This window comes from Nonomuraea sp. NPDC050680 (genome assembly GCF_040654555.1).
Lineage (GTDB): Bacteria > Actinomycetota > Actinomycetes > Streptosporangiales > Streptosporangiaceae > Nonomuraea.
The window spans coordinates 1-55439 of the sequence record NZ_JBFAIF010000003.1; the positions used below are offsets into that span (position 1 = coordinate 1).

At 68.3% G+C, this 55439-nt stretch carries 57 protein-coding genes and 2 rRNA genes (1 of these 59 running past the window's edge); 27 read left to right on the forward strand and 32 right to left on the reverse strand.

Translation table 11 applies throughout. The features are described 5' to 3' along the window. The 4 genes from AB0H88_RS11160 to AB0H88_RS11175 all read left to right on the forward strand — a co-directional run. Positions 1–91: ribosomal RNA gene (locus AB0H88_RS11160) — 23S ribosomal RNA — on the forward strand; the annotation flags it as partial. Positions 92–176: 85 nt separating this feature from the next. Then, positions 177–293: ribosomal RNA gene (gene rrf, locus AB0H88_RS11165) — 5S ribosomal RNA — on the forward strand. Between the two features lie 128 nt (positions 294–421). Beyond that, a complete protein-coding gene (locus tag AB0H88_RS11170; protein ID WP_357644742.1) occupies positions 422–895 on the forward strand; it encodes an Imm7 family immunity protein in 474 nt (157 codons plus the stop codon). 489 nt (positions 896–1384) lie between these two features. Next, on the forward strand, positions 1385–2278 hold the full coding sequence (locus AB0H88_RS11175) for a serine hydrolase (protein WP_357643162.1): 894 nt from the start codon (positions 1385–1387) through the stop codon (positions 2276–2278). A 213-nt stretch (positions 2279–2491) separates the two neighbouring features. Here AB0H88_RS11175 and AB0H88_RS11180 read toward each other — a convergent pair whose 3' ends face one another. The 5 genes from AB0H88_RS11180 to pstS are packed head-to-tail and all read right to left on the reverse strand — an operon-like array spanning position 2492 to position 6976. Further along, positions 2492–3187: a response regulator transcription factor gene (locus AB0H88_RS11180; protein ID WP_357643163.1), complete on the reverse strand. Its 696-nt coding sequence runs from the start codon at positions 3185–3187 to the stop codon at positions 2492–2494. A 26-nt stretch (positions 3188–3213) separates the two neighbouring features. Further along, positions 3214–3990, reverse strand: coding sequence for a phosphate ABC transporter ATP-binding protein PstB (pstB, locus tag AB0H88_RS11185; RefSeq protein ID WP_357643164.1), 777 nt, complete (start codon positions 3988–3990; stop codon positions 3214–3216). A 14-nt stretch (positions 3991–4004) separates the two neighbouring features. Then, positions 4005–4880 carry a phosphate ABC transporter permease PstA gene (pstA, locus tag AB0H88_RS11190; RefSeq protein WP_357643165.1) on the reverse strand — a complete coding sequence of 292 codons (876 nt, stop codon included), beginning with the start codon at positions 4878–4880 and terminating at the stop codon, positions 4005–4007. Then, positions 4877–5857: a phosphate ABC transporter permease subunit PstC gene (gene pstC / locus AB0H88_RS11195; RefSeq protein ID WP_357643166.1), complete on the reverse strand. Its 981-nt coding sequence runs from the start codon at positions 5855–5857 to the stop codon at positions 4877–4879. Before pstC ends, pstA begins: the two co-directional genes overlap by 4 nt. A 6-nt stretch (positions 5858–5863) precedes the next feature. Further along, entirely contained in the window at positions 5864–6976 is a 1113-nt protein-coding gene (pstS, locus tag AB0H88_RS11200; RefSeq protein ID WP_357643167.1) for a phosphate ABC transporter substrate-binding protein PstS, read from the reverse strand. A 120-nt stretch (positions 6977–7096) separates the two neighbouring features. On the opposite strand from pstS, the gene AB0H88_RS11205 reads away from it, so the two are divergent. Then, positions 7097–7570 (forward strand): low molecular weight protein-tyrosine-phosphatase, encoded by a 474-nt coding sequence (locus tag AB0H88_RS11205; RefSeq protein ID WP_357643168.1) that lies wholly within the window; start codon positions 7097–7099, stop codon positions 7568–7570. Next, positions 7557–8342, forward strand: a complete 786-nt coding sequence (locus tag AB0H88_RS11210) for a fructosamine kinase family protein (protein ID WP_357643169.1) — start codon at positions 7557–7559, stop codon at positions 8340–8342. The genes AB0H88_RS11205 and AB0H88_RS11210 overlap by 14 nt, the downstream gene beginning before the upstream one ends. A gap of 9 nt (positions 8343–8351) precedes the next feature. On the opposite strand, the gene hisN is transcribed toward AB0H88_RS11210, so the two are convergent. From hisN to aroA, 3 genes are all read right to left on the reverse strand, one after another. Then, positions 8352–9137, reverse strand: coding sequence for a histidinol-phosphatase (hisN, locus tag AB0H88_RS11215; protein ID WP_357643170.1), 786 nt, complete (start codon positions 9135–9137; stop codon positions 8352–8354). 155 nt (positions 9138–9292) lie between these two features. Further along, entirely contained in the window at positions 9293–10237 is a 945-nt protein-coding gene (rsgA, locus tag AB0H88_RS11220; RefSeq protein WP_357643171.1) for a ribosome small subunit-dependent GTPase A, read from the reverse strand. A 256-nt stretch (positions 10238–10493) separates the two neighbouring features. Then, the gene (gene aroA, locus AB0H88_RS11225) at positions 10494–11795 is read right to left on the reverse strand and encodes a 3-phosphoshikimate 1-carboxyvinyltransferase (protein ID WP_357643172.1); all 1302 of its coding nucleotides are present in this window, start codon (positions 11793–11795) and stop codon (positions 10494–10496) included. 94 nt (positions 11796–11889) lie between these two features. On the opposite strand from aroA, the gene AB0H88_RS11230 reads away from it, so the two are divergent. Both AB0H88_RS11230 and AB0H88_RS11235 read left to right on the forward strand, forming a co-directional pair. Beyond that, positions 11890–12636 (forward strand): SOS response-associated peptidase, encoded by a 747-nt coding sequence (locus AB0H88_RS11230; RefSeq protein WP_357643173.1) that lies wholly within the window; start codon positions 11890–11892, stop codon positions 12634–12636. A 152-nt stretch (positions 12637–12788) separates the two neighbouring features. Next, a complete protein-coding gene (locus tag AB0H88_RS11235; RefSeq protein WP_357643174.1) occupies positions 12789–13121 on the forward strand; it encodes a TraR/DksA C4-type zinc finger protein in 333 nt (110 codons plus the stop codon). 46 nt (positions 13122–13167) lie between these two features. Here the strand turns inward: AB0H88_RS11235 and AB0H88_RS11240 are convergent, their stop codons facing one another. Continuing rightward, entirely contained in the window at positions 13168–13983 is an 816-nt protein-coding gene (locus tag AB0H88_RS11240) for a methyltransferase domain-containing protein (protein ID WP_357643175.1), read from the reverse strand. Positions 13984–14217: 234 nt separating this feature from the next. Between AB0H88_RS11240 and AB0H88_RS11245 the strand changes: the two genes are divergently transcribed. The 7 genes from AB0H88_RS11245 to AB0H88_RS11275 all read left to right on the forward strand — a co-directional run bounded on the left by AB0H88_RS11245 (position 14218) and on the right by AB0H88_RS11275 (position 20856). Next, positions 14218–14823 (forward strand): sigma-70 family RNA polymerase sigma factor, encoded by a 606-nt coding sequence (locus AB0H88_RS11245; RefSeq protein WP_214640210.1) that lies wholly within the window; start codon positions 14218–14220, stop codon positions 14821–14823. Then, positions 14820–15086, forward strand: a complete 267-nt coding sequence (gene rsrA, locus AB0H88_RS11250; RefSeq protein ID WP_225301833.1) for a mycothiol system anti-sigma-R factor — start codon at positions 14820–14822, stop codon at positions 15084–15086. Before AB0H88_RS11245 ends, rsrA begins: the two co-directional genes overlap by 4 nt. Before the next feature lie 9 nt (positions 15087–15095). Then, on the forward strand, positions 15096–16034 hold the full coding sequence (locus tag AB0H88_RS11255; RefSeq protein WP_357643176.1) for an NAD-dependent epimerase/dehydratase family protein: 939 nt from the start codon (positions 15096–15098) through the stop codon (positions 16032–16034). Between the two features lie 243 nt (positions 16035–16277). Further along, positions 16278–17633, forward strand: a complete 1356-nt coding sequence (locus tag AB0H88_RS11260) for an HD-GYP domain-containing protein (protein ID WP_357643177.1) — start codon at positions 16278–16280, stop codon at positions 17631–17633. Continuing rightward, a complete protein-coding gene (locus AB0H88_RS11265; protein ID WP_357643178.1) occupies positions 17630–18892 on the forward strand; it encodes an HD domain-containing phosphohydrolase in 1263 nt (420 codons plus the stop codon). Before AB0H88_RS11260 ends, AB0H88_RS11265 begins: the two co-directional genes overlap by 4 nt. Before the next feature lie 353 nt (positions 18893–19245). After that, positions 19246–20604, forward strand: a complete 1359-nt coding sequence (locus AB0H88_RS11270) for a biotin carboxylase N-terminal domain-containing protein (RefSeq protein WP_357643179.1) — start codon at positions 19246–19248, stop codon at positions 20602–20604. 39 nt (positions 20605–20643) lie between these two features. After that, complete coding sequence (locus AB0H88_RS11275) at positions 20644–20856, forward strand: biotin/lipoyl-binding carrier protein (protein WP_357643180.1); 213 nt, start codon at positions 20644–20646, stop codon at positions 20854–20856. Positions 20857–20888: 32 nt separating this feature from the next. Here the strand turns inward: AB0H88_RS11275 and AB0H88_RS11280 are convergent, their stop codons facing one another. Next, complete coding sequence (locus tag AB0H88_RS11280; RefSeq protein ID WP_357643181.1) at positions 20889–21269, reverse strand: thioesterase family protein; 381 nt, start codon at positions 21267–21269, stop codon at positions 20889–20891. A 257-nt stretch (positions 21270–21526) separates the two neighbouring features. On the opposite strand from AB0H88_RS11280, the gene AB0H88_RS11285 reads away from it, so the two are divergent. Then, positions 21527–23251 (forward strand): protein kinase, encoded by a 1725-nt coding sequence (locus AB0H88_RS11285; protein ID WP_357643182.1) that lies wholly within the window; start codon positions 21527–21529, stop codon positions 23249–23251. 89 nt (positions 23252–23340) lie between these two features. Here AB0H88_RS11285 and AB0H88_RS11290 read toward each other — a convergent pair whose 3' ends face one another. From AB0H88_RS11290 to AB0H88_RS11310, 5 genes are all read right to left on the reverse strand, one after another. After that, positions 23341–24987 carry an acetolactate synthase gene (locus AB0H88_RS11290; protein WP_357643183.1) on the reverse strand — a complete coding sequence of 549 codons (1647 nt, stop codon included), beginning with the start codon at positions 24985–24987 and terminating at the stop codon, positions 23341–23343. Positions 24988–25072: 85 nt separating this feature from the next. Next, positions 25073–25843, reverse strand: a complete 771-nt coding sequence (locus AB0H88_RS11295) for a hypothetical protein (protein WP_357643184.1) — start codon at positions 25841–25843, stop codon at positions 25073–25075. Continuing rightward, entirely contained in the window at positions 25840–26493 is a 654-nt protein-coding gene (locus AB0H88_RS11300) for a response regulator transcription factor (RefSeq protein WP_357643185.1), read from the reverse strand. Before AB0H88_RS11300 ends, AB0H88_RS11295 begins: the two co-directional genes overlap by 4 nt. 84 nt (positions 26494–26577) lie before the next feature. After that, complete coding sequence (locus tag AB0H88_RS11305; protein WP_357643186.1) at positions 26578–27738, reverse strand: sensor histidine kinase; 1161 nt, start codon at positions 27736–27738, stop codon at positions 26578–26580. A gap of 99 nt (positions 27739–27837) precedes the next feature. Next, complete coding sequence (locus AB0H88_RS11310) at positions 27838–28806, reverse strand: hypothetical protein (RefSeq protein WP_357643187.1); 969 nt, start codon at positions 28804–28806, stop codon at positions 27838–27840. Positions 28807–28906: 100 nt separating this feature from the next. Between AB0H88_RS11310 and AB0H88_RS11315 the strand changes: the two genes are divergently transcribed. After that, positions 28907–29488 (forward strand): hypothetical protein, encoded by a 582-nt coding sequence (locus tag AB0H88_RS11315; protein ID WP_357643188.1) that lies wholly within the window; start codon positions 28907–28909, stop codon positions 29486–29488. A 42-nt stretch (positions 29489–29530) separates the two neighbouring features. Here the strand turns inward: AB0H88_RS11315 and AB0H88_RS11320 are convergent, their stop codons facing one another. Both AB0H88_RS11320 and AB0H88_RS11325 read right to left on the reverse strand, forming a co-directional pair. Next, positions 29531–30250, reverse strand: coding sequence for a GntR family transcriptional regulator (locus tag AB0H88_RS11320; RefSeq protein WP_357643189.1), 720 nt, complete (start codon positions 30248–30250; stop codon positions 29531–29533). Next, positions 30247–30510, reverse strand: a complete 264-nt coding sequence (locus tag AB0H88_RS11325) for a hypothetical protein (RefSeq protein WP_357643190.1) — start codon at positions 30508–30510, stop codon at positions 30247–30249. Before AB0H88_RS11325 ends, AB0H88_RS11320 begins: the two co-directional genes overlap by 4 nt. 213 nt (positions 30511–30723) lie before the next feature. Here AB0H88_RS11325 and AB0H88_RS11330 point away from each other — a divergent pair, with 213 nt between their 5' ends. Continuing rightward, entirely contained in the window at positions 30724–32196 is a 1473-nt protein-coding gene (locus tag AB0H88_RS11330) for a histidine kinase N-terminal domain-containing protein (RefSeq protein WP_357643191.1), read from the forward strand. Between the two features lie 12 nt (positions 32197–32208). Here the strand turns inward: AB0H88_RS11330 and AB0H88_RS11335 are convergent, their stop codons facing one another. Further along, positions 32209–32463 carry a WhiB family transcriptional regulator gene (locus tag AB0H88_RS11335; protein WP_357643192.1) on the reverse strand — a complete coding sequence of 85 codons (255 nt, stop codon included), beginning with the start codon at positions 32461–32463 and terminating at the stop codon, positions 32209–32211. A 278-nt stretch (positions 32464–32741) separates the two neighbouring features. Next, positions 32742–33707 (reverse strand): diacylglycerol kinase family protein, encoded by a 966-nt coding sequence (locus AB0H88_RS11340; protein ID WP_357643193.1) that lies wholly within the window; start codon positions 33705–33707, stop codon positions 32742–32744. 90 nt (positions 33708–33797) lie between these two features. Between AB0H88_RS11340 and AB0H88_RS11345 the strand changes: the two genes are divergently transcribed. Beyond that, complete coding sequence (locus tag AB0H88_RS11345; RefSeq protein ID WP_357643194.1) at positions 33798–34190, forward strand: hypothetical protein; 393 nt, start codon at positions 33798–33800, stop codon at positions 34188–34190. A gap of 57 nt (positions 34191–34247) precedes the next feature. On the opposite strand, the gene AB0H88_RS11350 is transcribed toward AB0H88_RS11345, so the two are convergent. The 3 genes from AB0H88_RS11350 to sodN form a co-directional block, all read right to left on the reverse strand. Further along, on the reverse strand, positions 34248–35027 hold the full coding sequence (locus AB0H88_RS11350; protein ID WP_357643195.1) for an RNA polymerase sigma factor SigF: 780 nt from the start codon (positions 35025–35027) through the stop codon (positions 34248–34250). Positions 35028–35044: 17 nt separating this feature from the next. Further along, positions 35045–35470 (reverse strand): anti-sigma factor, encoded by a 426-nt coding sequence (locus tag AB0H88_RS11355; RefSeq protein WP_357643196.1) that lies wholly within the window; start codon positions 35468–35470, stop codon positions 35045–35047. Positions 35471–35597: 127 nt separating this feature from the next. Next, positions 35598–35999 carry a superoxide dismutase, Ni gene (gene sodN / locus AB0H88_RS11360; RefSeq protein ID WP_214640147.1) on the reverse strand — a complete coding sequence of 134 codons (402 nt, stop codon included), beginning with the start codon at positions 35997–35999 and terminating at the stop codon, positions 35598–35600. A gap of 30 nt (positions 36000–36029) precedes the next feature. Between sodN and AB0H88_RS11365 the strand changes: the two genes are divergently transcribed. After that, positions 36030–36386 (forward strand): S24 family peptidase, encoded by a 357-nt coding sequence (locus AB0H88_RS11365; RefSeq protein ID WP_357643197.1) that lies wholly within the window; start codon positions 36030–36032, stop codon positions 36384–36386. On the opposite strand, the gene AB0H88_RS11370 is transcribed toward AB0H88_RS11365, so the two are convergent. The 4 genes from AB0H88_RS11370 to AB0H88_RS11385 all read right to left on the reverse strand — a co-directional run bounded on the left by AB0H88_RS11370 (position 36356) and on the right by AB0H88_RS11385 (position 39334). Next, the gene (locus AB0H88_RS11370; protein ID WP_357643199.1) at positions 36356–36793 is read right to left on the reverse strand and encodes a CGNR zinc finger domain-containing protein; all 438 of its coding nucleotides are present in this window, start codon (positions 36791–36793) and stop codon (positions 36356–36358) included. The genes AB0H88_RS11365 and AB0H88_RS11370 overlap by 31 nt on opposite strands. A 101-nt stretch (positions 36794–36894) precedes the next feature. Beyond that, positions 36895–37638 carry an amino acid ABC transporter ATP-binding protein gene (locus AB0H88_RS11375; RefSeq protein ID WP_357643201.1) on the reverse strand — a complete coding sequence of 248 codons (744 nt, stop codon included), beginning with the start codon at positions 37636–37638 and terminating at the stop codon, positions 36895–36897. Further along, the gene (locus AB0H88_RS11380; RefSeq protein ID WP_357643203.1) at positions 37635–38513 is read right to left on the reverse strand and encodes an amino acid ABC transporter permease; all 879 of its coding nucleotides are present in this window, start codon (positions 38511–38513) and stop codon (positions 37635–37637) included. The genes AB0H88_RS11375 and AB0H88_RS11380 overlap by 4 nt, the downstream gene beginning before the upstream one ends. Then, positions 38468–39334, reverse strand: coding sequence for an ABC transporter substrate-binding protein (locus AB0H88_RS11385; RefSeq protein WP_357643204.1), 867 nt, complete (start codon positions 39332–39334; stop codon positions 38468–38470). The genes AB0H88_RS11380 and AB0H88_RS11385 overlap by 46 nt, the downstream gene beginning before the upstream one ends. Before the next feature lie 261 nt (positions 39335–39595). On the opposite strand from AB0H88_RS11385, the gene AB0H88_RS11390 reads away from it, so the two are divergent. Then, complete coding sequence (locus AB0H88_RS11390) at positions 39596–40798, forward strand: NADP-dependent malic enzyme (protein WP_357643206.1); 1203 nt, start codon at positions 39596–39598, stop codon at positions 40796–40798. A gap of 174 nt (positions 40799–40972) precedes the next feature. After that, positions 40973–42319: a hypothetical protein gene (locus AB0H88_RS11395; protein ID WP_357643208.1), complete on the forward strand. Its 1347-nt coding sequence runs from the start codon at positions 40973–40975 to the stop codon at positions 42317–42319. Positions 42320–42402: 83 nt separating this feature from the next. Here the strand turns inward: AB0H88_RS11395 and AB0H88_RS11400 are convergent, their stop codons facing one another. The 6 genes from AB0H88_RS11400 to AB0H88_RS11425 all read right to left on the reverse strand — a co-directional run bounded on the left by AB0H88_RS11400 (position 42403) and on the right by AB0H88_RS11425 (position 50949). Further along, positions 42403–43887, reverse strand: a complete 1485-nt coding sequence (locus AB0H88_RS11400) for a hypothetical protein (protein ID WP_357643210.1) — start codon at positions 43885–43887, stop codon at positions 42403–42405. 216 nt (positions 43888–44103) lie between these two features. Then, positions 44104–45612: a hypothetical protein gene (locus AB0H88_RS11405; RefSeq protein WP_357643211.1), complete on the reverse strand. Its 1509-nt coding sequence runs from the start codon at positions 45610–45612 to the stop codon at positions 44104–44106. A 432-nt stretch (positions 45613–46044) separates the two neighbouring features. After that, positions 46045–47553 carry a hypothetical protein gene (locus AB0H88_RS11410; RefSeq protein WP_357643213.1) on the reverse strand — a complete coding sequence of 503 codons (1509 nt, stop codon included), beginning with the start codon at positions 47551–47553 and terminating at the stop codon, positions 46045–46047. A gap of 394 nt (positions 47554–47947) precedes the next feature. Continuing rightward, positions 47948–49114: a hypothetical protein gene (locus AB0H88_RS11415; RefSeq protein WP_357643215.1), complete on the reverse strand. Its 1167-nt coding sequence runs from the start codon at positions 49112–49114 to the stop codon at positions 47948–47950. Positions 49115–49303: 189 nt separating this feature from the next. Further along, on the reverse strand, positions 49304–50380 hold the full coding sequence (locus AB0H88_RS11420; RefSeq protein ID WP_357643217.1) for a trypsin-like serine protease: 1077 nt from the start codon (positions 50378–50380) through the stop codon (positions 49304–49306). 314 nt (positions 50381–50694) lie between these two features. Further along, the gene (locus AB0H88_RS11425) at positions 50695–50949 is read right to left on the reverse strand and encodes a hypothetical protein (protein WP_357643220.1); all 255 of its coding nucleotides are present in this window, start codon (positions 50947–50949) and stop codon (positions 50695–50697) included. Positions 50950–51537: 588 nt separating this feature from the next. On the opposite strand from AB0H88_RS11425, the gene AB0H88_RS11430 reads away from it, so the two are divergent. The 5 genes from AB0H88_RS11430 to AB0H88_RS11450 all read left to right on the forward strand — a co-directional run. Continuing rightward, positions 51538–52989: an acetyl-CoA synthetase gene (locus AB0H88_RS11430; RefSeq protein ID WP_357643222.1), complete on the forward strand. Its 1452-nt coding sequence runs from the start codon at positions 51538–51540 to the stop codon at positions 52987–52989. A 97-nt stretch (positions 52990–53086) separates the two neighbouring features. Beyond that, entirely contained in the window at positions 53087–53359 is a 273-nt protein-coding gene (locus AB0H88_RS11435) for a hypothetical protein (protein WP_357643224.1), read from the forward strand. Beyond that, a complete protein-coding gene (locus tag AB0H88_RS11440; RefSeq protein ID WP_357643226.1) occupies positions 53346–53771 on the forward strand; it encodes a type II toxin-antitoxin system VapC family toxin in 426 nt (141 codons plus the stop codon). Before AB0H88_RS11435 ends, AB0H88_RS11440 begins: the two co-directional genes overlap by 14 nt. A 40-nt stretch (positions 53772–53811) precedes the next feature. Continuing rightward, positions 53812–54699: a hypothetical protein gene (locus tag AB0H88_RS11445; protein ID WP_357643227.1), complete on the forward strand. Its 888-nt coding sequence runs from the start codon at positions 53812–53814 to the stop codon at positions 54697–54699. A 9-nt stretch (positions 54700–54708) separates the two neighbouring features. Next, positions 54709–55439: the 5' portion of a zinc-binding dehydrogenase gene (locus AB0H88_RS11450; protein WP_357643229.1), read on the forward strand. Its footprint extends 226 nt past the window's final position; the window shows 731 of its 957 coding nt (coding positions 1–731); it begins with the start codon at positions 54709–54711; the stop codon falls past the right edge of the window.

Below are 55439 nucleotides of genomic sequence, written 5' to 3' on the forward strand. Positions count from 1 at the left end.
CTCCCGGTAGACGACCGGGTTGATAGGCCGGAGGTGGAAGCACGGTAACGTGTGGAGCTGACCGGTACTAATAGGCCGAGGACTTGACCACAAAGCATTCTTGCTCGCGTCCACTATGCGATTCTGAAACAGCAAACACGATTGTTTATTGGTTGTGTTTGATAGTTTCATAGGGTTACGGCGGTTATGGCGGGAAGGAAACACCCGGTTACATTCCGAACCCGGAAGTTAAGCTTCCCTGCGCCGATGGTACTGCACTCGGGAGGGTGTGGGAGAGTAGGTCACCGCCGGACAATCTTTGATTGTCGGGATTGGGCTCCACGCATACGCGTGGGGCCCTTTTCTGCGTTACGGGGTCTTGAGAGCTCGGCCCGCATGAGGGGTTGCTGGAGTCACGGCGAAGGCGAGAGGGGATGGCGTGATGGAGTACCACGGGTGGGTCACCATCCGACAGACGGCCCGCGTCGACGAAGAGTGGACGACCTCGCTGCGACAGCCTCATGGAGAGGACGGCTACGCCGACCTCCTGGAGCGGCGGGCGGCCGACGATGACGGCCTGCTGGAGCGGCAGGTGGAGGAGATTCGCGCCCATCTGGCGCAGTTCCCCGATTACGGCCTGATCGACCTGCGCTGGCTGAACGGCATCCCATCCCTGCACGTGGCCGGTCAGCCCAACCACAACGGCGGCTGGAGCGACATCATCCTTGCGCTGTTCCAGCGGATCGGCCAGATCGCGCCCGGCTCCTACGGGCTGCTCCACCTCTGGGACGACGAAGGCGCTCACCCGAACGAGTTCCGCGTCTACCGGCTCGTCCGCGGCCGGCTGAGTGAGCACGACGACACCTTGCTCTCTCCCACGGTCCCGACCCTTCAAGACCCCGAACCGGACACCTGACCCGAACCACACTCCTGATCGGACCCCTGGGCTGACCCGAACCGGACTCCTGGCCTGGCCCTTGACCTGGCCTATCGGTCCGTCCGTAGGAGCTCGATGCCGATACAGGACTTGGACGGACAGCGAGATCGTGGTGAATGTCTGCGCGTGGTCGGGGCTCTTGGGGACGACACGGGACGCCGATCTCCGTGGCCGAGTACAGCCGGTAGGGGCACGAGGTCTGTACGCCGCGCTCCGCCGGCTCGCCGGCGCCGCCCCACAGCGCGAGGCGGCCCCACAGCGCGAGGCGGCCCCACAGCGCGAGGCGGCGCTGCAGGGCGAGGCGGCGCTGCAGGGCTTGTCGAATGGGGCGTCCGTGATGTCGACTCGATCGTCAATCTGGGCACCACTGGCCACTAGCGTCACATCAGTACCATTCGTGATAATTCACGAATGGTGGCGGGCAGAGGCGTCGGGGGGTTTCCCCGTGTGGCCTTAGTGGGGCTCCTCTTGCTGCTCTTGGCCGTCTGGCCGGTGCCCCAGCGAGAGTCGGTCCAGCGCTCCGCCGCCTTCCACCAGCGAGCCCCGATCCTGCTCCAGCAGCAGGCGTTGGCCGAAGTCCCCGCGCTGGTGAAGCATCGTAAGAAGCCCAAGCCGGATCCGCCGATCGTGGCCAAGAAGATCACCAAACGGCTCGATCGCTACCTGGCCGGACGTCCGGGGCCCGTCACGGCCATGGTCGAAGATCTCACCACCGGGCGCCTCTACCGTTACCACCGCAACGAACGACTGATCACCGCGAGTACCGCCAAAGTGCAGATCCTCATGGCGCTCCTCCTCAAGACCTCCTGGCACAAGCTCTCGAAGGCCACCCGGCGCGACGCCGACCTCATGATCCGCTACAGCGACAACCACGCCGCTGACCGACTCTGGTTGCGCATCGGCGGGGCCGTCGGGTTCACGAAGGCGGGCAAGAAGTTCGGGCTCCGCCACACTCAGGGGGTTCCGGGTGACTGTGTCGACCTGTACTGCTGGGGCATCACCAGCACCTCGGCCGAAGACCAGGTGCGGCTGATGAAGGCCCTCGTGTCGGCCAAGAGCCCGCTCCGGGCCAAGGACCGTGCGCAGGTGCTCAGGCTGATGGGCAAAGTGATCGACGGCCAGAACTGGGGCGTGAGCGCCGCCAAGTGCAAGGGTGACCGTGTCGCCCTGAAGAACGGCTGGCTGAAGCGCGTGTCCACCAAGCGCTGGGCCATCGTCAGCGTCGGCCTCATCCGCGGCCATGGCCATGACTACGCGCTGGCCGTACTGGCCGAGAACAACGCCGACACCGGCCAGGGCATCGCGACCGTGCAGGGCGTGGCCGAGCGGATCATGAAATCTTTCCGGTCGTGCCACGCCTGACCGTACGGGTGACACAGAGCCGGTCGTGCCACGCCTGACCGAACGGGGTGACACAGAGCCGGTCGTGCCACGCCTGGCCGAACGGGGTGACGCGGGGCCGGAGGAGGCGTCCCACGGGCTGAACGGGGTTAAACGGGGGGATATAGCCACACAGAGCGGAACGGCTGCACAGGGTCACACAGGGCCGCGCAGAGTACACGGGGCTGAGCAGGGTCACACAGAGCCGGAAGGGGCGGGGGCGACCAGGCGGTAGCCCACGCCGCGGACCGTCTGGATCAGCGCGTCCTCGTCGTCGCCCAGCCGGGCACGCAGTCGCTTGACGTGCACCGCGATCGTGTTCGTCGAGGTGCTGGACACCGTGTGCCACACATGCCGCATGATCTGCTCGCGCGTGACCGTGCGATTCGCGTTGCGCATCAGGTACTGCAGCAGCTCGAACTCGCGCAGCGGCAGGTGCACGATCCGCCCGTCCACCCGTACTTGGTAGGCCTGGGCGTCGAGTTCGACGCCGCCCACGACCAGCACCTCGCGGCCCTCGGGGGAGGCCGCGTGGATGAACGGCAGTAACTCCGGCACCCGGTACGGCCTGGCCACGCAGGCGACGGCACCGGCGGCGAGCGCCTGTACGGCCTGCTCGGCGTGCCCCTCGCCGACGCCGAGCAGAACGGGTACGGCCCGCGAGAGCCGTACCGCCCGAACGAAGTCGACGGCGCCGATGACCGGCAGCGTGGCCGACACGAGTACCACGTCAGGCTGCAGCGCCCCGGCCTGGATCAGGCCCTGGGCGCCGTCGGGGACGCCGGTGACCGACACGCCCTCGCGTTCGAGGGCGGTGGCCACGTCCTCCACAACCCCGTTGTCCGGGTCCGCGATGAGCAGGATGGGCTTCGTCCTCGTGTCCCCGTTCACACTGGATGCCGCCTGCGGGTGGATCATCAGCCGAAGCGCCCGGTGATGTAGTCCTCGGTCGCCTTCTCGGTGGGATTGGTGAACATGCGGGAGGTCTCGTCCATCTCGACGACCTTGCCGGGCTTGCCCTGCTCGGCGAGGTTGAAGAAGGCGGTCCGGTCGCTGACCCGGGCGGCCTGCTGCATGTTGTGGGTGACGATCACGATCGTGTAGTCGTCCTTGAGCTTGGCCATCAGGTCCTCGATGGCCAGCGTGGAGATCGGGTCGAGCGCGGAGCAGGGCTCGTCCATCAGCAGCACCTGCGGCTGGACCGCGATGGCCCGGGCGATGCAGAGTCGCTGCTGCTGGCCGCCCGACAGGCCCGCGCCGGGCTTGTTGAGGCGGTCCTTGACCTCGTTCCAGAGGTTGGCGCCCTTCAGCGACGTCTCGACGACGCCGTCCATCTCCGACTTGGAGACGCGGCCGTTGAGCCGGAGCCCGGCGGCCACGTTCTCGTAGATCGACATCGTGGGGAACGGGTTGGGGCGCTGGAAGACCATGCCGATCATCCGGCGCACCGAGACCGGCTCGACGCTGGAGGCGTACAGGTCCTCGCCGTCGAGCAGCACCTTGCCCTCCACGCGCGCGCCGGGGATGACCTCGTGCATGCGGTTGAGCGTGCGCAGGAACGTCGACTTGCCGCAGCCGGAGGGGCCGATGAACGCGGTGATCGAGCGCGGCTCGATGGTCATCGAGACGTCCTCGATGGCCTTGTGGGCTCCGTAGTAGGCGTCGAGACCGGATACCTGGATCTGCTTGGACATAGTGGCTTTACCCCTTATCGGCCTCTGGCGGGCGCGCGCCACCGGGCGATCAGGCGCGCCACCAGGTTGAGCAGCATGACGATCAGGATGAGCGTGAGGGCTCCGGTCCAGGCTCGATCCACGGCGGTGTCGTTGGGACGCGCCGCCTGGTCGAAGACGAACAGGGGGAGCCCCATCTGCGGCCCGCTGAACGGGTCGTTGTTGATGGAGTCGGTGAAGAAGACGGTGAGCAGCAGCGGCGCGGTCTCGCCGGCGACTCTGGCCACGGCCAGCATGACGCCGGTGATGATGCCGGTCAGCGCGGTCGGCAGGACGACCTTCATGATCGTGCGCCACTTGGCCACACCCAGCGCGTACGAGGCTTCGCGCAGGTCGTTCGGGACCAGGCGGAGCATCTCCTCGGCCGATCTGACCACGGTCGGCATCATCAGGATCGACAGTGCCAGCGCTCCGGCGAACCCGGAGAACGGCTGGCCCAGGAACAGGACCCAGAACGCCAGGATGAACAGGCCGGCGACGACAGAAGGGACGCCGGTCATGACGTCCACGAAGAAGCTGATGTACCGGCTCAGCCGGCCGCCGTTGCCGTACTCGACCAGGTAGATCGCGGTCAGCAGCCCGATGGGGACGGAGATGATCGAGGCGAGCAGGACCTGTTCCAGCGTGCCGATGATGGCGTGGTAGGCACCGCCGCCCGCGTCGCGGGCGCCGATGTTGCGCATCGAGTGCGTGAGGAAGTCCAGGTCGAAGCGCCCGAGACCGTTCTTGATCACCAGCCAGAGCACGGACACGAGCGGCACCACGGCCAGGGCGAACGCCAGGTAGACCAGCCCCTGGACGACGCGGTCCTTGATGCGGCGGCTGGTCGAGATGTGCTGGATCGCGGTCATGCGGCGGCCCTCGCGTACTCCTTGCGGCGGTTGATGATCATGCGGGCCGCTATGTTGACGAGCAGTGTGATGACGAACAGCACCAGGCCGGAGGCGATCAGTGCGCCTCTGCCGATCGGGGTGGCCTCACCGAAGCCGTTGGCGATGTTCGCCGCGATGCTGTTGGCGTGTGGGGTGAGGATCTCGAAGCTGATGTCGAAGGTGGCGGGGAAGATCAGCGCGACCGCGATGGTCTCGCCCATCGCCCGGCCGAGGCCGAGCATCGAGGCGCTGATGACGCCCGGACGGCCGAACGGCAGCACGGCCATCCTGATCATCTCCCAGCGGGTGGCGCCGAGCGCGAGCGCCGCCTCCTCGTTCATCTTGGGAGCCTGGAGGAAGACCTCGCGGGAGATGGCCGCGATGATCGGCAGGATCATGATCGCCAGGACGATGGCTCCCGCGATCATGGTCTTGCCGCCGATGGCGCCCTCGCCGGCGAAGAGCGGGAACCAGCCCAGGTTCTCATTCAGCCATTGCGACGGCGTCTTGAGCAGCGGCACCAGGAAGACCACGCCCCACAGGCCGTACACCACGCTGGGGACGGCCGCGAGCAGGTCGATCAGGTAGCCGAGCGGCCCGGCCAGGCGGCGGGGCGCGTAGTGGGAGATGAACAGCGCCACGCCGACCGCGATGGGAGTCGCGATGACGAGCGCGAGGGCCGAGCTGAGCACGGTGCCGAACGCCAGGGCGGCGATGCCGAAGACCTGGCTGCCGTTCGGGTCCCAGACCAGCTCGGAGAAGAAGTGACCCTTGTTCGCCTGCAGGGCGGGGATCGCCTCGCTGATGAGGAAGACGGCGATGGCCGCCATGATCCCCAGCAGGATGACGCCCGCGCCGGTGGCGGCGTAACGGAAGGGCCCTTCACCATGGCTGCGCCGCGAGGCGGACCGGCTCGTGGCCGATCCGCCGTCACGGGTACGAACGTTGGTCGTCATCGGCTGTTAGGAGATCGCCTCGACGGCGGTGCGGACCTTGGTCAGCAGATCGCCCGAGAGAGGGGCGTAACCGAGGTCCTTCAGCGCGGCCTGGCCCTCGTCGCTGGCGGTGTAGGTGAGGAAGGACTTGACCAGCTTCGACTGGTCGGCGGGCAGGCCCTTCTCGCAGGTGATCTCGTACGTCACCAGGACGATCGGGTACGCGCCCGCGGTCTTGGTGGCGTAGTCGATGCCGAGCTTCAGGTCGTTGCCCGTGCCCTTGATCTCCGCGGTCTCGATCGTCTTGGCGGCGCTGTCGGCGTTCAGCTCGACGAACTCGCCCGCGCCGTTGGCGACCTTGGCCTTCTGGAGCTGGGAGTTCTCGGCGAACGACAGCTCGACGTAGCTGATCGCGCCCTCGGCGCCCTTCACCGAGGAGGCGATGCCGTCGGAGCCCTTGGCGCCCTGGCCCTTGGCCTCGGCGGGCCACGCCTTGGCGGGCTCGTACGGCCACTCGGCCGTGGCCTTGAGGAACTTGGTGAAGTTGTCGCTGGTGCCGGACTCGTCAGCCCGGTGGAAGGCCTGGATCGGCGTCGAAGGCAGCTTGGCCTGCGGGTTGTCGGCCTTGACGGCCGCGTCGTCCCACTTGGTGATCTTGCTGCTGAAGATGCCGCCGAGGGTCTTGGGGGAGAGCTGCAGCCCGTCGACGCCCGGGAGGTTGTAGACGACCGCGATCGGGCCGGTCACCATCGGGATGTTGATGGCCTTGCCGGTCTTGCACCGGGCGTCGGCCTGGGCGGGCTCGCCCTTGTCGTCCTTGAGGGCCGAGTCGGAACCCGCGAAGGCGACCGTACCCTGGATGAAGGCCTGGACGCCCGCGCCGGAACCGCTGGGCTGGTAGTTCAGGCTGGCCCCGGGGTTCTTGCTCTGGAAGTCCTTCTTCCACTGGTCGATCGCGTTGGCCTGGGCCGAGGATCCGGCGGCGTTGATCGTGCCGCTCAGACCGTTGTCGTTACCCGCGGCGGTGGTGGCACCGGCGGACGCGGTGGCGTCGGCGCCGCTGTTGTTGTCTGTGCCGCACGCAGCGAGCGAGAGCGCGCCGACGACGGCGGCGGCGGCGAGCCGGCCTGCATACTTCACGGTTGGGTTCCTCCCACTTGGTCCTTAGTCGCTACGAAGTTATGCAGCCAAGGTGACTCAATCCCCCCACCACGGGTGAACGGACGGTGAACGGGCCTGGTCACCCTCATGATGGGAGGTATGACCTATCGCGTATGCCTGGTGTGCATGGGGAACATCTGCCGTTCACCTATGGCGGAGACCGTGCTCAGGAGGACACTGGCCGACCACGGACTCGATGAACGGGTGGCCGTCGACAGCGCCGGCACCGGCGCCTGGCACGCCGGGGATCCCATGGACGCGCGGGCTCTGCGGACGCTGGCCGACCACGGCTATGACGGCTCCGCGCACCGGGCCAGGCAGTTCACTTCCGGCTGGTTCGACCGCTACGAGCTGGTGCTGGCCATGGACCGGGACAACCTGTCGTTCCTGCGGCGGATGGCCCCTGAGGGCGTGGAGGTGCGGCTGTTCCGCTCGTTCGACCCCGACGCGCCGGACGGCGCCGAGGTGCCCGACCCCTACTACGGCGAGGCCGACGGTTTCGTAGAGGTGTTGCGGCTGGTCGAGGCCGCTTCCGAGGGTGTAGCGAAGCACATCGCCGATGAGATCGACTGAGGACCTGGGCGCCTCCCATGGGTGGCGGCTGCAGCGGGGCGTGCTCGACGACGGGCGCGTGGTGTTCGCCAAGACCGGAGCCGTTTCTCCGGTGTTCACCTCCGAGGCCGAAGGGCTGCGGTGGCTGGGTGCGGCCATCGCCGTGCCGGAGGTGATCGAGGTCTCCCGGGATCGGCTCGTTCTCTCGTGGGTGGACACCTCCGCGCCGACGGCGGCGGCCGCCGAGCGGTTCGGGCGCGATCTCGCGCGGCTGCACCGCGCCGGCGCGCCCGCCTTCGGCGCGCCCTGGCCGGGCTTCATCGCCGACCTGCCGATGGACAACTCGCCCGCCGACGACTGGCCGGCCTTCTACGCCACTCGCCGGGTGCTGCCCTTCGTACGGCAGGCGCGGCTGCCCGAGCGGGACGTGGCGCTCATCGAGCGGGCCGTGTCGCGCTTCGGCGAGGTGGCGGGGCCGCCGGAGCCGCCGGCGCGCATCCACGGTGACCTGTGGAGCGGGAACGTGCTCTGGTCGGACGGGCGCGGGGTGCTCATCGACCCGGCGGCGCACGGCGGGCATCGGGAGACGGACCTGGCGATGCTGGCGTTGTTCGGGGCGCCCTATCTGGATCGGATCCTGGGGGCCTACCAGGAGGAGACGCCGCTCGCGGACGGGTGGCGGGAGCGGGTGCCGCTGCATCAACTGCATCCGCTGCTCGTCCACGTGGTGCTCTTTGGGGGGACATATCGCGACAGCTTGCTGGCTGCCGTGGCACGGGTGCTGGCCCTATGACCCTGTGTTCTATGAGCCGTTCAGGCGTCTGAGGACCTCGTCGTGCAGGAGGCCGTTGGTGCAGACCAGGCTGCCGCCCTCCAGCCCGGGGACGCCCGCGAGGTCCGTCCACCTGCCACCGGCCTCCTCGACGATCACAGTGAGGGCCGCCATGTCCCACGGCGACAACTCCGGCTCCGCGGACACCTCCACCGAGCCCTCCGCGACCATCATGTGCGACCAGAAATCGCCATAGGCCCTGGTGCGCCAGCAGGCCCGGCCGAGATCGAGGAAGTTGTCCAGCCGGCCCATCTTCTCCCAGCCGCCGAAGCTGGAGTAGGAGAACGACGCGTTCTCCAGATCGGACACCGACGAGACCCGCATCCGGGTCGCCTTGGTCAGGCTCTTGCCGGTCCAGGCGCCGCCCTCGGTGGCCGCCCACCAGCGCTTGCCCAGGGCTGGGGCGGACACCAGGCCCACCTTGACCTCGCCGTACTCCATCAGCGAGATCAGCGTCGCCCACACGGGCACGCCGCGTACGTAGTTCTTGGTGCCGTCGATCGGGTCGATGATCCAGGACCTGGCACCCCAGCCCGTCCTGCCGAACTCCTCGCCCACGACCGCGTCACGCGGCCGGGCCCGCCGGAGGGTGCCGCGAATGGCCTCCTCGACGGCACGATCGGCATCGCTGACCGGCGTGAGGTCCGGCTTGGTCTCGACCTTGAGATCGACCGCCTTGAACCTTCGCATGGTCAGGTCATCGGCGTGGTCCGCCATGACATGCGCCAGACGTAGATCATCGTTATAACCCGTCACGATGAGCCACGCTACCGTGACTTACCTCCCGAACATCAGTCGAGCGGCCCCGCATTTCTGGTAAGTCCCGTCCGTGGACGGATGGCTGATTCTTCGGATAGGTCCCGTCCGCTGCGGGTGCGGCCCTTCTGGGGTGAATCGGTGATGCCGGCGTCTCAGGCGCCGTCGTCCGGAGTGCCCTCCCGGCTGGACAGGAGGCGGCGCAGGGACTCCAGGCGGGCCGGCTCGGCGTGCCCGGCCGCCACCCAGGGGCCCAGCGCGCAGTCGGCGTCCAGGTGGGTGCATCCCTTGGGGCAGTTGACCGTGCCTTCGATGAGGTCCGGGAAGGAGGCGAGGACGGTCTCGACCGACACGTGGGCCAGGCCGAAGCTGCGTACGCCGGGGGTGTCGATGATCCAGCCGCCCTCCGGGAGCTCGAGGGCCACGGCGGAGGTCGAGGTGTGGCGGCCGCGGCCGGTGACGGCGTTGACCTGGGAGACCGCACGGTTGGCGGCCGGGACGAGGGCGTTGACCAGGGTCGACTTGCCGACGCCCGAGTGGCCGACCATGACGCTGAGGCGGCCGGTGAGGTGGTCGCGGAGCCGGTCCAGCGAGCCGCCCTTGTGGACGACGACGTGCGAGACCCCGAGCGGCTCGTACATCGCCACCAGCTCGTCGGGCGCTCCCAGGTCCGACTTGGTGAGGCAGAGGAGTGTTTCGATCTCGGCGTCGAAGGCGGCCACCAGGATCCGGTCGATCATGCGCGGCCGGGGCGGCGGGTCGGCGAGCGCGGTCACGATGACGAGCTGGTCGGCGTTGGCCACCACGGGGCGTTCGATGCCGTCGGTGTCCTCGACGTCGTCGGCCGAACGGCGCAGCATCGACGTGCGCGGCTCGACGCGTACGACCCTGGCCAGGGCGTCGGGACGGCCCGAGACGTCGCCCACGAGGGCCACCCGGTCGCCGACGACGATGCCCTTGCGGCCGAGCTCGCGCGCCTTCATGGCGGTCACCAGGAGGCGCTCCGGCTGCTTGCGCTTCTGGGCCGATCCCTTGGCGCGTTCGGGCTCGACCAGCGTGGTGTAGCGGCCGCGGTCGACGGCGACCACGAACCCCTCCACGGCATCCTCATGCGCAGGGCGGATCCGGGTCCGCGGCCGTGAGCTCTTGCTCGGCCTGACCCGTACGTCGTCCTCGTCGTACTCCCGCTTTCTCAGCGGTCTACCCCCATGTCGCCGTGCGCCGCCCGTCCACCGTGGCGGTGCTGTCCACATGTTGCCCCACCGGGCGGGGTGCCCAGGGGATCGTGCCCGCGTGTCCATCCCACCATGCCGACCGGCATGGCCGCCCGCATGAGCATCCGCGTCGGGCGGGTGGTCATCGCTCGTCCAGCATGGTCGTCCACATCTGGACGAACTCCGGGAGCGTCTTGGCCGTCGTCGCGATGTTCTCCACCTCGATGCCCGGGACCGCCAGCCCGATGACCGCCCCGGCCGTGGCCATGCGGTGGTCGTCGTAGCTGCGGAAGACGCCGCCGTGCAGCGGGCGGGGGCGGATGAGCAGGCCGTCGTCGGTCTCCTCCGCGTCGCCGCCCAGCCGGGTGATTTCGGTGACCAGGGCGGCCAGGCGATCGGTCTCGTGGCCGCGCAGGTGCGCCACGCCCCGGATCCGGGACGGCGAGCTCGCCAGTGTGGCCAGCGCGGCGATCGTCGGCGTCAGCTCGCCCACCTCGCGCAGGTCGGCGTCGATGCCCTCGATCCGCCCGGTGCCGGTCACGGTCAGGGAGCCGGCGTCACCTGCCGCCTCGTGTGCCGCCGGGGAGAGCCGGACCGTGGCGCCCATCGAGGTGAGCAGGTAGCGCAGGGCGTCGCCCGGCTGCGTGGTCGTGTGGGGCCAGCCGGGGATGGTGACCGTGCCGCCCGTGACCAGAGCCGCGCCCAGGAAGGGCGCCGCGTTGGACAGGTCGGGCTCGACGGCCACGTCCCTGGCCGCGATCGGTCCCGGCTCGACCCGCCAGATGTCGCGTTCGCCGTCGTCGACCGTCACCCCGGCCGCCCTGAGCATCTGGATCGTCATCTCGATGTGCGGCTGCGAGGGCACGGGCGGGCCGACATGGCGGATCGTGACGCCCTTCTCGAAGCGCGCCGCCGTGAGCAGCAGCCCCGAGACGAACTGCGACGAGCCCGACGCGTCGAGCGTGACCTCGCCGCCCGCCGGCGGGCCGTGGACGGTGAAGGGCAGGGCGTCGTTGTCGACGCGGGCGCCGAGCGCGCGCAGAGCGTCGAGGATGGGGCCCATGGGGCGCTTGCGGGCGTGCGGGTCGCCGTCGAAGGCGACCGGGCCGTCGGCCAGTGCGGCCATCGGCGGCACGAAGCGCATGACGGTGCCCGCCAGGCCCGCGTCGATGCTCGTGCCGCCACGGATCGGGCCGGGGGTCACCTGCCAGTCGACGGCAGCCGTGGTCTCGTGCGCCGGCGTCAGGGTGGCGCCCAGGGCTCGCAGCGCCGCCACCATGAGGTCGGCGTCACGGCTGCGCAGTGCCTGGCGCACCATGCCGGGGCCGTCGGCCAGCGCGGCGAGGAGCAGTGCGCGGTTGGTCACGGACTTGGAGCCGGGCAGGCGGATCGAGGCGGCCACAGGAGCGGTCGCGGTGGGTGCGGGCCAGTGCGGTGCGGGCATGGTCAAAGAATACCGGCGCGGGTGAACTTCACGGCTGCCGACGGCTCGGACGGCCGCGCATGCGGGCGCGGGCCGTACATGGCAGTGTGGGGACATGTGCGGGAGATACGCGTCGGCGCGCAAGAAGCACGAGCTGCTGGAGGAGTTCCAGGTCGAGCTCGACGGTGACCCCGACAAGGAGCTCGGGGCCGACTACAACGTCGCGCCCACCAAGAACGTCTACGCCGTCCTCAGCCGGGTCCCGAAGGACGCCGAGCGGGCCGTGCGGCAGATGCGGATCGTCAAGTGGGGGCTGGTGCCGGCCTGGGCGAAGGACCCGTCGGTGGGCTCACGGATGATCAACGCGAGGATCGAGACGGTGGCCGAGAAGCCGTCCTACCGCCAGGCGTTCGCCAAGCGCAGGTGCCTGCTGCCGGCCGACGGCTACTTCGAGTGGATGCCGGTCGAGGGCGACAAGAAGAAGAAACAGCCCTACTTCATCCACCCGGAGGATGGCGGCGTGCTGGCGATGGCCGGCCTGTACGAGTTCTGGAAGGACAAGTCGCGCGACGACGACGATCCACTCAAGTGGCTGGTGACCTGCACGGTCATCACCACCGACGCCGAGGACGACCTGGGTCGCATCCACGACAGGATGCCGATGATGATCGAGCGGGAGCGTTGGGCGGAGTGGCTCGACCCCAAGCTCACCGACCCCGAGCAGGCTTCGGGGCTGCTGGTGCCGGCCGACAGCGGGCGGCTGACGGCGGTGGCTGTTTCCACAGATGTCAACAATGTTCGGAACAACGGCCCGGACCTCATCAAACCCCTGCCGCCAGAGGAGGAAACCGCTCTCCGCTAAAGGTGTAAGAGCCACGCTAAGCGGGCATTCGCTGGGGAAAGCGATGCATCCGTTCACCCGGAGTCACCGCCACACATGCCCCCAACGCGCCGGGTAGGACTTCCGGGGAGTCCCGCTGCGGCTTGCCCCCCTTTACCCGGAGGTGCGGATCCGTGGACGACGCGACCGCTCGTAAGCAGCTGGAGAAGATGCTCGCGGACCTGGACCGATCGATCGGGGTGCTGCAGGGTGACCCCGTCGCGATCCGCGATCACTCCGCGGCCGACGCGGGGTCCGACCTGACCGACGCCGACCGCGCCCAGGCCATGCTCACCGTGGCCACCGCGCAGCGCAGGTCCGTGATCGAGGCGCTCAAGCGCGTGGACGAAGGCACGTACGGCAGGTGCGTCGACTGCGGCAAGCCCGTGCCGGAGGGCCGGTTGGAGGCCCGTCCGGATGCCGCGCGGTGCGTGGAGTGCCAGGGCAGGCAGGAACGCCGCCGTTAGCAGTACTGCCAACGTCGCCGTCGGCAGTACTGCCGGCGGCGGCGGGCTAGGTCTTGCGGACGCTGGCCACGAGGTGGATGCCGACCGTGTCGTCGTCGTCAGGGTGCGCGTCGAGCTCGGTGCGGACCAGCCAGGCCAGCGACCTGGCGTCGGAGCCCAGCACGTGGTCGACGGTGGAGGGCGACAGCACGGTGCGCGGGCGTACCCATTCCACCTCCAGACCGGCGCCGGTCAGCAGCTCGCGCAGCTGCGCGCTGCTGAAGCAGCGGGTGATGCTGCCGTCGGGCCACGGCACCAGCATGACCTCGCCCGTCTGCCGCAGGTGCTGCCACTGCTCCTGCTCGGCGAGGATCGCCATGCCCAGTACCAGGGAGTCGACGCAGATCAGCGCCCGGCCGCCGGGCCGCAGCACCCGGAACACGTCGCTCATCGCCGACTCGGCCATGAGCTCGATCGACATCGCGCGTTCCTCGGCGACGACCGCGTCCACGCTCTCGTCGGGGAGGAAGGCCAGGTCGTCGGCGCGTACGTGGCGGACGCGCCCGGCGTCGCGCAGCCGCGCCTCCGGGTCGGGTGGCAAGGGAGCGTTCAGCGATGGAGAGTTCTGCGACGGAGAGTTCTGCGACGGAGAGGTCTGCGACATCGAGGTGGCGCGGCGGAAGTCGAGCAGCTCGATCACCCGGTGCCCGGCTCCGGCGGCCTGCCCGGACCAGCGTCCGCGGCCCCCTGACAGGTCGAGTACGACGGAGGGTTGGGCGGGGAGCCACCGGGTCAGCTGCTCGGCGACAACGGCGCGGTAGAAGGTCCAGTACGGCCCGAGCGTCCCTGAGCCGTTCAGTTCCTCGGCCGGAATGGGCAGCACACGCGACTCCTGGGTTCCGGGAAAATGGCTACCAGCCGGTACGTATGGTTTTCCCCGCACCGGGTCGTTCGTCACCTTCTATCTTGCGGGAACAGACGAGGGCGCGGGCGTGTTGCGACGTGCATGCTCACATTGCTCGAACCCCTCCCCAGTGACGGACCGGTCCGTGACGAGCGGGTATTCTCCCCTGAGTACGGTGTACCGCAACAGCCGGCCACCGGTGATCTTAGGGGGGTGGGTCCGGTGCCCGCGACAGGCGCGGAGACTCTGGAACAGCGAAGTGAGCGGTTCGAGCGCGAAGCCATGCCTTACCTCGAGCAGCTCTACTCCGCGGCGCTCCGGATGACCCGGAACCCAGCGGACGCGGAGGACCTGCTTCAGGAGACCTTCGCCAAGGCGTTCGCCTCGTTCCACCAGTTCCAGGAAGGTACGAACCTCAAGGCATGGCTCTACCGGATCCTGACGAACACCTTCATCAACAGCTATCGCAAGAAGCAGCGCGAGCCCAAGCAGTCGGGCACCGAGGAGATCGAGGACTGGCAGCTCGCCCGCGCTGAGTCGCACACGTCGAGCGGCCTGAAGTCGGCCGAGGTCGAGGCGCTCGAGCATCTGCCCGACGGTGATATCAAGCAGGCCCTGGCGGTCCTGCCCGAGGAGTTCCGGATCGCGGTCTACCTGGCCGACGTCGAGGGCTTCCCGTACAAGGAGATCGCCGACATCATGGGGACCCCGATCGGCACCGTGATGTCCAGGCTGCACCGCGGTCGCAGGCAGCTCCGCGGACTTCTCGAGGACTACGCCCGCGAGCGCGGCCTGGTCCCGGCGGAGGGATCGAAATGAGCTGTGGCAACCCGCATGACACTGACTGTCGGGAAGTGCTGGACAAGGTCTACTCCTATCTCGACGGTGAGCTGACCGAGGGCGACGTGGTCGATATCCGCGTGCACCTCGAAGAGTGCAGCCCGTGCCTGAAGGAGTATGACCTCGACAAGGCGATCAAGGCGCTCGTGGCCAAACACTGCGGCTGTGACCCGGTCCCCGGCGACCTGCGCTCCAAAGTGCTGGCCCGCATCGCGCAGGTGAGGTCGGAGCTGTCCGACTAGGATTCTCCCATGCGCGTGCTTGTCACCGGGGGTGCCGGGTTCATCGGGTCGAATCTCGTCGATCGCCTGCTGGCGGATGGGCATGACGTCGCGGTCGTCGACGACTTCTCCTCCGGCCGCCGGGAGAATCTGGCCGACGCGGCCACGCACGGCCGCTTCCGCCTCCACGAGATCGACGTGCGCGATCCGTCCATGATCGAGCTGGCCGCCGAGCTGCGACCCGAGGTCATCTGCCATCTCGCCGCGCAGATCAGCGTGCGTAAGAGCGTCACCGACCCGGTCCACGACGCCAGCGTGAACGTCCAGGGCACCGCGTCGGTCCTGAGCGCCGCTCAGGAGGCCAGCACCCGCAAGGTGGTCTTCGCCTCCTCCGTCGCGGTCTACGGCCGGCCCGCCACGATCCCGGTGCCCGGTGACGCCGCCACCGACCCGCGCTCGCCGTACGCCGCCTCCAAGCTGAGCGGCGAGACCTACCTCGCCACGTTCAGGGCGCTCTACGGCATCGAATACACCACGCTCGTGCTGTCCAACGTCTACGGCCCGCGCCAGTCGCCCGAGGGCGAGGCCGGAGTGGTGGCCATCTTCACCGACGGCCTGCTCAGCGGCACGCCCACGGTGCTCTACGGCGACGGCACGCAGACCCGTGACTACATCTACGTCGAGGACGTGGTCGACGGCTTCGTCCGGGCCTGCGGAGCCGACGGCGACGGGCGCAGGTTCAACCTCGGCACCGGCATCCAGACCACCGACCGCAGGCTGCACGCGCTGATCGCCGACGCGGCCGACGCGCAGGACAAGCCGGGGTTCGCGCCGCCGCGGGTGGGTGACCTGCCGGCCATGGCGGTCGACCCGGTGCCCGCCTACGAGGGGCTCGGCTGGCAGCCGCGCACCGACCTGGCGACCGGGCTGAAGAACACGGTCGCGTGGGCCGCCCGTCGCCCAAGGTAGTGGATTGATTACGCTTTGCTTGCGATTCTCGACTCTGGCCCTGCACAGACCGGGCCTTCTGTAGCGTGACCCCCAGGAGTCGGCCCAACGAGTCGACGTGGAGGCGAGCACATGCTGAAGGCTATGATCGTCCGGCTGATCGCGGCCGCGGTGCTGATCACCCCTGTGATGACACTGCTGATGAGTGCGGGCGGGGCCCTGCCTCACGGGGTGTCCTGGACCTGAGCACCCTTGGGGGCCGCAATGCGTGATCTGCCGTGGCCTGCGAAGGTCTATCTCATCGCCGTCATCGGCGCGGCGACCATCCTCCTCGGACATAGCGTGATCACTTCCGGGCGCCTGGTGGCACCCGGCGATCTGGGCATCCTGCTGGTGCTCGCGCTGCTGTTCCTGGTCTGCGAGTCGATGCCGACGTTGCTGAACGTGGAGCAGTTCGCGGTGTCCGTGAGCTTCTCGGCTGCTCTGGCCGCCGTGGTCCTGATCGGTCCGGAAGGGGCCGCTCTGGTGGGGTTCACGGCGGTCTTCAGCGTGCGTCCGGGACTGCCGTTGATCAAGCGGCTGTTCAACGGGGCGCAGTTCGCGATCTGCGGCTACGCGGCCGGCTGGATCTACCAGGGGCTGGGCGGCGCCTCCGGCGTGCCGGGGGTCAACGCCTTCGACGACCTCATCGGCCCCTACGCCGCGGCCACGGGCGTGTTCGTGCCGCTCAACATCGTGCTCACGCTGACCATGATCCGGCTGGCGACCCGGGTGCGGGCCATGGAGGTGCCGCTGCGGGGCATGGTCCAGTTCCTGCTGTCCTACCTGGGTTACGGCACGTTCGGCCTGCTGGTGGCCGGGCTCTGGGCGACGGTGCAGTCGATCTCGGCGGTGCTGGTGCTGCTGCCGCTGTTCGTCGCCCGCTGGGCGTTCGGTCAGTATCACGCGCAGCAACGCTCGTACGACGCCACGATCGCCGCGCTGTGCCAGGCGGTCGAGACGAAGGACTACTACACGCGGGGCCACTGCACCCGCGTCTCGCTGGCCTCCTCGATGATCGCCCAGGAGATCGGCATGGGCCTGGAGCGGCTACGCGCCATCCGTTACGCGGGCATGCTGCACGACGTGGGCAAGCTCGGCGTGCCGACCAAGGTGCTGCAGAAGGAGGGGCCGCTGACCGAGGATGAGTTCGCCGCGATCCAGCTCCACCCGATGCGCGGGCTGGAGATCGTCCGGGGGATCGACTTCCTCGACGAGGCCTACGCGGGGATCATGCACCACCACGAACGCCATGACGGCAAGGGCTACCCGATGGGGCTCGCGGCCGACGAGATCCCGGAGTTCGCCCGGATCATCGCGGTGGCCGACGCGTTCGACTCGATGACGTCCGACCGCTCCTACCGTCACGCCCGCTCGGTCGAGGTGGCCGTCGAAGAGCTGCGCAAGAACGCGGGCCGCCAGTTCGACCCGGTCATGGTGGCGGCCTTCGCCAGAGCGCTCGAACGCGAGCCATGGCAGCCGCCCCGCCGCGTCGAGTCGCCGCCGCCAGAGGCGACCGAGACCCCGATCAAGGACCATGACGACCCGACCAGGCCGATCGAAGTGGTGAGCGGGCCTTGAGGCGTGCCTTCCAAGGCCTGGACTCCGGGCAGCTGCTGCTCATCTGCGGGGCGGGGCTGGTCGCGGTGGCCGGTGTCGCGCACACCTCCGCCGTGGGGCTCGACCGGCCCGAGATCGCGATCGGCTTCGGCGCGCTGATCGCGGTCGGCGAGCTGGCCAGGCTCACCATGCCGGGCAACAGGGAGGTCGCGCCCATCGGCGCCGCCGCCGCGCTCGGCTACACGCTGCTGCTCGACCTCAGCGACAACCCGCTGCGCCACACGGCGCTCCAGGTGGTGGCCGTGATCGCGGTCGGCATGATCGCCGGCGCGCTGCCGCACCTGGCGGTCGGCCGCCCGCCGCGCCTCGACGCCATGGCGCGCCGCTTGCTGACCGGCGCGCTGCTCGCCTTCGCCTTCCGGCCGCTGGCCGACCCGCTCTTCCAGCTCACCCGGCAGGACCCGCCGACGTGGTGGCCCGCGCTCGGCGTCATGGTCACGCTCATCACGCTCACCCTGCTGATCGACGTCCTGATCGCGGCCCTGCTCAGGGCCGAGCAGGTGCGCGCCGCCTTCAAGGTGGCCGTACGCGACGAGCTCAACATGGCCTTCCCGCTGGGCGCCGCCGTGGCCGCGTCCGGCGTGCTGCTCGCGCTGGCCACCCACAGCATGGACCTGGTGGCGCTGCTGGTCTTCGCCGCTCCGCTGCTGGTCACTCAGGTGGCCTTCCGCAAGTACGCCGGGATCCGCGCCACCTACCTGCAGACCGTACGGGCCCTGTCCCGGGTCACGGAGGTCGGCGGCTACGTCGAGCCCGGTCACTCGCGCCGGGTGAGCCGCCTGGCCGTGGCGGTCGGCCGCGAGCTGGGCATGGCGGAGCCGGAGCTGCTGGAGCTCGAGTACGCCGCCCTCATGCACGACATCGGCCAGCTGTCCCTGAGCGACCCCATCCCGGGCGGCGCGACGGTGCTCGCCGATCCCACGCAGGCCCGCCGCATCGCCGAGCTGGGAGCCGAGGTGATCAAACAGACGGGGGTGCTCGACCGGGTGGCCGAGCTGGTACGCCGCCAATGCGACCAGATCGCCGAGGATCCACCGCTGTCCAGCCGGATCATCAAGGCGGCCAACGCCTACGATGACCTGGTCGGCGGGTCGGCTGATCGGGATCGCGCGGGGGCGGCGCTGGAGCGGCTGCGGCTGGCGGTGGGGACTGCGTATGATCCGGCGGCGATCGAAGCGATGACCAGGGTGGTGGACCGGCTGGCGGTTCACAAGTTGTAATCCCTGGGGCGGTGACGGCAATGGTTCCCCGGGGGGTTCGTCACACGACCGTTTCGGTCCCTGTGACGGTCCGCCACCGGCCGGGAATCCGGTCACGCCACCGGCTCGCCTGGCCGCGCCACCGGTCAAGGATGCGCACGTAACGGCGCCCGGCCCTGTGCGGGGTCAGCGGGCGTTTTCCTGGAGGTCCTCAGCCATGTGCGGTGGGTGGCGGTGGGGGCGGCTTTGCCGTAAAAAATGGAGTTTGTAGGGATTCTTTACATGGAGTTTGTGGGGTTTCTACAGAAGAAGTCCCGGCGATCAGTGGTTTAGCGGGAACGGGACCTTACGCCCGACGGCCGTAGATTGGGCGGGTGCTTACTGAGACGCTCGGGGCCGTTCTGGTCGCCAATCGAGGGGAGATCGCCCGGCGGGTCATCCGCACGGTCAGGCGGCTGGGGCTGCGGGCCATCGCCGTCTACTCCGAGGCCGACGCGGATCTGCCGTTCGTGCGCGAGGCGGACGAGGCCGTGCTGATCGGTCCGGCCAACCCTCAGTTGAGCTATCTCGATGCCGGGAAGGTGCTGGAGGCGGCGCGGGCCACCGGGGCGCGGGCGGTTCATCCGGGCTACGGGTTTCTCGCGGAGAACGCGGCGTTCGCCAGAGCGGTGATCGATGCCGGGATGGTGTGGATCGGCCCTGCTCCCGAGTCCATCGACCAGATGGGCGACAAGATCAATGCCCGCAACCTGATGGAGGACGCGGGTGTGCCCGTGGCGGCCGGCACCCGGGAGCCCGTCACCGATCTGGAGCTGGCGTTACGGGCGGCGGGCCGGATCGGCTACCCGGTCATGGTCAAGACCGCGGGCGGGGGCGGCGGCATCGGGATGAGCGTCGCCCACGACGACGAAGAACTGGCCAAGGCGTTCGAGCAGGCCGCACGGGCGGCGGCGAGGTTCGCCGCGGGTGACGTCCTCGACGGGCCCGCCATTCTGCTGGAGCGCTACATCGAGCGGGCGCGCCACGTCGAGGTGCAGATCCTCGGCCTGCCCGACGGCACCGTCATGGCCCTGGGCGAGCGCGACTGCTCCGTGCAGCGCCGCCACCAGAAGGTCGTCGAGGAGTCGCCGTCACCCGGCATCACGCCCGAGCTGCGCGAGCGCATGCTCGCCGCCGCCGTGCGGGCCGGCGAGGCCGTCGGCTACCTGGGCGCGGGCACCGTGGAGTGCCTGGTCGACGCCGACGAGCAGGACTTCGTCTTCCTGGAGATGAACACCAGGCTCCAGGTGGAGCACCCCGTCACCGAGCTGGTCACCGGGCTGGACCTGGTCGAGTTGCAGCTCCGGGTGGCCGCGGGCGAGAGTCCCGAGGTGAAGGCTGAGACCGGTGGCCACGCCATCGAGTTCCGCGTGTACGCCGAGGATCCCAAGAGGTTCTTCCCGGGACCGGGCAAGATCTCCGCCTGGCGGGAGCCGGCCGGCGAGGGCGTCCGGGTGGACTCCGGCTACGAGGAGGGCAACACGGTCACGCCGTTCTACGATCCCCTCATGGCCAAGCTCTGCGTCTTCGGTGCGACCCGGGCCGAGGCGCTGCGGGCCGGTCGCGAGGCGGTCGCGGGATTCGTCGTCGAAGGACCCAAGAACAACTTGCCGTTCTGCGCCGAACTGCTGGACAACGCGGAGTTCGTCAGCGGCGACTATGACACCGGTTTGATCGGGCGGATGCGCGCATAGCGCATGACATTGTTAGCTCATTGGAAGAGGGGAGTCGCGGTGGCTGAGGTACGCGCGGAGATGGTGGCGAATGTCTGGAAGGTCGTCGTCCAGGAGGGCGACACCGTCTCCGAGGGCGACACGCTGGTCATCCTCGAGTCGATGAAGATGGAGATCCCCGTCCTGGCCGAGGACGAGGGCGTCGTCGCGCAGCTCAAGGTCAGCGAGGGCGACGTGATCCAGGAAGGCGACCTGATCGCCGTCATCGAATAGCCGCCGGTCCGATAGCCGCCGGTCCGAAGACCTCAGCGGGTGGCGCGGTCGAGGAACTTGGCGCGATCGACCACCACTCGCTCGATCGTGCCCCGGCCGACGAGGCTCTGCTTGTCGCGGGCCTCGAAGCCGAAGACCAGCCGCCGGCCGTCGACCTCGGTGAGCTCGGCGGTGATCTGTACGTGCGTGCCCAGCGGGCTCGGGGCCAGGTGCTCCAGCTCGACGCGGGTGCCGACGGTCGTCTCACCAGGAGTGAGATGCGAGTGCACCGCCTTGACCGTCGCCGCCTCGGCCAGCGCGAGCAGCCGCGGAGTGGCGAGCACCGGGACGTCGCCGCTGCCGATCTTCTCAGCGGTGTCGGACCTCTCGACCATGATGAGCAGCTGGGAGCGGAGACCCGGAGCGAGCGTCATACCGTCAGCGTACTGCGATCATCACCGCGGCCCGCTGTCAAGGGCCCTGATCTCCCGGAAACGCGGACAAGTGCGGTCAGAAGGCCGCAGGATAGGGTTTGTAGGGCTTACGGCATTTAAGTGGCATGTGGGACTCGTGAGTCGTACACTCTCGAAGTTCCGTGACCTCTGTGTTACCTCACCGCGACACAACTTCGCTTTGTTGGAGATCCTTGGGGTGGGAGAGGTTATAGAGGTAAAGGGGTAACGGGGGAGTCATGGTAGCCCAAGGAACGACGCTGGCGGGGCGCTATCGCCTGGACACCCGCATCGGCGCCGGTGGCATGGGCGAGGTGTGGCGGGGCGAGGACATCGTGCTGGCGCGCACCGTCGCGGTCAAGGTGCTGCTGCCCGGCCGCATGGATGATCCCGGGTTCGTCGCGCGTTTCCAGGCCGAGGCCCGGGCGATGGCGACGATCAACCATCCGGGTGTCGTCGACGTCTACGACTACGGTGTGAGCGGGGACACCGTCTATCTGGTGATGAAGTTCGTCGACGGGGAGCCGCTCGACAAGTTGCTGATGCGGCTGGGCCGGATCCCGCCCCAGCCCGCGATGGAGCTGATCGCGCAGGCTGCCTCGGCGCTGCAGGCGGTGCACCAACAGGGGATCGTGCACCGTGATGTGAAGCCGGGCAACCTGCTGGTTCAGCGCGACGGCACGCTCGTACTGACCGACTTCGGCATCGCCCGTTCCGACGTGGCCAGCCGGCTCACCGACGCGGGCATGGTGCTCGGCACCGCCGCCTACTGCGCGCCCGAGCAGGCCGAGGGGGCGCCGGTGACGCCCGCGGTGGACATCTACGCGCTGGGCGTGGTGGCCTACGAATGCCTGGTGGGGCAGCGGCCGTTCGACGGCGAGAGCGCGGTCACGATCGCGCTCAAGCACATCCGCGAGGCGCCTCCGCCGCTGCCCGCCGAGATCCCCCCGCCCGCACGCGCGCTCGTGGAGCGCGCCCTGTCCAAGGATCCGCTCGCCCGTTACCCGACGGCCAGGGCGATGAGTGAGACGGCCCGCAAGATCGCGGCCGGCGAGACGCCCCCTCCAGAGCCGGCACCGCCGGTGACGGGGGCCACCATGGCCGCGCCGATGGAGGCGTACCAGACCGGGTCCCGCCAGTCGGGTCCCCACCCGACCGGGTCCCACCAGGCGGGTCCTTACCAGACGGGGTCCTATCAGGGTGCTCCCCATCAGACGGGGTCCTACCAGGCCGGTGGGCCGTCCCAGACGGGGTCCTACCAGGCCGGGCCGCACCAGACCGGGTCCCATCAGGCTGGGACGTCTGAGGCGCAGACGTTGGCCGGGCCTCGGCAGGGCGCCCGTCGCGCCGGTGCCAAGGCACCCCGCAGAGGTGCCCTCATCGCCGGGATCGCGGCCGCGGTCGTCCTCGGGGCGGGCGCCGGTGCCGTCGCGCTGACGAACATGTCGAGCCAGCTCGAACCCCAGCCGACCGTCAGCTCGTCGGACATGGCGAACTCTGTTCCCACCCCCGACGAGACCACTCCGTCGCTGAAGCCGACCAAGCGCACGTCCAAGCCCAAGCCGTCCACGCAGGAGCCGATGCCCACCAGGACGGCCGCCGAGCCGACGGAGACGGAGAAGGAGTCACCGACCCCGGAGCCGACGGACAAGAAGACGCCGACCAAGACACCCAGCAGCTCGCCGAAGCCGAGCACGACGGTCACGAAGAAGCAGGTGCCCGCCGTGGTCGAGTTGCCGTACGCGGAGGCGACCCAGCGGATCCGGGCCGCGGGCTTCCAGAACATCAGGATCGACAACCAGACCACCACCGAGCAGGGCGTCGTCTGCGGCAGGATCGGCGAGACCTTCCCCAACGGCGGCACGTGGCTGGAGGTGACCAAGCCGGTCAAGATCGTCGTCATCGACGGCGGCCCCTGCCCGTCACCCAGCCCGACCCCGACGCCGCCACTCGGGGCCAGGTAACTCAGATCCCCGCCGTGGTGCGGGGAGAGGCGGTTAGGTCAGATCCCCGCCGTGATGCGGGGAGAGGCGGTCTGAGGGGGCCGGTTAGGTCAGATCCCCGTCGTGGTGCGGGGGTAGGCGATCTGGGGGTCGGTGGCGATGTTCACCATGTACGGCACGCCGGAGTCGAACGCGCGACGCAGCGCGGGACCGATCTCCGACGGCCGGGTGACCAACTCGCCGCCGCCGCCCAGCGCCGTCACCACCTGGTCGTAACGGCACTGCGGCTGCAACTCGGCGGCCACGTCGTAGCCGTAGAGCATCTGCATCGGGTGCTTCTCCAGGCCCCAGATGCCGTTGTTGCCGCAGATCATGACCACCGGCAGGTTGTGCCGTACGAGGGAGTCGACGTCCATGAGCGAGAACCCGGCCGCGCCGTCGCCCAGCAGCAGCACCACCTGCGAGGACGGCCGGGCCAGCCGGGCCGCGATGGAGTAGCCGAGGCCGGTGCCGAGGCAGCCGTAGGGGCCCGGGTCGAGCCAGTTGCCGGGTTGCTTGGGCTCGACGTACTTGCCCGCGTAGGAGACGAAGTCGCCGCCGTCGCCGATCACCACGGCGTCGTCGTCGAGCACCTTGCCCAGCTCGCCGTAGATGCGCATGGGGTGGATCGGGTCGGAGTCGGCCGTGAGCAGGGCGGCGTCGTCGGCGATCGCCGCGGTGGCGGCCTCCGACAGCTGCGACACCCAGCCGGAGTAGGCCGTGGGCTTCAGGCCGGCGTCGCCGCAGGCAGTGCCGAGGCTCCAGAGCACCACGGACAGGTCGCCGGCGGCGGAGGCGGCCGGCTGGGTGTGCGTGGCCAGCTGCGATGGCGTGTCGGCGATGTGCACGACCTTGGCGGGCGGCGCGCCCTGCTTGCCGCCGAACCAGCCGTATCCGAGCCGGAAGTCGAGCGGGGTGCCGATCACGATGACCAGGTCGGCTTTGGCGAAGGCGAGGCCGCGGGCGCGGGTGACGAGCAGTTCGTGACCGGCGGGCAGGATGCCGCGGCCCTGGCCGTTGGGGATGACCGGCAGCCGCCAGTTCTCGGCGAAGTCGCGCGCGGCCTCCTCGGCCCGGTCCATCCACACGTCGGACCCGTAGACCAGCACCGGGCGCTCGGCCTCGGTGAGCAGCCTGGCGATGGTGGCCAGGGACTCGGGGTCGGGCTCAAGGGGTGACGGGCTCTGCGTCTCGACCAGGTGCGCCGGCGATGGCGCGAACAGGTCGTCCATGTAGAAGTCGAGGAAGACCGGCCCGCGGTGCGGCGCGACGGCGGTGCGGAAGGCCGACTCGACGTCCTGGCCGATGGAGTCGGCTCCGGTCGCGGTGAACGACAGCTTGGTGATCGGCCCGAGCAGCGGCGGGTGGTCCATCTCCTGCAGGGCCCCGCTGCCCCAGCGTGAGCGCGGGGCCCGCCCGCCCATGACGACCACGGGGGAGCCGTTGAAGTGCGCGGTCGCGACGCCGCTGATCCCGTTGGTGATCCCGGGCCCCGCCGTGAGGACGGCCAGCCCGGGTTTCCTGGTCAGCCGGGCCGTGGCCTCCGCGGCGAACACGGCGCTCTGCTCGTGGCGTACGTCGAGGATCCGCATGCCCTCGTGCACGGCGCCGTCGTAGAGCGGGAAGATGTGCCCTCCCGACAGAGTGAACATGGTCTCGACACCATAGGCCTTGGACACGGCGACGGCGGCGTCACCGGCGTGCTTCGCAGACTCCATGCCGGGAACCTACCAACGAGCCATCAGAGTAAACAGATGTCAACGGTCGCGTCCTCACGGAGCCATGACGGCCGGTTCCCGGTCCTCACCTGCAGCAGACAGTGGCCATGCCGTCCAGCACCTGCACGGTGATCTTTCTTGGCGAGGCGGAGTCCTTCCTGATGTCGAGGTCGAGGTTCTCGGCCCGCGCATCCACGTCGTAGGCCAGGCCGGGGACCAGCACAGCGACGCTCCCCCTGGTTCTGACGACCGCGCGGACGTTCGTCGGAGCGGTGTCGAAGGACAGGTCGACCCGGCCCGAGCCGGTCTCCACGTCGGCCTCGCCACCGGTGAGCGCCCTGCCCCCTATGTTGCCGGAACCGCTCCTGGCCCAGACGGTGCCCGATGTCTCGCTCACCCGGAGCGGACCAGACTCGGAGGTCATCCGGACATTGCCGTAGATACGGTTGATCTCCAGTCCGCCGTTGGCCGACTCCGCCTCGACATCGGTCTCCACCGGCACGAACAGCGTGTAGTCGGCCTCGCAGACCGGCGCGTCCCGTTCGTCCGTGTCCGGACAGGAGGCGTCGAGCCGCAGCGTCCGGCCATCCCAGTCCTCCTTGACCGCCGGTTTCGTCTTCGACCAGCGCAGTGACCGTTCGAGGAACAGCTCGCCGGCGTCGCCGGGATGGATGCTGACGTTGACGCTTCCGCGCCCCGCGATCACCTTCAACTGTGACAGCTTGAACGCGATGCTCCTGCTGGTGGTCTCCGTCGGTGGACTGGCGTGGGCGAACCCATGCCATAACGTGACACAGCTGATCAGCAACGCGCACACGGTCGCCACGGCGCCAGCGCTCAGCCACAGGGCCCTCATGACAGACTCCTGATCTTGAGGAACCGCAGGACGGCGAGAACCCGGCGGTGGTCGCCCTCGGCCGGGGACAGGTCGAGCTTGGTGAAGATGTTGCCGATGTGCTTGCCGACGGCTCCCTCGCTGAGCACCAGCTCCTGGCCGATGCCCGCGTTGGAGCGGCCTTCGGCCATCAGCTTGAGCACCTCGCCCTCCCTGGGCGTCAGCCGGTCGAGCGGGTCGCTGTGCCCGCGCAGCAGCAGCTGGGCGACGACCTCGGGGTCCAGCGCGGTGCCGCCCGCCGCCACCCGGCGCAGCGCGTCGATGAAGTCGGTCACGTCGGCCACCCTGTCCTTGAGCAGGTAGCCGACGCCCCCGGTGGCCGAGGCGAGCAGCCGGGCCGCGTAGCGTTCCTCCACGTACTGCGACAGGACCAGCACCGGCATGTCGGGATGCTCGCGGCGCAGCACGAGGGCCGCGCGCAGGCCCTCGTCCGTGTGTGTGGGAGGCATCCGTACATCCGTGACCACCAGGTCGGGCAGATGCTCCTCAGCGGCGCGCAGGAGGCCCTCCGCCTCGTCCACGGCCGCCACCACCCGCATGCCGGCCGCGTCGAGCAACCGGACGAGCCCTTCGCGCAGAAGTACGGAGTCTTCCGCCAGTACTACTCGCACGACAGGGCCACCTCAACGGAGTCTTCCGGTAGAACTACTACTCGCACGACAGGTCCACCTCAACGGAGTCTTCCGCTAGAACTACTACTCGCACGGCAGGTCCACCTCGATCGTGGTCGGCCCGCCGAGCGGGCTGGACAGGCGGAGCGTTCCGTCGACCGAGTCGATCCGCTGGAGGAGGCCGCGCAGCCCGGTGCCGCCGTCGAGCCGGGCGCCACCGCAGCCGTCGTCGAAGACGCGCAGGCACAGCCGGTCGCGTTCGCGGAGCACGCTCACTTGGGCCTTGGTGGCCGCCGCGTGCTTGGCGATGTTGGTGAGGGCCTCGGACACGATGAAGAACGCCACCGCCTCGATCGTAGGAGAAGCGCGCAGGTCGATGTCGACGCGCAGCCGCACCGGGATGGGGGCGCGCGCGGCGATGCCGGAGAGCGCCGCGTCGAGGCCCTGGTCGTTGAGCACGGCGGGGTGCAGGCCGCGGACGAAGTCGCGCAGCTCTTTGAGCGCCTGCTTGGCCTCCTCGTGCGCCTGCGCGATCGCCTCGCGGGCTGGCTCGGGCAGGTCGGTCAGCGTGGCGCGGGCCAGCCCGAGGTTCATGGCCAGCGAGACCAGCCGCTGCTGGGCGCCGTCGTGCAGGTCCCGCTCGATACGCCGCCGCTCGGCGTCGGCCGCGTCGATCACCCCGGCGCGGCTCTCGGTCAGCGTCTCGATCCGCTGCCCCAGCTCGTGGCGGCTGGGACCGAGCAGCGTACGCGCCACCGACAGGTCGAGGTGCGCCATTCCCCGCGCCAGAGTCGGAGTCACCAGCAGCAGGACGAACCCGACCGCCATGTAGGCGGAGACCACGACCGGGTCCCTCAGGTTGAACCGGAACACCAGCGGAGGCTCCTGCAGCATCGGCTGCAGGAACGCCGTCAGCCCCACCACGGCCGTCCCCCACGCGGCCGCCACCAGGACGGTCCCGGCCAGCCCCACCAGCGGCGAAAGCAGGTGGTAGCCGATCTGCCGCCAGGTGATGCGGCTGCGCCAGATGATCGGCGAGCGCACCGGCGGGATGCGCACCCCGAGGAACGCCTCGAACCGGGAGCGCTGCACCCGCGTGAAGAGCGGCAGGCCGCGGCGCATCAGGGGCGGCACCGCGGCGCACGCGAGGGTCAGCCCGGCGAGGATCACGCCGACAGGCAGCCCCATCACGACGTGCGCCGTGTCGAGCCAGGCGCGTGCCGACCACGGGCGGGGGACTTTCATGACAGCAACGGTATTGACCTCCGGGGCCCGCGCGACATGGGCTTGGTGTGTGCCTGCGGGGTAGGGCTAGCACCACCCCGCAGACGGGATGGGTCAGCCTCACAGCGGCGGGACGGACCAGCCCTTCTCCCCGAACAGCGGGGCGTGCTCGGCGTTGACGAACAGCCGGTCCTCGGGATTGGGGATGCGGAAGTAGCTCTGCGGGTGCAGCAGCTCCCTGGCGTTGTCCGACAGGTCGAGCACATAGCGGTCGGGCGCCCGCCGCTGGGCCAGGAAGCGCAGCTCGAACGGCAGCACGGCGAGCGGGTTCGCGTGGTCCCAGAGGCCCAGCCCCGCCTCACGGGCCCGCCGTACGGCCTGCCTGGCCCTGCCCAGCGCCCCTGCCTCGGCGACCGTCCTGGCGCTGCCAGGCGCCGGCACCGCGTCGGCCAACCGGCCCTCCTGGCGGACGAAGGGGTCGACGTTGGGCCAGATGAAGTAGGGGATCACGTGCCCGGCCGCGAGCAGCCGCTCGTTGTACGGATCGGGGCGCGGCTTGTCGCGCTGGTCGCGGTTGACGTAGCAGAGGAGCCTGCCGTACCGGTCGAGGATCTCGTACGCGAAGGCCAGCCTGATCTTGAACGTCTCGTCGGTGAGGCCCTGCTCGGTGATGTCGAGCTGCATCATGGTCTTGAGCGCCTGGGTGGCCGGGGCGGCGTGGGCGGCGTGGTTGGGCGCGGCCGCCGGGCCCAGCCTGCCCAGCAGGTTGTTGTGCAGGGCCGTGCGGAGCGTGAGCTCCTGGTAGCCCTTCTCGAACGGGTCGGTGAGGAAGGTCGTCCAGGCAGGCTTGTCGATGGAGACGAAGCCCTTGGGGAAGTCGGGGAAGTTCGGGTTGCGGGGTAACTCGAAGCTGACCTCGGGGGCGTCGACACCGAGCAGGCGCACGCCGAAGTTGCCGTCGGCCGCGATGTTGATCGTGTCACCGTCATGGACGATCTTGTCCACCGGCTGGGCCGCGCCTTTGGAGCGGCCGAGGAGAGCGTGTCCGACCGTGACGCCGGGAACGGGTTGTTCGATCGCCTTTGCCATGCCTGCATCATCACCCCGTAATGGCTGCAAGTCCCGAAATAGTTGAACGAATCGGCATTGCAAGCCGTCTCTTGTGGTGACGAATGAGCTGGAGGTCCAGATGTTACAGATCGGGGTAGCCGTGGCAGCCGCCGCGGCGATGTCGATGGGGGCGGGCGCCCTGCCGGACGGGATGCTCTTCCTGGAGACCCACCCACCGGCCAAGAAGTGGGAGACCTACAAGACCACGGAGTCGAAGAGCCTCCCGCTCCGGCTGAACCCGTGCGAGCGCCGCACGGCCTCGACCGCCGACCGGCTGGCGACCCGGGCCGTCCACTACCGCTCGGAAGACACGATCAAGTACGAGCAGCTCGTCGTCTACAAGAGCGTCTCCGCCGCCCGTACGGCGATGCGGGGGCTGCGCGCGGACCTGTCCCGGTGTAAGAACTTCGGCAAGGGCCCCGACCGCCACCACTACTACACCAAGCCCCTCAAGGTGGGCGACGACGCTCTCCGGGCCGGCAGCAGCTTCTTCGAGAGCGGTGAGCAGACGGTCGTCGTTCGGAACGGCGCGACCGTCTACGTCGTGGGTGGATCGGCCTGGGCGACGAAGAGCCTGCCGCTCAAGCGCTTCAAGGGCCTCATCGCCCAGGCGGAGCGGATGACGGCGAAAGTCTGCGACCTGCCGAAGGCGGCCTGCTGAAAACGCGGCTCCCTCAGGGGGCGCGTGACCGCGGCGGCTGCCTCAGGGGCGGCGCAGGCGCGTGACGAACTTGTACCGGTCGCCGCGATAGAGCGACTGCGCCCACTCGACCGGATTGCCGTCGGCGTCGAAGGCGTGCCGCGTCAGAAGCAGCATCGGCAGCCCGACGTCCACGCCGAGCGCCTTCGCGTCATAGGGCGTGGCGAGCACGGTCTCGATGATCTCCTCGGCGTCGGTGAGCCGGACGTTGTAGGCGTTGTGCAGCGTCTCGTACAGGGACGCGTGCACCTCGAGCTCCCGCCGCAGCCTGGGGAAGCGGCGGGCCGAGAGGTGAGTGGTGTCTATCGAGACGGGCTCCCCGTTGGCCAGCCGCAGGCGGTGGATGCGCAGGACGCGCCCGCCCGGGTTGATGGCCAGCCGCCGCGCGAGCGGCTCGTCGGCGGTGATGTAGCCGATCTCCAGGATCTTGGTGTCGGGCTCGAGGCCGGCCGTGCGCAGGTCACCGATGTACGACGTCAGCTGCAGCACCTGCGCCACCTTCGGCTGGGCCACGAACGTGCCCTTGCCCTGGATGCGCAGCAGCCGCCCCTCGACGACCAGCTCGGTCAGCGCCTGACGGACAGTGGTGCGCGAGGTCTCGAAGCGTACGGCCAGCGTCCGCTCGGGAGGCAGCGCCGAGCCGGGAGACAGGCTCTTGGTGAGCTCGAGCAGACTCCGTTTCACGTCGTAGTACTTCGGTACGCGAGGGCCGTCGTCCGTCACGCTCTCACCTTCACTTCTGCCACGGCGGTGAGGGCGTGTCTGATCACCGCGAGATCATCGGAACTCAGATTGGCCCGAGCGGTCAACCACCGGCACGACACGGGCAGGGGCGCGCTCGTCGTCAGACCGGGCTCGCCCGCCGTGATACATGCCGGATCGGGCAGCTCAGGTTGATTGTGAAGGATATACACAGTGGCAGGCGTGGTCGCAACCGAGGTGGGAACCGAGATCGGGTCAAAGATGAGCAACGTGGCGATCACCTCCGTTGCGCTCCGCGCGGTCCCGCTCTGAGGGCCGACCGAACGGAATGGTGTGACGGTTTTCACAGTGTGAGATTCCCGAAAATCGGCGGGTGACCGCACGGCGACACGCCCGTGTTCACCGGTGTTCGCGGTCTGATGAGCATGATCGCGGGAGGGGCGGGCCGGGCCGCCGGTTTGGTTGTTCCGGCGGAAAGCACGCATGATGCACTCGTGCCGACTCTCAGCGACCTCGTCGTCCGCCACACCGCTCTCGATGCGGCGGACCTCGACTGGCTGCACTCGCTGGTCTCCGACTGGCAGTTGCTGGCCGACCTGTCGTTCGCCGACCTCATCCTGTGGGCGCCGCTCCAGGGCGAGGGCGGCGGCTGGATCGCGATCGCGCAGATGCGCCCCACCACCGGGCCCACCGTCTACCACGACGACATCGTCGGCACCGTCGCGGCCAAGGGCGAGCGCTACCTGATCGACACGGCGTGGAACGAGCGGCGCATCTGCCGCGAAGGCGACCCCGACTGGTCGACGGGCGTGCCCGTGCGTGAGGAGACCATCCCCGTACGGCGGGCGGTCCCGGTCGGCGAGGCCCGCTTCCTCGCGGTGATCCAGCGCTCCACGAACCTGTCCTCGGCGCGCACCCCGTCGCGCCTGGAGCTCACCTACCTGCAGAGCGCCTCCGACCTGGCGCAGATGGTGGCCGAGGGACGCTTCCCGTTCTCCGGGGAGGAGCCGATCCTGGTCCGCTCCCCGCGTGTCGGCGACGGCCTGCTGCGGCTGGACCGGGCGGGCCGCGTGACGTACGCGTCGCCGAACGCGCTGTCGGCCTACCGGCGGCTCGGTCTGCACGCGGATCTGGTCGGGGCCGAGCTGGGCCGGGTGACCGCCACGCTCTGCTACTCCGACGAGCCGATCAACGAGGACCTGATGATCGTGGCCAGCGGGCGCGCGGCCAAGGAGACCGAGGTCGAGTCCGGCGGGACGATCGTGCAGCTCCGGGCGATTCCGCTGATCGTCGGCGGGGGCCGCATCGGCGCGCTGGTGCTCATCCGTGACGTGACGGAGCTGCGCCGCCGCGAACGCGAGCTGATGACCAAGGACGCGACCATCCGCGAGATCCACCATCGGGTCAAGAACAACCTGCAGACGGTGGCCGCGCTGCTCCGGCTCCAGGCGCGGCGCCTGCGCGTGCCCGAAGGGCGGGAGGCGCTGGAGGAGGCGGTGCGGCGGGTCGGCTCGATCGCGATCGTGCACGAGACGCTCTCTCACGCGCCGGAGGAGTTCGTCGACTTCGACGACATCGCCGACCGGGTGATCGCGATGGCGGGCGAGGTGTCGGCGGCGGAGGCGGCGGTCACCCCGCGACGGATAGGCAGCTTCGGCACCCTTCCGTCGCTCATCGCCACACCTCTGGCGATGGCTCTCACCGAACTTCTCCAGAACGCCTTGCAACACGGCCGCCCCAAACACCTGCAAGTGGTCGTGGAACCGACTCCCGACAGGCTGCACGTGACCGTCTGGGACGACGGTCAGGGCCTGCCCGCCGGCTTCGAACTGGACAATTCCACGAGTCTGGGCCTGCAGATCGTCCGCACGCTCGTGGTCGGCGAACTCTCGGGCAAGCTCTCGATCGCCCCTCGCCTGGAGGGCGGCACAGAAGTGACGCTCTCCATTCCGTTGCCGACCGCCTGACGGGCGGTTGGGCTAGGCAGTGGCGCGAGCGCGGGCGCGGGCGCTGCGGCGCTTCAAGGCCCTGCGCTCGTCCTCGCTCAGGCCGCCCCAGACGCCGGCGTCCTGGCCGGACTCAAGGGCCCACTTCAAGCACAGGTCGACCGCCGAACACGAGCGGCACACCTGCTTGGCCTCTTCGATCTGCATGAGCGCCGGGCCGGTGTTTCCGATCGGGAAGAACAGCTCGGGGTCGACGTCACGGCAGGCAGCTCGGTGGCGCCAGTCCATGCGTTCACTCCTTAGTAGATGGAACCTCTGGTCGGCTCCGTGCGGCTACTACTTTGTGAAGAGTTTCACTAACTCGCGCGAGCAGTGACCCGGATCCTGCTTTGGACCGGGGTTGCCCGCTGAGCGTCGGAGTGGACCCGGTGGGGCTTGTTAAAGGTCCTACGTTCCGACGTCAAAGTTGAGCCTGTCAGCCACTGAGAGTGCACGCAAGAGGGTTGGTAGGAAGTTTTGGTGTGGATGGATGTCGGATGCGTCACACAATGACCGAATGTAACCAGCTAGACCAGAACTTGTAATGCGTTCGGGATAGAGCGGAATGTCACCGACTCCCGTTCTCCCAGGTAGTCGCCGTCCAGCTCGAAGGCCACAGGGCGGTCCGCCGCGAGCGTGAACTCGGACTCGTCGTGGAGCTGGACGAGGTGCCGGCCCGATGGAAGGGTGTCACGCTCCGTGAGGATCTGCCGGATGGCGGGAAGTATCGAGGTCACGCCTATCTCTTGGAGTCCCAGCAGGTCGAGCCCGGTCTCGAAGCCGGCCCAGGGCGTGGGCAGGACCGGTCGGGTGCCGATGTAGGTCCAGGGCGAGGCGTTGGAGATGATGGCCATGTACACGCCCTTGGCGGCGGGAATGCCGGGACCGCTCAGTGTCATCGCCGGGTGGCGCTTGTCGGTGGCGAGGTAGTGGCGCAGCGCGGTGTTGACGTATCGCGTGGGTGTCGCCTTCCGGCCTGTGCCGCGCAGCCCCTCGACGGCTCGGATGACCTCGGCGTTGTACCCCATCCCAGCACCGAAGGTGAAATATCGGCTCTCGTTCTCCCAAAGGGCTTGCCCCAACCCCACGGTCCTGCGGCGGCCGTCACGCAGCGCCTCGAGCACGGCGCCCGTGGCCTCGACCGGGTCGTTCGGCAGGCCCAGGTCGCGGGCGAACACGTTCGCGCTGCCCCCCGGGATGACGATCAGCGCGGGCCGCCCGGCACTGGGATCGTCCTGGTACGCGGGGTCGTCGCCGTTGACGGCGTTGAGCAGGCCGTTCACGGCCTCGTTGATCGTCCCGTCGCCACCCAGCACGGCCACGACGTCGTAGCCCTTGGCGTGCGCGGTGGTGGCCAGCGCGGCCGCGTGGCCCCGGTACCGGGTCTGTTCCACGGTCAGCTCGACGGCGGCGCCGAGCGCGCGGATCAGTACGTCACGCCGGCGGGCATTCGTGGTCGTGGCCTTGGGGTTGACCAGGAGCATCGCTCGCATGTCGTTCAGCGTAGCCGGTGTCCGATATCTGGCTTATCGGCCATTAGTCGGAATCAGGAGGCGGCAAGGGGCACCGATAGGGTTTGGGGCGTGAACCGACCATGGACACTTCTCGCCGCCGCGCTCATCGTCGCCCTGGAGGGCCTGGTGGCGCTCGGTCTCGGTCTGTACGTCGCGGTGGAGACGCTGGCCGGCGCGGCGGAGGACATCACCAGCGCGCTGGCCGAGTCGGTGTTCGGGGTGCTGATCGGCGCGGGGTTGGTCTGGGTGGCCTGGGGCGGCCTGTACAAGATGGAGCGATGGGGGAGATCGCCCAGCGTGCTGGCCCAGATCTTCGTGCTCCCCATCGCGATCACGCTCATCCAGTCGGACAAGCCGCTCTATGGGATCCCGCTGATCGTGGTGGCCGTCGCCGGCCTCGGCACGTTGCTCGCGCCCCCCACCACCCACGCCCTATATGGCGAGGACTCGCAGAAGGGTTAGTCGTCGTCCAGGGTCAGTCGTTCAGGGTCGGTCTGTCCAGGGTCGGTCTGTCCAGGGTCAGTCGTCCGCGGTCAGGCCCTCGCGCAGCTGGGCCAGCGTGCGGGCCAGCAGCCGTGAGACGTGCATCTGCGAGATGCCCAGCTCGGTGGCGATCTGCGACTGGGTCATGTTGCCGAAGAAGCGCAGCAGCAGGATGCGCTTCTCGCGGGGCGGCAGCCGTTCGAGCAGCGGCTTGAGCGACTCGCGGTACTCGACGCCTTCGAGCGACTCGTCCACGATGCCCAGCGAGTCGGACACGGCGGGCGCGTCGTCGTCACCGGAGTCGGGCGCGTCGAGGGACACGGTGGAGTAGGCGTTGGCCGACTCCAGACCCTCGAGCACCTCCTCCTCGGTCATCTTGAGGAAGGCGGCCAGCTCCGCGACGGTCGGCGCCCGGCCCTCGCGCTGCGACAGCTCGCTGATCGCCTTGGTCAGCGACAGCTTGAGCTCCTGCAGGCGGCGCGGCACGCGCACCGCCCAGCCCTTGTCACGGAAGTGGCGCTTGATCTCGCCGACGATCGTGGGCGTGGCGTAGGTGGAGAACTCCACACCGCGGTTGAGGTCGAAGCGGTCGATGGACTTGATCAGCCCGATGGTGGCGACCTGGGTGAGGTCGTCGAGCCACTCGCCCCGGTTGCGGAAGCGACGGGCCAGATATTCGACCAGAGGAAGGTGAAGCTCGACCAGCTCGTCCCTGATGCGCTGCCGACGCGGCTCGTCAGGCCCCAGCTCGGCCAGCTCGGCGAAGAGGATGCGGGCCCGCACCCTGTCGGGCACGGCGTGGTCGCTGGTGGCCATGGCTCCCGTCCTTTCCGTCACGCCGGCCTCGCCGTGCCTCGGCGCTTCCGCAGGACGATCGCCATGCGATCGGGAGAGTCGATCACCGCTTCCACATCGTCTGCCAGGGCGGTCAAGACCATCCAGGCGAAGTCGTCCCGCTTTGGCGCGGGGCTGCCGACCGTCGCGACCTCGACCCTGACCTGCATTTCCTGCCCGGTCAGCTCGAACTCGGCGGTCAGCTCGGTCCCGGGCACAGCCTCGCTCAGCAGCATCGCGCACGCCTCGTCGACCGCGATCCGCAGATCCTCGATCTCGTCCAGCGTGAAGTCGAGCCGTGCGGCCAGCCCGGCGGTGGCCGTACGCAGTACGGACAGGTAGGCACTCGCGGCCGGGAGCCTGATGCTCACCACGTCGCGGATGCCGGCCACGCCCTCAGCCCGCGTCTCGGTTTCCTCGGTCACGTTCCTCCTCGCGTAAACGGCGCTGACTGCAACTTACCGCTCCCGGGAGGTGGTTGGCGGAATCAGACTCGCCATCGACAGAAAAGGCTCTGCGCGGAAGGTCGCCGCACAGAGCCTTTGTGCCGATTTAGGCGGCCTTGGTCTCCCAGAAGATCTTGGAGATTTCGTCAATCTTGCCGAGAAGGTCCTCGGCCTTGGTCACCTCGACCGTGCCCTTGCCCCCTGCCGCGCCGGCGAGCTTCGTGGCCTCCCAGAAGAGCTGGTGCAGCTGAGGGTACTGCTCGAGGTGCGGGGGCTTGAAGTAGTCGGTCCAGAGCACCCACAGGTGGTGCTTGACCAGCTCGGCCCGCTCCTCCTTGATGGAGAGCGCGCGGGCGCGGAAGATCGGGTCCTCGTTGGCCGCGTACTTCTCCATGATCGCCTTGACCGACTCCGCCTCGATCCGGGCCTGCGCGGGGTCGTACACCCCACAGGGCAGGTCGCAGTGGGCGGAAGCGACATGCTTGGGTCGTAGCAGTCGTGCGAGCATCAGAAAGTCCTTCCTTGATGCTGAATCAGCTTGGTCCAACTACCGACCTTACTCGGGTCCAAACGCCTGCGGCGGAGGGGGTCACAGCCCATGAGAGTGCGTGTCGAGGGGGATTCGATGCGGCCCGCGCTGGTGCCCGGCGACTGGCTTCTCGTACGGCGTGGCGCCGCGGTGCGTCCCGGCGATCTGGTCGTGGCGCGGCTGCCAGGTGAGCCCGGTCGGCTGATCGTCAAGCGGGCCCATTGGCACGGCGATGACGGCTGGTGGCTGGAGAGCGACAACCAGCGGGCCGGTGGGCGCCGCGACAGCTGGGACTTCGGCCCGGTGAACGACATCGTGGGCCGGGTGGTGCTGCGCTACTGGCCGCTCCTGCGGCGGGCGCGGTAGGCGGCGACGTTGGCCCTGCTGGCGCACCGGGCGGAGCAGTAACGGCGCGAGCGGTTGGAGGAGGTGTCGAGGAAGGCCCGTGGGCACTGCGGCTCCTGGCAGCGGCCGAGCCGGTCGGCGCCCAACTCGGCGACCAGCGCGGCCAGGCCCATCACGGCGCCGGCGGCGGCTGTGCCGTGCGCGTCCACAGCGAGGTGGAGGTGCCAGCGCTGCCCGTCGTGGTCCGACAGTTGGGGGCGCACCGGATGGCGCACGAGCAGCGCGTTCAGCCGCGCCACGACGGCCTGCTCGCCACCGGTCCCGTCGAACAGGGCCGCCAGCTCGTCATGCAGCTCTATGAGCTCCGCCGGCGGGTGCGGATCGTTCACCAGCCGGACCGCCCACTCGGCGTAAGAGGTGAGGTCCATGCCGGAGTATTACACGAGCCGCGGGGCGCCCCGGCCTCGGACGCCCCGCCGCGGGCCGCAGAGGCCTGCCTCGGGCCCCGCTTTGGAGGCCCCGCTGAAGGTCAGCCCTCCGGGTGCAGGACGCGCCTGAGGAAGGAGCGGGTCCGCTCCTGCTTCGGGTCGCCGATCACCTCGGTGGGCGATCCCTCCTCGACGATCACCCCGCCGTCCATGAACACCACGCGGTCGGCCACCTCGCGGGCGAACCCCATCTCGTGGGTGACCACCAGCATGGTCATGCCCTCCTCCGCCAGCTTGCGCATGACGGCGAGCACGTCGCCGACCAACTCGGGGTCCAGCGCCGAGGTGGGCTCGTCGAAGAGCATCAGGTCCGGGTTCATGGCCAGCGCCCTGGCGATGGCCACCCGCTGCTGCTGTCCGCCGGAGAGCTTGCCGGGATATTCGTCGCACTTGTCGCCGACGCCGACCTTGGCCAGGTTCTCCCTGGCGACGATCTCGGCCTCCTTCTTGCTGCGGTTCAGCACCCGCTGCTGGGCGATCATCACGTTCTGCAGCGCGGTCAGGTGCGGGAAGAGGTTGAACTGCTGGAACACCATGCCGACGTGCCGCCGGGCGGCGTCGATGTCGGCGTCGGCATGGGTCAGCTCCACGCCGTTGACGAACACCCGGCCCTTGGTGGGCGTCTCCAGCACGTTCACGCAGCGCAGCAGCGTCGACTTGCCGGATCCTGAGGGGCCGATGACGCAGACCACCTGGCCGGGTTCGACGGTGAAGTCGATGCCCTTGAGCACCTCGTTGTCGCCGAAGTACTTGTGCAGTTCCCTGATCTCTACGGCGTGCGTCACCGTTTCCTCCCCTGGCGCGCTTCGAGGCGGCGTACCACGAACCCGAGCGGGATCGTGATCAGCAGGTAAGTGGCGCCGGCCACGATCAGCGGCGTGCTGTTGGCCTGGTCGATCGTGGTGTCGGAGCCGAACTTGGTCAGCTCGGTGGTCGCCGCCGTCACGCCCAGCGTGAAGACCAGCGAGGAGTCCTTGAACAGCAGGATCAGCTCGTTGGTCAGCGGCGGGATCACGATCCTGATGGCCTGGGGCAGGATGATGGAGAGCATCGCCCGGCCCGGCTTCATGCCGAGCGACCTGGCCGCCTCCATCTGCCCCTTGGGCACCGCCTGGATGCCCGCGCGGAACGACTCGGCCATGTAGGCGGCGGCCACCAGGCCCAGCGCGAGCGCCACCGTCCCGTAGACGTCACCGGGGAGCTTGAACCCGGGGAAGGCGATCGGCAGGCCGAACCCGAGCAGCAGGAAGATGATCAGCGCGGGCAGGCCGCGGAAGATCTCGATGTAGACGAGGGCGACCACCCGGTAGGGGACCACCGAGGACAACCGCATCAGCGCCAGCACGAGACCGAGCGCGAAGCCGATCACATAGCCGGCGACGGTGAAGATCAGGGTGTTCTTCAACGCCACCGTGAACAGCGTGGGGAACATCCCGGCGGCGACCTTGCCGTTCAGGAAGTTCTCGAAGATCCTCGGCCAGTCCGCGAGCAGGATCACCGCGATGAGGACCAGGGCGAAGACGGCGTACTGGATGGCGAGGCTGACGCGACGGCGCTGGCGGGGGCTGAGCCCGCTTTTCGCGGGCTCAGCCGTGGTCGGCGTGGTCGTCATGATCAGGAGGTGGGCGTCGGGGTCGTGACGGGCGCGGCGCCCATCCACTCCTGGTACTCCTTGGTCCAGGTGCCGTCCTTGATGGCCTCGGCCAGGGACTCGTTGATGACCTTGAGCAGCGCGGCGTTGCCCTTCTTGACGGCGAAGCCGTACTGGGCGTGGGTCGGCACCTGGCCGGACAGCTCATAGGCGGAGGAGACGTTCGGCTTCTTCATCCAGTCGACCACGACCGGCAGGTCCTGTATCACCATGTCGACCTGGCCGGACTGCAGCGCGAGCAGCAACTTGCCGGAGTCCTTGAACTCCTTGGCCTCGATGCCCTTGCCCTTGGCGAGCGTGAGGCTGGTCGTGCCGGCCTGCACCCCGACGCTCAGACCCTTGGTCTTGGCGGTCTCGAGGTCGGGCACACCGGCGCCCTTCTTGGTCACCAGGCCGAGCACTTCGTCGAAGTAGGGGTTGGAGAAGTCGAGGTGCTGCTTGCGGTCCGGCGTGATCGTCATACCGGCGGCGGCGACGTCGCACTTGGCGGCGCTCAGCGCGGCGCCGCCCTTGATCGAGTCGAAGTCGATGTCCACGATGTCCTGCGTCACCCCCAGCTTCTTGGCGACCAGGTCGATCATGTCCACGTCGAACCCGACGACCTTGCCGCTGGCGTCCTTGGACTGGAACGGCGGGTACGGCAGGTTGGTGCAGGTGGTCAGCTTTCCGGGGGCGACCAGCTGTACTCCGCCCGCCGCCGTGGCGGATGCGGAGGACGAGGCGCTGGTGCCCGTCTGCGAGGTGCTGCCGCAGGCGGACAGCGCCAGGGCGGCGGTCAGGGCGAGCGCACCGGTGGTGTAGCCACGGCGCGTCCTGGGCCAGAGGGCCATGTGCAGGCCTCCTCGAGTGATATGTAAGGAAAGTTGGTTTTTGTGAAGTTTAAATGGGCTTTTGCTGCGGTCCGTCATCTGACAATTAACAATGCGTCAACGGAACGGAGTCGGTACTGAGACAGACCCCATCTCAGCATGTGGCACTATGGAGCGACGGGTGACCCCCGTAACCCCTCTCACGAGACGATCGAGGAGGGGCATCTGGCGGCTACCGAAGCCAGGCCTCTCGCGCCGTCTGCCGAAGGTCTCATCCGTCCGATGACTACTGGGGTCGCTGTGACTACCACACCCGCTTCCGTCGAATCCCTCGATCTCGATCCCGCCTTCGCGTTGCACCGCGGCGGGAAGCTCGAGGTCCGATCCACCATTCCCGTCCGCAACGCCGACGACCTTTCCCTTGCCTACACCCCCGGGGTCGCCCGCGTCTGCACCGCGATCGCCGACACGCCGTCACTCGTCAACGACTACACCTGGGTCTCCAACGTGGTCGCCGTCGTCTCCGACGGCACGGCCGTGCTCGGTCTCGGCGACATCGGCCCGGCGGCCGCCATGCCCGTGATGGAGGGCAAGGCGCTGCTGTTCAAGGAGTTCGGGGGCGTCGACGCGGTCCCGATCTGCCTCGACTGCACCGACGTCGACGCCCTGGTCGAGACAGTCGTGCGACTGGCGCCCTCGTTCGGCGGCATCAACCTGGAGGACATCAGCGCGCCCCGCTGCTTCGAGGTCGAAGACCGGCTGCGGGACCTGCTCGACATCCCGGTCTTCCACGACGACCAGCACGGCACCGCCATCGTGGCCCTCGCCGCGCTGACCAACGCGGCCCGCCTGACCGGCCGCTCTCTGGGCGACCTGCGCGCCGTGGTGGCCGGAGCCGGCGCGTCCGGGGTCGCGGTCACCCGGATCCTCCTGGAGGCCGGCATCGGCGACATCGCGGTCGCCGACTCCAAGGGCATGATCTACGACGGCAGGGAAGGGCTCAACCCGGTCAAGGCGGCACTGGCCCGCGACACCAACAAGGCGGGTCACAAGGGCTCGACCGAGGAGGCCCTGGCGGGCGCCGACGTCTTCCTCGGCCTGTCCGGCTCGACGGTGTCGGAGGCGGCCATCGCCTCGATGGCCGCGGACTCGATCGTGTTCGCCCTGTCCAACCCCACCCCCGAGGTGCATCCCGAGGTGGCCGCGAAGTACGCCAAGGTGGTCGCGACCGGCCGCTCCGACTTCCCCAACCAGATCAACAACGTGCTGGCCTTCCCCGGCGTCTTCCGCGGCGCGCTCGACGTCCGGGCCACCACGATCACCGAGAACATGAAGGTCGCGGCCGCCGTCGCGCTCGCGGACGTGGTGGGCGCGGACGTCAGGGCCGACTACGTCATCCCCAGCCCGTTCGACGCGCGCGTGGCGCCCGCGGTGACCGCCGCCGTCGCCGCCCAGGCCCGCGCCGACGGGGTCGCCCGCCTGTAGCTCGCCGTCGCCCGCCTGTAGCTCGTCGGCAACCGCTACTCCCGCAGGAACCTGTACCTTCTCGGGAACCCGCTACTCCCTCAGGAAACCGCCAAATTTCCTTTACTCTCCGTGCTATAAAGAGGGCTCTCTGTAAGGATGCGGGCGCAGATTCCTGTTGCCGCGAGGAGAGCGATGGAACGCGAGCCCAATCGACTGCTACAGCAGCTGATCGCGGAGGCCGGCTTCTCCCACAAGGGGTTGGCCAGGCGCCTCAACGACCTGGGAGCCGCGCGTGGCACCCCTGGCCTGAAATACGACCACAGCTCCGTGCTGCGCTGGATCGGCGGTCAGCGGCCTCGGGACCCTGTGCCGTGCCTCCTTACCGAGATTTTCGCACTCCGGCTCGGCAGGCCCTTCTCCCCCGTGGAGGTGGGCATGCCGGCCATCGTTACACCCCTGGATCTCGGACAGGAGTTCACGCACACGTGGAAGGAGGGAGTCGCGACCGTGACGGCGCTTTGGCGGGCCGATATGGACAGGCGGCGGTTCCTGATCGATTCGACTTTCGCGATCGGCGCGGGCTCGGTAGGGGCCGTCCGCTGGCTGACGGCCCCGCCGGAAGAACGCCCGGGCGGCTCTGGCGCACGCCGCGTCGGCAGGGCCGACATCACCGCGATCCACGAGGTCACCCGTTCGTTCGGTGAGCTCGACAACAGGTTCGGCAGCGGACGCGTCCGCGCGTCGGTCATCAAATACCTCGACACCGCGGTCTCGCCACTGCTCAAAGAGGGCGCCTACGGCGAGGCCACGGGCAGGCAACTGGCCGGGGCCGCCGCGGAGCTGACCCGCCTGGCCGGTTGGATGGCCTACGACCTGGAGCAGCACGGCCTGGCCCAGCGCTACCTGATCCAGGCGCTGCGCCTGGCCCAGGGTGCCGACGACCACGCGCTGGGCGGCGAGATCCTGGCCGGCATGGCGCACCAGGCCATCTACATGGGCCAGCACGCCCACGCGCTCGATCTGGCCAGGGCCGCCCAGCTCTCGGCCCGCCGCGCGGGCGTCCACACCCTGCTGTGCTCCGGCCTGGTGCTGGAGGCACACGCCCAGGCGGGCCTCGGCGACGCGCGCTCCTGCGGCAACGCGCTGCACGCGGCCGAGGTGGCCTTCGACTCGCGGGCCCCGGCCGACGAGCCGGCCTGGCTGAGCTACTTCGACGAGGCGTACCTGTCGGCCAAGTTCGCCCACTGCTTCCGCGACCTGGGGGAGGGGGAGCGGGTCGTCCGGCAGGCGCACCGCTCGCTCGACATGGACGGCCGCTACGTGCGCGGGCGGATGTTCAACCTGTCGCTCCTGGCGGCCGGGCTGCTGCAGTGCGGAGAGTTGGAGGAGGCGTGCAAGGTGGCGGAGACCGCGTTCAAGCTGGCCGGTGAGCTGCAGTCGGTGCGGTCTCGTTCGTACGCGGCAGATCTGCGTCGGCGGCTGGAGCCGTACAAGAGCGAACCTGTGGTGCGGGCGCTGCGCGAGCTGTCGGCCGTGTGAGCCTTCCTTCATGAGATGAGCCCGCTTTTATGAGATGAGCCCGCCGCCGGATCTCCGGTGGCGGGCTCGTTTCGTTCAACCTATTACTGCATCATCTCGCCGTTGGGGCCGACGATCGACTTGGTCTCGGCGTACTGGGCCTTGTTGTAGACGTCAGCGGTCTCGCCGTCGAAGTAGGCGGAGCTGATGAAGTCGATCCGGCCGTTGCCATCCTGGTCGTGGAACATGCTCGTCACGCCGTTGACGTAGCCGGTGCGCTTGTTGTTGTCGTACTTCATCAGCCAGGGGCCGCCGTCGGCGCCGGGGGTCATGGAGCACTTCAGCACCTGGTGCGTCTCGACCTTGAACGTGTTGACCTGGTAGGTCTTCGTACCGGTCTTGCCGGCGCACCACTTGGGCGTCACGCCGGTGAAGGCCTTGTCGCCGTCGGGGTGGGGGGCGCTGGGGTAGCCGAAGGCGGTGACGGTCTGGCCCATGGGCTGGTTCCAGGCGACACCCTGACCGCCGACGGCGTCACCGAGACGGCCCAGGTCCTTGGCGATGCCGATGACGTACTCGGCCGTGTAGTACTTGCGTGAAAGGCCGGGCTTGACCCACTTTTGTAGGTAGTAGTGGGTGATGAGGTAATTGCCGGACTTGTCGATGGTCTTCTTGCCCGGGCCCTTGTACGCCTCGTACTCCGGCAGGGTGACGGGCACCGTCTCGGGCTCGCCCAGCTTGAAGCCGTTGCCCTTGCCGGTCTTGGCGGCCTCGTACTCCTTGTCGCCTACCTCGACCTTCTCCAGGACCGCGGCGGGGAAGTCGGGGCCCACCTTGTCGGCCGGGGTGTCGGCGCCCTCGGACCAGCAGTGGCCGAGAGTCAGGACGCACTTGGCGTACTCGGCGGGGCTGATCTCAACCGGCTTGACCCATTTGTCGCCGCGCCACTCCTGGAACTCCTTGAACGACACCTTCTTGTCGTTCGGGAGCGCGAAGCCGTTGTGCACGGCCACGAACGCGAAGTCGCCGTCGTAGTCGTCGTAGGTGTCCAGGTCGTAGCTGGTGAACGCGTAGGCGCCCGCGTAGACACCGAAGGGCGCCTTACCCTGGAAGTAGCCGGGGACGAACACCCACTTGCGGAAGACGTCCTTGCCGCGCTCGTAGACGCAGTGGCCCGCCGTGGCGATCAGGTTGCGGTTCCTGGCCTGGACGGACGTGGCCGAGCACCAGCGGTAGTTGCCGCCGCTGTCGAGGAAGAAGACCTTGCCGATGGTCTTGGGCAGGTTCACGGCCTTGGTCTTGCTGGCAGCGGGCGTGGTGCCGGTGGGGGAGGCCGAGCCCGGCTTGCCGTCGGGCGTCTTCGCTTGCGTGGAGACCAGCTTCTGTACGTCCTTGGCGTCGACGTTGTACTGCGTGGCCTTCTTGAGGGCGGCACCGTTGGCGTCGAGCCAGAAGTAGGCGTTGCTGTAGGCCTCGGCGGCCTTGGGGGCGAGTGGGTCCTGGACCCAGTCGGGGGCGGCGTTGGCGGGAAGGGCGAGGGCGGCGGCGCTCAGGCTGGCGGCGGTCAGGGGGACGAGCAGGCGCTTCACTGAGGATCTCCACAAAGTTAACAAGCAGGTTGTTAAGACCCTATCGACCCTCTGGTCACTCTGGTAACAGATTGTGCAGGAATGTTACGGAAAATGGTGGGGGCCCAGGTCGCGACCTGGGTTGTTCCGGAAAAGGCCGAAGGGCCCGGCAGGATGCCGGGCCCTTCGGTAAAGCTGGTGAACGATGACCTAGGTCGTCGTTCGATCCCTAGCGAACTACGGGATGAGCTTGCCGGACCACGAAGCCGCAGCGGACTTGTAGATCGCGGCGGTCTCACCGTCGAAGATCGGCGAGGTGATCGTGTCGTAGCGCTTGTTGCCATCGACGTCCACGATGAGGCTGGTGACGCCGGTGACGAAGCCAAGACGCTTCGCGTTGCTGTAGTTCGCCAGCCACGGTCCACCGTCGTAACCGGCGGTGACGGCGCACTTCAGCGACTGCTGCTCCTCGACCTTACGGGCCGGGACCTTGATGACCTTGCTGTCGGACTTGCCGTAGCACCACTTCGGCGTAACGCCGGTGTAGGGCTTGCTGCCGTCAGGGTTGGCACCGTAGGGGTAGCCGAAGGTACGAACGACCTTGCCCGGAGCCTGGTTCCACGCGACACCCTGGCCACCGACGTTGTCACCGAGGCGACCGACGTCCTTGACCTCGTGGCCGAAGACGAAGAACTCGGTGCGGAAGTACTCGACCTTGGCGGTCTTCTTCACCCAGTACTTCACGAAGTAGTGGGTGATGGTGAAGTTGCCCTTGGGGTCGATCTTCCGGTAGCCCGGGCCCGTGTACGCCTTGTACTGCGACTCGGTGACCTGCTCGGTGAAGGTTGCGTTGGTGGCCTTGCCACCGTTCACCTGGCCGGTGGGGGCTGCGTTGTACTGCTCGACACTGACTTCCTTGAGCGTCTTGATGGCGCCAGGGAAGTCGGGGCCGGCGAGGTCCTCGATCGTGGAGGGCTTGGCCCAGCAGTCCGGGGTCTCGCCGCCGTTGAGGTCCTTGCACTTGAGGTACTCGGCCTCAGTGATCGAGCTGTTCTTGACGTCCTTGTCGCCCTGGTAGGCGTCGTACTCCGACTTCGAGACCTTCTTGGCGGTGTTCAGCGTGCCGCCGATGCCGTTGTACACGGTGACGAACGCGTAGTCGCGGTCGAAGTCCTCGTACACATCGAAGTCGTAGTGCGTGAACGCCTGCTTGCCCACGTACAGGCCGTAAGGCACCTTGCCCTGGTAGTAACCCGGGACGAAGACCCAGCGCGAAACGACCTCGTCGTTGCCGGCGATGTCGTAGACGCAGTGACCGGCCGTGGCGACCAGGTTGCGGTACTGCGACTGGACCGAGGTGCCCGAGCACCAGTACAGCTTGCCGTCGCGGCCCTCGAAGAACACCTTGCCGATGGTCTTCGGCATGTTGACGTTCTGGGACTTGACGGCGACCTTCTTCTCCTCGCCGATCGGCAGGGAGTTGCCGGGCTTGGTGTCGGCGCTATAGCCGCCACCACGGGAGATCTTCGAAACCTCGAGCGAGTCGGGGTTGAAGGCCACAGCCGACTTGAGAGCGGCGTAGTTGGACTTGCTCCAGAAGTCCAGCGTCTCAGCAGCCTGAGCAGCCGTCTTCGCGAGCGGGTCGCTCGCAACGTCGCTGGTGGCCTGAGCGGTGCCGGCGAGGCCAGCAGCCAGCAGACCGGTGGCCAGAATGGCGCCACCGGCGGGGAGGAGGATGCGCTTCAAGGTAACTCCTTGCTCTGTCGTGGAGCGCTTATTGCGCCCCATGCGTCAGTAAAGGGATAGCCAGAACTTACAGTGTGGATCTTGAAGTTCGGTAGCTACTTTGACGGGAAAAACGGCGCTAAGTCGGGCGTGATCGTTCTGTGATGTTTAAGTCGCGATAGAGGACGACTTGCCGGAAGTGCCGGATGACACCGTTTCCGCAGATCAACATAAGGAAGTTGTCAGTGTGGCTGCGGTGGCTCGAGTGCCGCCCTCCGGACGGCCGCTCGGCTGATGTGACGCAGATCACATCGTGTTGATGGCACCGTCCGGGCGTCCCATGCGTCAAAACGCCCTTCAGATTTGCCCGGGAACGCCGAAGGGCCCGGCGATGCCGGGCCCTTCGCGAGTTACCACTGTGCGCACCGTCCTGGAACGGTCGCGTTGTGTTACTTAGAGGATCTTGCCGGACCACACGTTCGCAGCGGACTTGTACACCGCAGCGGTCTCACCGTCGAAGTACGGCGAGGAGATGTAGTCGACTCGCTTGTTGCCGTCCTGGTCGTTGAAGGTGCTGGTTACACCGTTCACGTAGCCGAGACGCTTGGTGTTGCTGTAGTTGAGCAGCCAAGGGCCACCGTCGGCGCCCTCGGTCATCGCGCACTTGAGCGCGACGTGCTCCTCGATCTTCTTGGCGGCCGAACCGACGACCTTCTTGCTGGTCTTGCCGTAGCACCACTTGGGCGTGATGCCCGTGTAGTTCTTGTGGCCGTCAGGGTGCGCCGCGGCCGGGTAGCCGAACACGCGGACGTACTTGCCCGTGGGCTGGTTCCAGGACACGCCCTGGCCACCGACGACGTCACCGAGGCGACCGGCGTCCTTGGCGAAGCCCTCGACGATGTAGAAGACAGTCTTGTAGTAACCCTTGATGTCTGTCTTCTTCACCCAGTTCTTGACGAAGTAGTGGGTGATCGTGAAGTTGCCCTTGGAGTCGATCTTCCGGTAACCCGGGCCCTTGTAGGCGTCGTACTCGGTCTTGGTGACGTTCTCCGTCTTGGTGGCGGCGGGCGCCTTGGTGCCGTTGGCCTTGCCCGTCGGAGCGGCGTCGTACTGCTCCTTGGCGACCTCGGTGAGGGCCTTGATGGCACCGGGGTAGTCCGGGCCCACGACATCGATCTTGCTGTCCGTCTTGGCCCAGCAGTCCGGCGTCTCGCCGCCGTTGAGGTCCTTGCACTTCTGGTACTCGGCCTCAGTGATCGCCACGTCCTTGGCGTCCTTGATGCCCTGGAACTTGTCGAAGTCGGCCTTGGAGACCTGCTTCGCGCTGCCGCCACCGAGCTGGATGCCGTTGTAGACGGTCACGAACGCGTAGTCGCGGTCGTAGTCCTCGTACACGTCGAAGTCGTAGTGGGTGAAGGCCTGCTTACCCACGTAGATCCCGAACGGCGTCTTGCCCTGGTAGTAGCCGGGGACGAAGACCCACTTGGACATGACGTCCGAGTTGGTGGCGGTGTCGTAGACGCAGTGACCGGCCGTGGCGACCAGGTTGCGGTACTTGGACTGAACCGAAGTGGCCGAGCACCACTTCTTCTCGCCCTTGCTGTTGACGAAGAACACCTTGCCGATGGTCTTCGGCATGTTCACGTTCTGGACCTTGGTGGAGGTCTTCTTCTCCTGGCCGATCGGGACGGACGAGCCAGGCTTGCTGTCGGCGCTGTAGCCGCCCTTGCTCTGCAGCTTGGCGACGTCGCCGGAGTCCCAGACGTTGGACTCCTTCGCGGCCTTGAGGGCGGCGTTGTTGGTGCCCGCCCAGAATTCCGCGATGGCCTTGGCGTCAGCGGCGCTCTTCGCCATCGGGTCGGAGGCTACGTCGCTGGCGGCCGTGGCCGTACCGGCGAGACCGGCAGCCAGAAGGCCGGTAGCCAGGATGGCACCACCGGCGGGGATGAGGATGCGCTTCAAGGGAACTGCTCCTTGCTCTGTCGTGAGTCGCAACAAGCGACCCATGCGTCAGTAAAGGGATAGCAAGGAACATAGCGTGGTGATCTCCGCAGGTAAAAGCCGTTCTGGGGCATCTGGAAGCCCGCCTTACCGCTGTGACCGTCCTGTTACCAGTCAGAGATCTTCGCGGTAAGTGATCGATAGACCACGTTTTCGCTGGGTATGTGCGGGGTGCGGCGGATGAGCGGTGAGGGGTGCGTCACGTCGAGTAGGCGGCTCAATGTGACTTAGATCACAGGAACCAGATTGGCCCCAGCTCCGTCTAATATCGCCAAATCCGCCGAAAGGATCTTGTGGGAGCACGCAAAAGGGGCCCGGCCGAATCCGGCCGAGCCCCTTTTTGCGTGCTGAGTGGTTACTTGTACAGCTCGCCGTTCGGGCCGACGATCTTGCCGGACCACGCGTTCTTGGCCGAGTTGTACACCGACGCGGTCTCACCGTCGAAGTACGGCGAGGTGATGTAGTCGATGCGGTCGTTGCCGTCCTGGTCGGCGAACGTGCTGGTCACGCCGTTGACGTAGCCCAGACGCTTGCCGTTGCTGTAGTTGGCCAGCCAGGGGCCGCCGTCGAAGCCGGGCGTCACGGCGCACTTGAGGCCGATGTGCTCCTCGATCTTCAGCCACGGGGCGCCCACGGCCTTGGCGGTGGTCTTGTTGTAGCACCACTTCGGCGTCACGCCGCTGTAGGGCTTGTTGCCGTCGGGGTGCGGGCCGGCCGGGTAGCCGAACGCGCGGACCTGCTTGCCGGTGGGCTGGTTCCAGGACACGCCCTGGCCGCCGACGACGTCGCCGAGACGGCCGGCGTCCTTGGACAGCAGGATGTAGTAGCGCCCGCCCCAGTTCCGCTTGGGACCGACGAAGCCGTCGTACTCCTTCTTGGTCACCTGCTTGACGCCGTTGAAGGAGATGCCGTTGTAGACGGTCACGAACGCGTAGTCGCGGTCGTAGTCCTCGTACACGTCGAAGTCGGTGTGGGTGAAGGCCTGCTTGCCCACGTAGATCCCGAACGGGGCCTTGCCCTCGTAGTAGCCGGGCACGAAGACCCAGTTGTCGAGCAGGGCCTTGTTGCTGTCGGTGTCGTAGACGCAGTGGCCGGCCGTGGCGACCAGGTTGCGGTAGTTCGACTGGATGGAGGTGGCCGAGCAGTAGCGGAACTTGCCCTTGCCGTCGACGAAGAAGACCTTGCCGAGCGTCTTGGGCATGTTCACGTTCTGGGCCTTGCCGGGGGCCTTCTTCTCCTCCCCGATGGGAGTGGCGCTGCCCGGGTTGCCGTCGGGGCTGTAGCCGCCCTTCGAGACGACCTTCCTGACTTCCTTGGCGTCCCAGGGGTAGGCGGTGGCGGAGCGGAGGGCGGCGAAGTTCGACGCGGCCCAGAAGGACGCGACCGAGGAGGCCTGTTGCGTGTTGCGGGCCATGGGGTCGGTGGCGATGTCGCCTTGTGCCTGAGCGGTGCCTGCCAGGCCGGCGGCCAGGAGGCCGGTCGCCAGGACGGCGCTACCGGCCGAGAGAAGGATGCGCTTCAAGGTAAAACTCCAGACGCGGGGCGCCTCGTGCACCCCAGAATGCAGCAAACGGACAGGCGGGAACCTATCGGCCTGACTCTGGTCGTGTGAATTACCTGTTAGTGCAGTAAAGCGCAACGATCATGGCCGTAACCATCTCGAGATGTGAAACCGGCTGATCACTCGGGGTGGCGACACGCTGAGTGTAACTTACGTCACATTTTGCGGTGTCGCGAGCCCTGCGGCGCGTCGGTAGACCTCGCCGGTGGTCGTGTTGAAGGTCGGCGAGGACACCGCGTCGTAGCCGCCCTTGGCGTCTCTGTTCCAGGTCAGGCTGTTGATCCCGGTGAGGAGTCCGAGCTTCTGCGTGGGCTGGTAGTTGAGCAGCCAGGGGCCGCCACTGGCGCCGGCGCTGAAGTCGCACGGCTGGAGCTGCACGCCGTACTGAAGGTCGAGGCTGGGGGCGACCGTGCGTCTCGTGCTCCCCGAGCAGACCTTGAGCGTCTTGCCGTCGAACGGGTGGCTGCCGTCAGGCTGCGGGCCCGCCGGGTAGCCGAAGGCGGTGATCGTGAGGGCCAGGCCCTTGCCGAGCGTCAGGCCCTGCCCGCCGACGTTGTCCTGCAGCCGGCCCACGTCCTGCATGGTGAGCTGGCCGCTCTTCTCGACCCACTTGAAGCCACGGTGCACGGTCACGAACGCGTAGTCGAAGTCGTAGTCGCCCTTGCCCGGCCAGTCCTCGTGCATGCTGATCGAGGCGCCCACGTAGATGCCGTCGGGCGTCGCCCCACCGGGACCCAGGTTGGGGACGAAGATCCAGTAATCGGCGGGCTTGGCCTGGCGCGAGTCGTACGCGCAGTGTCCGGCGGTCGCCACCACGCTGCGGTTCTTGGCCGCGATCGAGCTGGCCGAGCACCAATATTCCTTGTCGCCGAAGCGGAAGAAGACCTTGCCCATGGTCTTGGCGGCCGCGCTGTCCTTCGGAAGGGCGGGTGCGACGTTCGGCAGGATCTGCGGGCTCTTCGCCGGGACGATCTGGCCCGCTCCGCTGGCGGTCGTGGAGGTGGGCGAGGACTGTGAGGCCGGCGTGGCCGGGCTGTACTGGTCGGCCTTTTTGAGCCGGTCGGGCTTCCAGTACTCGGCGACCTTCTTCATGTCCGCCGCGGACTTGGCCAGCGTGACCGAGTAGACCCGGCTGTTCGGCGCCGCCGAGGCGGTCCCCGCGAGGGCGGGCAGCATCAGCAGCGCGCTGAGCGCAACCGCTACCAGGTGCCATGCCCGGGGGATCATGGAAATGCCTTGCCTTTGGGGGTTAGTACTTCTGGGGGTGTAACGATGGATTTTTCCAGATGACTCACTGTATTGCAGCTCGGATGGAGATTCGTTATCTGATCAAGCGTGACTTGTGTCCCATAAGGAGTGCGTCAAGGGGTTCCATCCGGATAGCGTCTCCGATCCATGTGGGGATCGTTTCCGCATGTCAGAGGCATAGTACATGAGCCGACTTCGTTGTCCATCCGCCTTTCCTGTGTGTTTCTTGATCACGCCTGAGAAGGGCGCCGGCCGGGAGTAGCCGGGGCCCAGGGTGGGGTGCGGCCTCGTGGTTACGGCATGTTGCCGGTCCACAGGTTCGCGGCGGCCTTGTACACCTTGTAGGTGTCGGTGTTGAAGTACGGCGACGAGATGTGGTCGTAGCGGTCGTTGCCGTCCGTGTCCCAGGCGACGCTGTTGACACCGATCAGGTAGCTGGTGCGGGTGGAGCTCTTGTAGCTGTACAGGAGCGGTCCACCGCTGGCGCCGGCGGTGAAGGACTTGAGGCCGATGTGCTCCTGGAGGTCGTACTTCGGGGCAGCGGGCATCGGGCACTCTTGACGCTCTTGGTCTTCTCCTCGCCGATTGGGGGGACGGATCCGGGCGGGCAGTCGGGGGTGAAGTTGACGCCCTTGACGCCGTTGGAACGCGCGTCGAGGTTCGTGTCGTAGTCGGCCGCCCGCTTGATGCGGTCAGGGGTCCAGAACTGAACCGCCTGCTCCGCGGAAGTGGCCGCGTTCCTGGACACGACGTCGGAGGGTGGGGTCGCGTTGGCGGCGGTGCTGCCGACCATCCCCGCGGCCGGGCCGGTGGCCAGCAGACCGGCGAGCGGGATCGCGATGTGCCTTGCTCGGGAATGCATGAAGCTCCTCTCAGTTCTCGGCGGCTCAGAGCGGGGTACTGCGCCCCGGTGGGCCAGGAAAACGCTGGGAACGTTAATGAATGGCACAACCCGACAGCCAGGAGACGATGCGAAAAAGTCTGGCCCGGTTCCATTCCGTTATGGAAATACCAGATCGCATGTATTCCGAGAAGGCATTTCCGCAGGTCGAGATCGGTTTTAATTTCCTCTGGCACCACCGGTAACACTGATTATCAAATGCCATCGCTTATCAACCGAATGTTATTCTGGTTAGATGGGTGACATGGATCCACGCACCCCCTGTCTCATAGGTACGGCCCAGCGCACCGTCCGCGACCAGCCGGGCCCGGAGCCACTCGACCTGTGGGAGGACGTCGCGCGCGAGGCGGCTCGCGAGGCGCGGCTGCCGGTCGGGCGACTCGACTCGATCCAGCTCGTCTACACCGACTCGTGGCAGTACGACTCCCCGGTCGGCCGGCTCGCCGACCGCCTCGGCGCCGCGCCCCGGCACCGGGCCTACTCCAGGGTCAGCGGTACGGCCCCGCAACTCCTCATCGGCGAGGCCGCGGGCAGGATCGCGGCAGGGGAGCTCGACTCGGCGCTGATCGCCGGCGCCGAGGCGCTGGCGACGCGTCGGGCCTACCGGCAGGCGGGCGAGCATGTGCCATGGAGTCATCCGGCCGATCCCAAGCCGCCCTACGGCTGGGAACGCGCGCCGCATCCGGCGGAGCTGGCCCACGAGCTGTTCCTGCCGGTCCACACCTACCCGATCATGGAGACGGCCCGCCGCGCGTTCCTTGGTATGTCGATAAATGAGGAAATGGTGGACCGGGGGCGGATGATGGCGCCGATGACCGAGGTTGCCGCCGCGAACCCGTACGCCTGGCGGCGTACCCCCCGAACGCCGGACGAACTGGTCAGCGGCAACCGCTTCATCGGCTGGCCGTACACGCGCAACACCGTGGCCGTGGGAGAGGTCGACCAGGCGGCGGCCGTCGTCCTGGTCGCCGCCGGACTCGCCGACCGGCTCGGCGTACCGCACGACCAGCGCGTCTACCTGCGCGGATGGGCTTACGGCGAGGACACGTGGGAGGTGGCGGCGCGGCCCGCGCTCGGCGCCTCGCAGGCCATCGGGCGCACCGCCGAGGCCGCGTTCGCGCGGGCCGGGCTGGGCCTCGACGACATCCACGCGCTCGACCTCTACAGCTGCTTCGCGATCGCGCTGCGGCAGGCGTGCGACGCGATCAAGCTGGACCCGCTCGACCGGCGCGGCCTGACAGTCACCGGCGGCCTGCCGTACGCGGGCGGCCCTTCCAGCGACTACGTCCTGCACTCGACGGCCACCATGGCCGGGCTGCTGCGCGCCCAGCAGGGCCACGGGCTGGTGACGGGGGTCGGCATGCACCTGACCAAGCACACCTACGCCATCTGGTCCACGGACCCGGGCGGCACCCTGGGCGATGCCGCGCCCGTCTTCACCGCCGAGCCGGTGGAGATCGTCGCCCTGTACGACGGTCCCGCCACGGTGGCCGGCTACACGGTGGCGCATGGGCGCGACGGGGCGCCGGAGAAGGGCATCCTCGTCGTGGACCTGCCTGGCGGGGGAGGACGCGCTCACGCCCACGTGCTGGAGGCGGAGCTCCTGGCGGACGCCATGTCCAGGGAGTTGGTCGGCCGGCGGGTGCGGCTGGCGTCCGACGGGAAGGTCAATGTGGCGCTCTGGTGAGATTAAAAGCTGTGCAAGAATTGTGATCGCGTGATTACTATCTGCTGTTGACATTTTTATGTCAGCGGCGGACGCTGGTGTCATGCGGAGGACCACGGTGCGGATCGACGACGCACTCCTCAACGAGGCCAAGGCGTACGCGGCACGAAACGGACGCAGTCTCACCTCGGTGATGGAGGACGCTTTGCGACAACTACTCAACCGCTCCACGGAAACAGCCGACCGGCCTCGTGTGGAGCTCCCGGTGTCCGGCGCTGTGGCCGGGCCCAAGCTCACCTGGGCTGAGATCAAGGAGCTGATGGAAGCGGACTTCGTGGAGCATGAGCTGGCGAAGATGGCGCAGTGCGGAGGCCGCGATGCGGATGCTTGACGTCAACATCCTGGTCAACGCGCAGCGCCGCGACACCGAGCACCATAGCGAGTGCCTGACCCTCGTCGAGGAGCTCGTCAATGGCGACGAGGCCTATGCGGTCAGCGACTTCGTGATCAACGGCTTCATGCGGGTCGTGACCAACCAGCGCATTCCGCAGAGCACCTCGTTCGAGACGGCCTTCCAGTTCGCGGAGAGCGTCCGCAATCAGCCGCATGCCGTCCTGGTGAACGCCGGATCCAGACACTGGGAGATCTTCGCCAAGATCTGCCGTTCATCGGGCGCCACCGGCAAGCTCCTGCCCGACGCCTATCTCGCCGCACTGGCCATCGAGCACGGTTGTGAATTCGTGACCTGTGATGCTGATTTCGCTAAGTTCCAGGGCTTGCGCTGGCGGCATCCGCTCAACTGAACTGAGGAGTGAAACAGCACTCCTCGGCAGGGGATCTCCGTTGGCCGATCAGTTCGACGTCATCGAGGCGGGCGCCCGTGGCCGGCGCCGGTGGATCGGGTTCGGTGTGGTGGCGGTGCTGCTGGCGGTCCCCATCGTCAGCCTGCTGGCCAGCCGCGACCCCGAGCCGGATCGCGCGCCGCCCACGTCGACCCCCGCGCCCATGCCCATCCGGTCGTTGACCAGGATCGAGGGCGCGCCCAACGTCGTGAGTGCGCCGGTCAAGGCCAAGGGCGGCAACGAGGTCATCGCGGTGGTGTTCCCCGACGGGACGCGGGCGCGGGTTCGCTACCCCGCCGAGCTGCGGCTCAACGAGCTGGGCGCGCGGCCGTTCCAGGGGGCCTGGATCGCCGGGCACTACCGCAGCTTCTCTGCCCCCTACGGCGGTGAGATGGAGATCTCCAGGGGTGCTCAGCCGATCAGGAACCTCACGCCCAACGTCACGCTCTGGCCGAGCCCGGCGGGTGTCGGTTCGGCCGGGCAGGTGCTGATGTTCGCGTTCGGCAAGTGGCGGCTGGCAATGTACGACCGGCGGGAGGGGCTGACCTTTGAAGATCGGCTGGCGACGGCCAAGGGCCTGCGCGGCAAGGTCGGCAAGGACGGCTACCTCGTCCTGAGCGGCGGTGGCTCGATCCGCTTGGCGGAGCCGGGCGAGACCATCCAGGGCGAACCGGTCGGGCCGCAGCTCTGGTTCGGCGGCGGGACCGGCGACATGGTCGTGCTCATCCCGACCCCCAACTGCCGGAAGAACGCCAGGACGCCGTCGGCGATCAACGGCCTCAAGCGGCCCACCCGTACCGTATGCAGGGGCGATGTGCAGATCGTCGCCTCCGGCTCGCGGGCGTTCGTTCAGCAGGCCATCGCCGGGATCCGGATCACGCTGAAGTAGGGTGCGGCCATGTTCGCCGTAACCGCCTCACAGACCGATCCCGACAATCCTCTCGCCGGGCTGATGCTCGGCGAGCATCCGGACCCGCAGGTCCCGGACGGCTGGACGACCGTCACCGTACGGGCGACCGCCCTCAACCACCATGACCTGTGGACGCTCAAAGGCGTGGGCATCAAGCAGGACCGGCTGCCGATCGTGCTCGGCTGCGACGCGGCCGGGGTGGACGCCGACGGTAATGAGGTCATCGTGCACTCGGTGATCGGCTCCGGGGCCGATGAGACGCTCGATCCCAAGCGGTCGCTGCTGTCGGAGGTCCACGACGGCACGTTCGCCGACCTGGTCGCCGTGCCGCGCCGCAACCTGGTGCCCAAGCCGGCCGCGCTCAGCTTCGAGGAGGCCGCCTGCCTGCCCACGGCCTGGCTGACCGCCTACCGCATGCTGTTCGACAAAGCCGGTCTCGAGCCCGGCTCCACCGTGCTCGTTCAGGGCGCCGGTGGCGGGGTCGCCACCGCGCTGATCGCGCTCGGCCGGGCGGGCGGTTACCGGGTCTGGGCGACCAGCCGCTCGGCCGCCAAACGGGAGCAGGCCGCCAAGCTCGGCGCCGACCGGGTGTTCGAGCCCGGCGCGCGGCTGCCCGAACGGGTCGACGCCGTCATGGAGACCGTCGGTCAGGCCACCTGGGACCATTCGCTCAAGTCGCTCAAGCCCGGCGGCCGCATCGTGGTCTGTGGTGCCACCAG

Bases quoted from the DNA above. Each gene is read 5' to 3' on its own strand.
- AB0H88_RS11170 (WP_357644742.1), top strand. From the start codon at position 422: ATGGAGTACCACGGGTGGGTCACCATCCGACAGACGGCCCGCGTCGAC.
- pstB (WP_357643164.1), bottom strand. From the start codon at position 3,990: ATGTCCAAGCAGATCCAGGTATCCGGTCTCGACGCCTACTACGGAGCC.
- pstA (WP_357643165.1), bottom strand. From the start codon at position 4,880: ATGACCGCGATCCAGCACATCTCGACCAGCCGCCGCATCAAGGACCGC.
- pstC (WP_357643166.1), bottom strand. From the start codon at position 5,857: ATGACGACCAACGTTCGTACCCGTGACGGCGGATCGGCCACGAGCCGG.
- AB0H88_RS11205 (WP_357643168.1), top strand. From the start codon at position 7,097: ATGACCTATCGCGTATGCCTGGTGTGCATGGGGAACATCTGCCGTTCA.
- AB0H88_RS11210 (WP_357643169.1), top strand. From the start codon at position 7,557: ATGAGATCGACTGAGGACCTGGGCGCCTCCCATGGGTGGCGGCTGCAG.
- aroA (WP_357643172.1), bottom strand. From the start codon at position 11,795: ATGCCCGCACCGCACTGGCCCGCACCCACCGCGACCGCTCCTGTGGCC.
- AB0H88_RS11230 (WP_357643173.1), top strand. From the start codon at position 11,890: ATGTGCGGGAGATACGCGTCGGCGCGCAAGAAGCACGAGCTGCTGGAG.
- rsrA (WP_225301833.1), top strand. From the start codon at position 14,820: ATGAGCTGTGGCAACCCGCATGACACTGACTGTCGGGAAGTGCTGGAC.
- AB0H88_RS11255 (WP_357643176.1), top strand. From the start codon at position 15,096: ATGCGCGTGCTTGTCACCGGGGGTGCCGGGTTCATCGGGTCGAATCTC.
- AB0H88_RS11260 (WP_357643177.1), top strand. From the start codon at position 16,278: ATGCGTGATCTGCCGTGGCCTGCGAAGGTCTATCTCATCGCCGTCATC.
- AB0H88_RS11280 (WP_357643181.1), bottom strand. From the start codon at position 21,269: ATGACGCTCGCTCCGGGTCTCCGCTCCCAGCTGCTCATCATGGTCGAG.
- AB0H88_RS11285 (WP_357643182.1), top strand. From the start codon at position 21,527: ATGGTAGCCCAAGGAACGACGCTGGCGGGGCGCTATCGCCTGGACACC.
- AB0H88_RS11290 (WP_357643183.1), bottom strand. From the start codon at position 24,987: ATGGAGTCTGCGAAGCACGCCGGTGACGCCGCCGTCGCCGTGTCCAAG.
- AB0H88_RS11295 (WP_357643184.1), bottom strand. From the start codon at position 25,843: ATGAGGGCCCTGTGGCTGAGCGCTGGCGCCGTGGCGACCGTGTGCGCG.
- AB0H88_RS11305 (WP_357643186.1), bottom strand. From the start codon at position 27,738: ATGAAAGTCCCCCGCCCGTGGTCGGCACGCGCCTGGCTCGACACGGCG.
- AB0H88_RS11310 (WP_357643187.1), bottom strand. From the start codon at position 28,806: ATGGCAAAGGCGATCGAACAACCCGTTCCCGGCGTCACGGTCGGACAC.
- AB0H88_RS11315 (WP_357643188.1), top strand. From the start codon at position 28,907: ATGTTACAGATCGGGGTAGCCGTGGCAGCCGCCGCGGCGATGTCGATG.
- AB0H88_RS11335 (WP_357643192.1), bottom strand. From the start codon at position 32,463: ATGGACTGGCGCCACCGAGCTGCCTGCCGTGACGTCGACCCCGAGCTG.
- AB0H88_RS11340 (WP_357643193.1), bottom strand. From the start codon at position 33,707: ATGCGAGCGATGCTCCTGGTCAACCCCAAGGCCACGACCACGAATGCC.
- AB0H88_RS11350 (WP_357643195.1), bottom strand. From the start codon at position 35,027: ATGGCCACCAGCGACCACGCCGTGCCCGACAGGGTGCGGGCCCGCATC.
- sodN (WP_214640147.1), bottom strand. From the start codon at position 35,999: ATGCTCGCACGACTGCTACGACCCAAGCATGTCGCTTCCGCCCACTGC.
- AB0H88_RS11370 (WP_357643199.1), bottom strand. From the start codon at position 36,793: ATGGACCTCACCTCTTACGCCGAGTGGGCGGTCCGGCTGGTGAACGAT.
- AB0H88_RS11385 (WP_357643204.1), bottom strand. From the start codon at position 39,334: ATGGCCCTCTGGCCCAGGACGCGCCGTGGCTACACCACCGGTGCGCTC.
- AB0H88_RS11390 (WP_357643206.1), top strand. From the start codon at position 39,596: ATGACTACTGGGGTCGCTGTGACTACCACACCCGCTTCCGTCGAATCC.
- AB0H88_RS11395 (WP_357643208.1), top strand. From the start codon at position 40,973: ATGGAACGCGAGCCCAATCGACTGCTACAGCAGCTGATCGCGGAGGCC.
- AB0H88_RS11420 (WP_357643217.1), bottom strand. From the start codon at position 50,380: ATGATCCCCCGGGCATGGCACCTGGTAGCGGTTGCGCTCAGCGCGCTG.
- AB0H88_RS11425 (WP_357643220.1), bottom strand. From the start codon at position 50,949: ATGCCCGCTGCCCCGAAGTACGACCTCCAGGAGCACATCGGCCTCAAG.
- AB0H88_RS11430 (WP_357643222.1), top strand. From the start codon at position 51,538: ATGGGTGACATGGATCCACGCACCCCCTGTCTCATAGGTACGGCCCAG.
- AB0H88_RS11440 (WP_357643226.1), top strand. From the start codon at position 53,346: ATGCGGATGCTTGACGTCAACATCCTGGTCAACGCGCAGCGCCGCGAC.